The organism is Candidatus Methylomirabilota bacterium (assembly GCA_035315345.1).
Lineage (GTDB): Bacteria > Methylomirabilota > Methylomirabilia > Rokubacteriales > CSP1-6 > CAMLFJ01.
Genome location: DATFYA010000050.1, coordinates 1 through 46508, shown reverse-complemented (window position 1 = coordinate 46508; position 46508 = coordinate 1). Strand labels below are relative to the sequence as shown.

The 46508-nt window shown below is 71.5% G+C and carries 52 protein-coding genes; 32 read left to right on the top strand and 20 right to left on the bottom strand.

Annotated features, from left to right (window positions below; all coding sequences use genetic code 11):
* Positions 1-713, top strand: a 713-nt coding sequence (locus VKN16_06105; protein ID HME93770.1) for a BBE domain-containing protein, incomplete at its 5' end; no start/stop codon positions are given.
* A gap of 9 nt (positions 714-722) precedes the next feature.
* On the opposite strand, the gene ppk2 is transcribed toward VKN16_06105, so the two are convergent.
* Together ppk2 and VKN16_06095 are read right to left on the bottom strand one after the other, a co-directional pair.
* Complete coding sequence (gene ppk2, locus VKN16_06100; protein ID HME93769.1) at positions 723-1508, bottom strand: polyphosphate kinase 2; 786 nt, start codon at positions 1506-1508, stop codon at positions 723-725.
* A gap of 192 nt (positions 1509-1700) precedes the next feature.
* Positions 1701-3590: an alpha/beta hydrolase gene (locus VKN16_06095; GenBank protein ID HME93768.1), complete on the bottom strand. Its 1890-nt coding sequence runs from the start codon at positions 3588-3590 to the stop codon at positions 1701-1703.
* A 58-nt stretch (positions 3591-3648) separates the two neighbouring features.
* On the opposite strand from VKN16_06095, the gene VKN16_06090 reads away from it, so the two are divergent.
* Together VKN16_06090 and VKN16_06085 are read left to right on the top strand one after the other, a co-directional pair.
* Positions 3649-4656: a TAXI family TRAP transporter solute-binding subunit gene (locus VKN16_06090; protein ID HME93767.1), complete on the top strand. Its 1008-nt coding sequence runs from the start codon at positions 3649-3651 to the stop codon at positions 4654-4656.
* A gap of 134 nt (positions 4657-4790) precedes the next feature.
* Positions 4791-5798 (top strand): trypsin-like peptidase domain-containing protein, encoded by a 1008-nt coding sequence (locus VKN16_06085; GenBank protein HME93766.1) that lies wholly within the window; start codon positions 4791-4793, stop codon positions 5796-5798.
* Here VKN16_06085 and VKN16_06080 read toward each other — a convergent pair.
* Positions 5795-6499, bottom strand: a complete 705-nt coding sequence (locus tag VKN16_06080) for a 5-formyltetrahydrofolate cyclo-ligase (protein HME93765.1) — start codon at positions 6497-6499, stop codon at positions 5795-5797. The two genes, VKN16_06085 and VKN16_06080, sit on opposite strands and share 4 nt — an antisense overlap.
* 81 nt (positions 6500-6580) lie before the next feature.
* On the opposite strand from VKN16_06080, the gene VKN16_06075 reads away from it, so the two are divergent.
* The 6 genes from VKN16_06075 to pgm all read left to right on the top strand — a co-directional run bounded on the left by VKN16_06075 (position 6581) and on the right by pgm (position 12728).
* The gene (locus VKN16_06075; protein HME93764.1) at positions 6581-6907 is read left to right on the top strand and encodes a hypothetical protein; all 327 of its coding nucleotides are present in this window, start codon (positions 6581-6583) and stop codon (positions 6905-6907) included.
* 48 nt (positions 6908-6955) lie between these two features.
* Positions 6956-7978, top strand: coding sequence for an LLM class flavin-dependent oxidoreductase (locus tag VKN16_06070; GenBank protein ID HME93763.1), 1023 nt, complete (start codon positions 6956-6958; stop codon positions 7976-7978).
* Between the two features lie 5 nt (positions 7979-7983).
* Positions 7984-8718 (top strand): alpha/beta hydrolase, encoded by a 735-nt coding sequence (locus tag VKN16_06065; GenBank protein ID HME93762.1) that lies wholly within the window; start codon positions 7984-7986, stop codon positions 8716-8718.
* A 763-nt stretch (positions 8719-9481) separates the two neighbouring features.
* Positions 9482-9763, top strand: coding sequence for a helix-turn-helix domain-containing protein (locus VKN16_06060; protein ID HME93761.1), 282 nt, complete (start codon positions 9482-9484; stop codon positions 9761-9763).
* A gap of 63 nt (positions 9764-9826) precedes the next feature.
* A complete protein-coding gene (locus tag VKN16_06055; protein ID HME93760.1) occupies positions 9827-11047 on the top strand; it encodes an adenylate/guanylate cyclase domain-containing protein in 1221 nt (406 codons plus the stop codon).
* A 10-nt stretch (positions 11048-11057) separates the two neighbouring features.
* Entirely contained in the window at positions 11058-12728 is a 1671-nt protein-coding gene (pgm, locus tag VKN16_06050) for a phosphoglucomutase (alpha-D-glucose-1,6-bisphosphate-dependent) (GenBank protein HME93759.1), read from the top strand.
* 82 nt (positions 12729-12810) lie between these two features.
* Here pgm and VKN16_06045 read toward each other — a convergent pair whose 3' ends face one another.
* From VKN16_06045 to VKN16_06030, 4 genes are all read right to left on the bottom strand, one after another.
* Positions 12811-13641: a family 1 encapsulin nanocompartment shell protein gene (locus VKN16_06045; protein HME93758.1), complete on the bottom strand. Its 831-nt coding sequence runs from the start codon at positions 13639-13641 to the stop codon at positions 12811-12813.
* On the bottom strand, positions 13638-14027 hold the full coding sequence (locus VKN16_06040; protein HME93757.1) for an encapsulin-associated ferritin-like protein: 390 nt from the start codon (positions 14025-14027) through the stop codon (positions 13638-13640). The genes VKN16_06045 and VKN16_06040 overlap by 4 nt, the downstream gene beginning before the upstream one ends.
* 173 nt (positions 14028-14200) lie before the next feature.
* Positions 14201-14569 carry an AAA family ATPase gene (locus VKN16_06035; GenBank protein ID HME93756.1) on the bottom strand — a complete coding sequence of 123 codons (369 nt, stop codon included), beginning with the start codon at positions 14567-14569 and terminating at the stop codon, positions 14201-14203.
* 18 nt (positions 14570-14587) lie between these two features.
* Positions 14588-14944, bottom strand: a complete 357-nt coding sequence (locus VKN16_06030; protein HME93755.1) for a cupin domain-containing protein — start codon at positions 14942-14944, stop codon at positions 14588-14590.
* An 87-nt stretch (positions 14945-15031) separates the two neighbouring features.
* Between VKN16_06030 and VKN16_06025 the strand changes: the two genes are divergently transcribed.
* The gene (locus tag VKN16_06025; GenBank protein ID HME93754.1) at positions 15032-15172 is read left to right on the top strand and encodes a hypothetical protein; all 141 of its coding nucleotides are present in this window, start codon (positions 15032-15034) and stop codon (positions 15170-15172) included.
* Between the two features lie 18 nt (positions 15173-15190).
* A complete protein-coding gene (locus VKN16_06020) occupies positions 15191-15511 on the top strand; it encodes a DUF411 domain-containing protein (protein ID HME93753.1) in 321 nt (106 codons plus the stop codon).
* Positions 15512-15527: 16 nt separating this feature from the next.
* On the opposite strand, the gene VKN16_06015 is transcribed toward VKN16_06020, so the two are convergent.
* The gene (locus VKN16_06015) at positions 15528-15749 is read right to left on the bottom strand and encodes a hypothetical protein (GenBank protein ID HME93752.1); all 222 of its coding nucleotides are present in this window, start codon (positions 15747-15749) and stop codon (positions 15528-15530) included.
* 133 nt (positions 15750-15882) lie between these two features.
* Here VKN16_06015 and VKN16_06010 point away from each other — a divergent pair, with 133 nt between their 5' ends.
* The 4 genes from VKN16_06010 (at position 15883) to VKN16_05995 (ending at position 22014) form a co-directional block, all read left to right on the top strand.
* Positions 15883-17112, top strand: coding sequence for a CoA transferase (locus VKN16_06010; protein ID HME93751.1), 1230 nt, complete (start codon positions 15883-15885; stop codon positions 17110-17112).
* Between the two features lie 17 nt (positions 17113-17129).
* Entirely contained in the window at positions 17130-18011 is an 882-nt protein-coding gene (locus VKN16_06005; GenBank protein ID HME93750.1) for a CoA ester lyase, read from the top strand.
* 147 nt (positions 18012-18158) lie between these two features.
* Positions 18159-19703 (top strand): AMP-binding protein, encoded by a 1545-nt coding sequence (locus VKN16_06000; protein ID HME93749.1) that lies wholly within the window; start codon positions 18159-18161, stop codon positions 19701-19703.
* Positions 19704-19728: 25 nt separating this feature from the next.
* On the top strand, positions 19729-22014 hold the full coding sequence (locus VKN16_05995; GenBank protein HME93748.1) for a heavy metal translocating P-type ATPase: 2286 nt from the start codon (positions 19729-19731) through the stop codon (positions 22012-22014).
* 16 nt (positions 22015-22030) lie between these two features.
* Here VKN16_05995 and VKN16_05990 read toward each other — a convergent pair whose 3' ends face one another.
* Positions 22031-22513: a tetratricopeptide repeat protein gene (locus VKN16_05990; GenBank protein HME93747.1), complete on the bottom strand. Its 483-nt coding sequence runs from the start codon at positions 22511-22513 to the stop codon at positions 22031-22033.
* Positions 22514-22705: 192 nt separating this feature from the next.
* Between VKN16_05990 and VKN16_05985 the strand changes: the two genes are divergently transcribed.
* The 4 genes from VKN16_05985 (at position 22706) to VKN16_05970 (ending at position 25642) form a co-directional block, all read left to right on the top strand.
* Positions 22706-23413 carry a PilZ domain-containing protein gene (locus tag VKN16_05985; protein ID HME93746.1) on the top strand — a complete coding sequence of 236 codons (708 nt, stop codon included), beginning with the start codon at positions 22706-22708 and terminating at the stop codon, positions 23411-23413.
* Between the two features lie 103 nt (positions 23414-23516).
* A complete protein-coding gene (locus tag VKN16_05980) occupies positions 23517-23981 on the top strand; it encodes an ABC transporter substrate-binding protein (protein HME93745.1) in 465 nt (154 codons plus the stop codon).
* Between the two features lie 7 nt (positions 23982-23988).
* Entirely contained in the window at positions 23989-24771 is a 783-nt protein-coding gene (locus VKN16_05975; protein HME93744.1) for a glucose 1-dehydrogenase, read from the top strand.
* Between the two features lie 22 nt (positions 24772-24793).
* Positions 24794-25642 (top strand): LLM class F420-dependent oxidoreductase, encoded by an 849-nt coding sequence (locus VKN16_05970; GenBank protein ID HME93743.1) that lies wholly within the window; start codon positions 24794-24796, stop codon positions 25640-25642.
* Positions 25643-25682: 40 nt separating this feature from the next.
* On the opposite strand, the gene VKN16_05965 is transcribed toward VKN16_05970, so the two are convergent.
* From VKN16_05965 to VKN16_05945, 5 genes are all read right to left on the bottom strand, one after another.
* Positions 25683-26486 (bottom strand): SDR family oxidoreductase, encoded by an 804-nt coding sequence (locus VKN16_05965; protein HME93742.1) that lies wholly within the window; start codon positions 26484-26486, stop codon positions 25683-25685.
* 56 nt (positions 26487-26542) lie between these two features.
* Positions 26543-27130, bottom strand: a complete 588-nt coding sequence (locus tag VKN16_05960; GenBank protein HME93741.1) for a PEP-CTERM sorting domain-containing protein — start codon at positions 27128-27130, stop codon at positions 26543-26545.
* A gap of 190 nt (positions 27131-27320) precedes the next feature.
* Positions 27321-28610 (bottom strand): Rieske 2Fe-2S domain-containing protein, encoded by a 1290-nt coding sequence (locus VKN16_05955; GenBank protein ID HME93740.1) that lies wholly within the window; start codon positions 28608-28610, stop codon positions 27321-27323.
* A gap of 19 nt (positions 28611-28629) precedes the next feature.
* On the bottom strand, positions 28630-29685 hold the full coding sequence (locus VKN16_05950; protein ID HME93739.1) for an extradiol ring-cleavage dioxygenase: 1056 nt from the start codon (positions 29683-29685) through the stop codon (positions 28630-28632).
* Positions 29686-29777: 92 nt separating this feature from the next.
* Positions 29778-30542 carry an SDR family NAD(P)-dependent oxidoreductase gene (locus tag VKN16_05945; GenBank protein HME93738.1) on the bottom strand — a complete coding sequence of 255 codons (765 nt, stop codon included), beginning with the start codon at positions 30540-30542 and terminating at the stop codon, positions 29778-29780.
* A 61-nt stretch (positions 30543-30603) separates the two neighbouring features.
* Here VKN16_05945 and VKN16_05940 point away from each other — a divergent pair, with 61 nt between their 5' ends.
* Entirely contained in the window at positions 30604-30783 is a 180-nt protein-coding gene (locus VKN16_05940) for a CPXCG motif-containing cysteine-rich protein (protein HME93737.1), read from the top strand.
* On the opposite strand, the gene VKN16_05935 is transcribed toward VKN16_05940, so the two are convergent.
* A complete protein-coding gene (locus VKN16_05935) occupies positions 30780-31751 on the bottom strand; it encodes a hypothetical protein (GenBank protein ID HME93736.1) in 972 nt (323 codons plus the stop codon). The genes VKN16_05940 and VKN16_05935 overlap by 4 nt on opposite strands.
* 126 nt (positions 31752-31877) lie before the next feature.
* Between VKN16_05935 and VKN16_05930 the strand changes: the two genes are divergently transcribed.
* The 3 genes from VKN16_05930 (at position 31878) to VKN16_05920 (ending at position 34701) form a co-directional block, all read left to right on the top strand.
* Positions 31878-32498 (top strand): cation transporter, encoded by a 621-nt coding sequence (locus tag VKN16_05930; GenBank protein HME93735.1) that lies wholly within the window; start codon positions 31878-31880, stop codon positions 32496-32498.
* Between the two features lie 115 nt (positions 32499-32613).
* Positions 32614-33630, top strand: coding sequence for a cyclase family protein (locus VKN16_05925; GenBank protein ID HME93734.1), 1017 nt, complete (start codon positions 32614-32616; stop codon positions 33628-33630).
* A gap of 24 nt (positions 33631-33654) precedes the next feature.
* Positions 33655-34701 carry a sugar ABC transporter substrate-binding protein gene (locus VKN16_05920; protein ID HME93733.1) on the top strand — a complete coding sequence of 349 codons (1047 nt, stop codon included), beginning with the start codon at positions 33655-33657 and terminating at the stop codon, positions 34699-34701.
* A 3-nt stretch (positions 34702-34704) separates the two neighbouring features.
* On the opposite strand, the gene VKN16_05915 is transcribed toward VKN16_05920, so the two are convergent.
* The gene (locus tag VKN16_05915; GenBank protein ID HME93732.1) at positions 34705-35937 is read right to left on the bottom strand and encodes a choice-of-anchor tandem repeat NxxGxxAF-containing protein; all 1233 of its coding nucleotides are present in this window, start codon (positions 35935-35937) and stop codon (positions 34705-34707) included.
* A 75-nt stretch (positions 35938-36012) separates the two neighbouring features.
* Between VKN16_05915 and VKN16_05910 the strand changes: the two genes are divergently transcribed.
* A complete protein-coding gene (locus VKN16_05910; protein HME93731.1) occupies positions 36013-36270 on the top strand; it encodes a hypothetical protein in 258 nt (85 codons plus the stop codon).
* A gap of 18 nt (positions 36271-36288) precedes the next feature.
* On the opposite strand, the gene VKN16_05905 is transcribed toward VKN16_05910, so the two are convergent.
* A complete protein-coding gene (locus VKN16_05905) occupies positions 36289-37092 on the bottom strand; it encodes an SDR family NAD(P)-dependent oxidoreductase (GenBank protein ID HME93730.1) in 804 nt (267 codons plus the stop codon).
* 12 nt (positions 37093-37104) lie between these two features.
* Positions 37105-38340, bottom strand: a complete 1236-nt coding sequence (locus VKN16_05900) for an acyl-CoA dehydrogenase (GenBank protein HME93729.1) — start codon at positions 38338-38340, stop codon at positions 37105-37107.
* Positions 38341-38466: 126 nt separating this feature from the next.
* Here VKN16_05900 and VKN16_05895 point away from each other — a divergent pair, with 126 nt between their 5' ends.
* Genes VKN16_05895 through VKN16_05885 form a run of 3 tightly spaced genes read left to right on the top strand, consistent with a single transcriptional unit; the run spans position 38467 to position 41017 of the window.
* Positions 38467-39231, top strand: a complete 765-nt coding sequence (locus VKN16_05895) for a PRC-barrel domain-containing protein (GenBank protein HME93728.1) — start codon at positions 38467-38469, stop codon at positions 39229-39231.
* A gap of 8 nt (positions 39232-39239) precedes the next feature.
* Positions 39240-40199, top strand: coding sequence for a sugar phosphate nucleotidyltransferase (locus VKN16_05890; GenBank protein ID HME93727.1), 960 nt, complete (start codon positions 39240-39242; stop codon positions 40197-40199).
* A complete protein-coding gene (locus VKN16_05885) occupies positions 40187-41017 on the top strand; it encodes a cytidylate kinase-like family protein (GenBank protein HME93726.1) in 831 nt (276 codons plus the stop codon). The genes VKN16_05890 and VKN16_05885 overlap by 13 nt, the downstream gene beginning before the upstream one ends.
* A 34-nt stretch (positions 41018-41051) precedes the next feature.
* Here the strand turns inward: VKN16_05885 and VKN16_05880 are convergent, their stop codons facing one another.
* Positions 41052-41549, bottom strand: a complete 498-nt coding sequence (locus VKN16_05880; GenBank protein HME93725.1) for a C40 family peptidase — start codon at positions 41547-41549, stop codon at positions 41052-41054.
* A gap of 97 nt (positions 41550-41646) precedes the next feature.
* Here VKN16_05880 and ggt point away from each other — a divergent pair, with 97 nt between their 5' ends.
* Complete coding sequence (gene ggt, locus VKN16_05875) at positions 41647-43260, top strand: gamma-glutamyltransferase (GenBank protein ID HME93724.1); 1614 nt, start codon at positions 41647-41649, stop codon at positions 43258-43260.
* A gap of 59 nt (positions 43261-43319) precedes the next feature.
* Here ggt and VKN16_05870 read toward each other — a convergent pair whose 3' ends face one another.
* Positions 43320-43784, bottom strand: coding sequence for a hypothetical protein (locus VKN16_05870; GenBank protein ID HME93723.1), 465 nt, complete (start codon positions 43782-43784; stop codon positions 43320-43322).
* Between the two features lie 266 nt (positions 43785-44050).
* On the opposite strand from VKN16_05870, the gene VKN16_05865 reads away from it, so the two are divergent.
* From VKN16_05865 to VKN16_05850, 4 genes are all read left to right on the top strand, one after another.
* Positions 44051-44476 carry a DUF5602 domain-containing protein gene (locus tag VKN16_05865; GenBank protein HME93722.1) on the top strand — a complete coding sequence of 142 codons (426 nt, stop codon included), beginning with the start codon at positions 44051-44053 and terminating at the stop codon, positions 44474-44476.
* 10 nt (positions 44477-44486) lie between these two features.
* Complete coding sequence (locus tag VKN16_05860; protein ID HME93721.1) at positions 44487-45026, top strand: plastocyanin/azurin family copper-binding protein; 540 nt, start codon at positions 44487-44489, stop codon at positions 45024-45026.
* 79 nt (positions 45027-45105) lie between these two features.
* On the top strand, positions 45106-46056 hold the full coding sequence (locus tag VKN16_05855) for a heterodisulfide reductase-related iron-sulfur binding cluster (GenBank protein HME93720.1): 951 nt from the start codon (positions 45106-45108) through the stop codon (positions 46054-46056).
* On the top strand, positions 46053-46508 hold a 456-nt coding region (locus VKN16_05850; GenBank protein HME93719.1), incomplete at its 3' end, for a glycine reductase. The genes VKN16_05855 and VKN16_05850, both read left to right, overlap by 4 nt.

Below are 46508 nucleotides of genomic sequence, written 5' to 3'. Positions count from 1 at the left end.
ATCCGTTCTCGGCGGCGCGCGACGTGCTGCGCTTCTATCGCGACTTCACCGCGTCGCTGCCCGACGAGCTGACCGCGTTCGCGGGCCTCCTGCACGCCCCCGACGGCTCGGGCGTGAAGCTGGCCGGGATCATCGTGTGCTACGCGGGCAGCCTGGAAGCCGGCGCGGCGGCGGTGGGCCCGGTGAAGCGCTTCGGCTCGCCGGTGATGGACGTGATCGGCCCGATGCCGTACTCCGCGGTGAACACGCTGTTCGATGCGGGCTTCCCCCGGGGCGCGCACAACTACTGGAAGTCCAACTTCCTCACCGCGCTGTCCGACGGGGCCATCGACACGATGATCGATCGCTTCGCGGCGGCCCCGTCGCCGATGAGCGGCCTCCTGCTCGAGCACTTCCACGGCGCGGCCACGCGGGTCGGTCCGACCGAGACCGCGTTCCCGCACCGCACGGTGGGCTACAACTTCCTGACCGTGAGCGAGTGGCTCGATGCCTCGGCCACCCCGGCCAACGTCGCGTGGGCGCGCGACGCCTACGGGGCGATGGCCCCGCACTTCACGGCGGGCCGGTACGTGAACTACCTGAACGCCGACGAGGTGGGCGAGGACACCGCGATCGCGGCCGCCTTCGGCCCCAACGGCAAGCGTCTGCGGGAGGTCAAGCGCAAGTACGACCCCGACAACGCGTTCCACCTGAACCAGAACATCAAGCCGTAGCGCGGGCGGTCAGTATTTCTGGGGGATGACCTTGTAGGGGTAGTCGGGCTCGCGGTAGCTGCCGGGCTTCTGCCGCTTGGGGAGCGTGATCTTCTCGCGGGGCGGCCGCTTGTACTCGATGCTGTCCAGCAGGTGGCGGATGATGTTGAGGCGCGCCCGACGCTTGTCGTCCGAGTTGGTGACGTGCCAGGGCGCCCACACGGTGTCGGTGGCCGCGAACATGTCGTCCCGCGCCCGGGAATAGTCGTACCAGCGGCTGTAGGACTTGAGATCCATCGGGGACAGCTTCCAGATCTTCCGCCCGTCGTCGATCCGTCCCTCGAGCCGTCGCGTCTGCTCCTCCTCGCTGACCTCGAGCCAGTACTTGAGGAGATGGATGCCGGAATCGACCATGAGCTTCTCGAAGCTCGGGACGATCTGCAGGAAGGCCTTCGATTGCTGCTCGGTGCAGAAGCCCATGACCCGCTCGACCCCGGCCCGGTTGTACCAGCTGCGGTCGAAGATGACGATCTCGCCCGCCGCCGGCAGGTGAGGCATGTAGCGCTGGGCGTACATCTGGCTCTTCTCGCGCTCGGTCGGGGCGGGGAGGGCGACCACCCGGAAGACCCGCGGGCTCACGCGCTCGGTGATGGCCTTGATGACCCCGCCCTTGCCCGCGCCGTCGCGTCCCTCGAAGACGATGCAGACCTTGAGGCCCTTGAGCTTGACCCACTCCTGGAGATTCACCAGCTCGACGTGCAGCTTGGCGAGCTCCTTGTCGTACGCCTTGCCCTTCATCTTCTCGTCCTTGCCCATCACGCTGGCTCCTTGCCCAAGCCTATCAGTGGTGACCCGTCATCGGTGGGCCACCAGGATCCCCTGATTCGTCGCACAAGTCCTGACGGAACCCGGAAATTCCTCCGAAGATTCTCCGCAGGCCCGCCGGGCAGGTCGGGCCCAGGCGAGGCCCTCGTTGTGGCTGCAGATCGCGCGGATCGGCCAGTTGCGTCAGGGGGCGGCGCTCGGCGTGTCGTGGAGGAGCAGGACCCGGCGCACCTCCTCGACCGTCTCCGGGTTGTCCTGGAGCGAGTGCGGCGATCGGACCACCGCTTCCGATTCGACGCCGTCGATGTGGGCGCTGCGATAGGCCACCACGCCGTCGCTGCCGTCCTCGACCGGCCCGTCCCCTTGGACCGCGATGATCGAGTTGGCGGCCACGCCGGGGACGAGCGGGATGGACGCGAGCGTCCGCAGGAAGCGGTTGTGCGGATTCATCTGGTCGATGCTGGTCGGGATTCGCGGCTTGGCGTCGGCCCGGTTCAGGATGAGCGCGTCGCGGTTGCGGGCGAGATCGGCCATCACCCCGGCGAGGGCGAGGGGAGACTTGATGAAGCCGATGACCCAGCGGGCGATCCGGCCGGCGCTCAGCTCGCTGCCGTGATGGGGCGTGGCCAGGAACATCACGCGCTTCACGAAGGGCAGGGGCTTCACGAAGAGGGAGCGCTGGAGCAGATCGCGCGTTTCGGGCGACAGGTCGAGTGACTCGAGCGGACGGCTGAAATCCTTGTCCCAGAAGCGGGTCCCGCTGTCGATGACCGTCATCTTCGTGAGCAGCCCGCCCTGGCTGTGCCCGATCACGACCATCTGCTGCATGCCGGGATCGCTGCCGGTGGGATCGAGCGTGCGGACGGCCCGCTGCAACGACTCGCGCAGGAGCATCGCCGACCACGTGACCGGGCTGCCCGAGTCGTACGAGAAGAACCAGAACTCGTAGCGGGCGCGCAGGCGCGGGTCCGAGGCCAGCCGGTTGTACATCTCCGCCCACCGGCCGAACGAGGACGCGGTGCCGTGCACGAAGACCACCGGGATGCGTCCGTGCCGATGGGGCACGGAGGCGTACAGCTGCGACTGGTCGCTGCCGAACGAGATGGCCTGGAAGAACCGGGTGTACTCCTGTCCCCAGACCGGCGAGTCGGCGAGCGAGTAGGCGAACACCGCGGTCGGCTCGGACTCCAGCGGCACCGCCTGGCCGGCGACGTCCACGGTGCCGGTCATCTCGGGGATGTGCACCTCGAGCGTGCCCTCGAGCGGTGGCCAGGCGAGCCCGGTGCGGGATCCGGGCGGGCGGAGGATGGCGGTCACCCCGATCGTCAGCTCCGGGAGGAGCAGGTCGTTCCGAGTCTCGCCGGGAAGCGGGGCGAGCGACGCGGCGAGCGGCGCGCCCAGGCCGGGCTCGCGGTAGTAGGCGTGCAGGCCGACCACCCGGTACTCGGCCACCGGGGTGAATCCGATCATGCCGCGCCCCTGCCACTGCAGCTGCGCCCGATCGAACTTGATCGTCACCTCGCCGAAGGGCAGGGGGAAGATCCCTCCGCGCAGGAGGACCTTCCGCCCCTCGTCGGATTCGAGCGAGGACGTCAGCCCCCGGTTGTACAGGTTGGCCGCGAGCCCGAAGCGAGGATCGAAGGGATTCGGCGTCTCGGACTTGTCCTCCGGGAACAGATAGGTCCAGGCATAGATCGCGGCGGCGAGATAGTACGACCGATCGCCGGTTCGCTCCGCGTGAAGGAAGGACGCCTCGGCCACCGCGAACAGCTGGTTCGGTCCGCCCGAGCCCGAGACCGCGATGTCGTGCAGCTGCTGGAGCGCCTTCTCCGGATCGGCGTCGAAGCGCCGGTCGAGGTCGGTCTCGAGGAGGACGGTATGGCTGAAGGTGCTCAGCTCGTTGTGCGACAGCGCGCTGCGGATCAGGCGCCGATGGGTGTCGGCGGCGTCCTCGTGGATCACGCGGACGGGGCTCGCGGAGCAGGCCGTCGCGAGGAGGGCCATCGTCAGCACGAGCAGCGCCATCGCGCCGCGGCGCGTCCCCTCCGTCGCTCGCCACGCTCGCGTCGTCATCCGTGTCCCCACGCCGGCGGCACATGGTAACGTGAGCGCGGGAGGAATCCCAGGGGATATGGCGCGCACGGTGCTGCTCGGATTGACCGCGCTCCTGCTCGCCCTCTCGGACGCGCCCGCGGCCGGCCAGGAGCAGCTCACGTGGGCGGGCGGCGTGGCCGGCGGGGGCTGGGAGACCATCTCCAACGGCATGGCCGCGCTGATCCGCGAGAAGGCGGGACTCAACATCCGGGTCGTCCCCGGCGGCGGGACGCAGAACCCCGTGCTCCTGTCCCGGGGCGATGCCGGCGTGGGCATGGGCATGCCGCTGCTGCTCGGCGCGGCGCTGGCCGGAGACGACCCGTACGTGGGGCGGAAGATGGACGGCCTGCTGGGGCTGGCCGGCAACATGAGCCCCAACGTCTTTCACTTCTACGTCGCCGCCGAATCGCGGTTCGCCGCGACGACGATCGACGAGATCGTGGGTCGCCGCCGGCCGATCCGTCTCGCCATCTCCCGGCCCGGCACCGCGGACGTGTGGGGCATGGAGAAGATCCTGGCGCACTACGGCCTCTGCACGCCCGGCAAGCCGTCCGATTGCTACCGGGCCTGGGAGTCGGTGGGCGCGAAGTTCCTCCGCGGCTCCTACGCCGAGCAGGCCGCGGCATTCCGGAATCACAAGGTGGACGGCGTGTTCGCGTTCCTCGCCCTGCCGGCCGCGTCGGTGCTGGAGGCCTCGGAGGGACGGCGGCTCCGATTGCTCCCGTTCCCGAAGCCGCTCGTGGAGTCGCTGGCCCGGTTCGGCTTCGCGGATGGGGCGATCCCGCGCGGCACGTATCCGAAGGCGGTGAACGCGGACGAGGCGATCCCGTCGGCCGGCATGGGTTCCACCATCGCGGCCTCGGCCAGCCTGTCCCCCGATCTCGCGTATCTCATCACCAAAGTCATCAACGACAATCCGGATCGCGTGCACCGCATCCACCCGAGCCTCGCCGACTACGATCCGGCCAGTGCCTATCAGCACCTCGGGGTGCCGCTGCATCCCGGCGCCGAGCGCTACTACCGTGAGAAGGGCTGGCTGAAGTAGGCCGTCGCCGAGTGGTACGACTCGGTAATCGCGTTCGAGTCGGTAATCGCGTGTCGCTGGCGCCGGCCAATCGGCCGAACGGGCCGTCGACCGGGCCGCTGTCCTCGGCATCCGGTTTGCTACGAGCACGGTGCATGCGCACGTGGCTCGCGGTCGCTCTGGTCGGCCTCGTCGCCGGCACGACGTCGGCGGTCGCGAGCGCGCAGGGCGTGGCCGACCTGTTCGGGAAAGTCGCCACGACGGTGGTGGTGGTGCAGGCCGAGACCGCGGACGGCACGGTCGGCGAGGTCGGCTCGGGCGTCGTCGTCTCGAGCGACGGGCGCATCATGACCGCGGCGCACGTGATCCAGGGCGCCGCCGCGATCAAGGTGCAGTTCCTCGGAGGCAGGACGGTGGCGGCGCGCGTGCTCGCCTCCGAGCAGGCCGCGGATCTGGGGCTGCTCCAGCTGGAGCAGGTGCCGCCCGGCCTCGAGGCCGCGAAGCTCGCCAACTCCGACACGGTGCGGGTGGGCGAGCAGGTCGTCGTCGTCGGGGCGCCCTATGGCCTGGGGCACGCGCTCAGCGTGGGCTGGATCAGCGCGCGGTGGGCGCCGGGCACGGTGTACCGGGCGATCCCGCTCGCCGAGTTCTTCCAGACCGACGCCAGCATCAATACCGGCAATTCGGGCGGGCCGCTGTTCAACCTGGGCGGCGAGGTCGTCGGCATCGTGAGCCACGTCATCTCCAAGGGCGGCGGGAGCGAGGGCCTCGGGTTCGTGGTGACCATGAACACCGCGAAGCAGCTGCTGCTGGAGAAGCGCTCGCTCTGGTCCGGGGTGGAAGGTCAGCTCCTGTCCGACGAGCTGGCCGACGTGTTCAACCTGCCCCCCAAGACCGGCGGCTTCCTGGTCAAGTCCGTGGCCAAGGGCTCGACCGCCGATCAGATGGGCATCCGGGGCGGGCGCAAGACCGCCACCATCGACGGCCAGCCGCTGGTGGTCGGCGGAGACATCATCCTCAACGTGCAGGGGCTCGCGATCGCGACAGCCGCCGATCTCGCCAAGATCCGCGAGCGCACCAGCCGGCTCGGCGCGGCGGCCCCGGTGAACGTGACGGTGCTGCGGGCCGGCCGTCAGCTGAAGCTCACCGGCACGATGCCCTAGCCGTCGCGATCCGACTCGCCGAAGCGTCCCGGGTCGATCTCGTCTGCGTAGCACACCGGCGAGGCCAGCGTCCCCGGGTCACCCGGCGCCGGATCGCCCAGAAACTCGAGCCCCCCGGGGTCGCGACGATAGACGCCGCGCTCGGTGACGATCCAGTCCATCGGCACGTCCCAGGGCTGGGGCCGGATGGTTTCCATCTTCGCCAGCTCGTAGCCGACGCCGATGGCGACGAGCGGCCTGGGCGCGCTCGCCAGGGTCCGGTCGAAGTAGCCGGCCCCGTAACCGAGGCGATAGCCCGAACCGTCCCAGCCGATCAGGGGGACGAGCACGACGGTGGGGACGACCGGTTCCGATCCGGCGGGATAGGGAATGCCCAGCGGCCCGGGCGTGAGCGCCACGCCGTCGTGCCACTCGCGGAAGATCATCGGCTGCCGGGGCGCGACGACCACCGGGAGCGCGGTCACCGCCCCGCGCGCGCGCAGGGCGGCGGCCAGCGGGCGGGCGTCGTACTCGCCCCGCGTCGGCCAGCCGAATGCGATCGTCGCGGCCGGAAGGCCGGGGAACGAGCGGGTCAGATGTCCGTCGATGCGGCGACGAAAGCGCTCGCGCGTCTCGGCGTCGAGGCGCTCGCGCGCGCCGATGAGGCGCTCGCGTTCGGACCGTCGCCAGGCCGCCAGGTCCACGCTCTCGCGCGATGCCACGTCTCGGATTCTACGTGGCCGGCGGGCGCGGGGAAAGGCGGCCGGTGGCCTACCCGGTTGACCGGTGCTAGGGTGGCGCCGATGGCGACGCCTCTCGCCGGTCCGAAGGGCGGCTATCTGAGCGGCAGCGCGGCGGCGATCCGGCGCGACCAGCTCGGCTTCTACGAGTCGTGCGCGCGACACTACGGGTCGTCGAGACGCGGCTCGGGCCCTATCGCGTCCTGCCAATCTACCCGGACGCGCTCGAGGAGCTGGTCGTGGCCCGGAGCCGCGAAAGCCGTCCTGATCCTCGCCGCCATCGCGTCGCGCTTCCGACTCGACCTCATCCCGGGCCAGCGCATCGTCCCCACGCCCTACATCACGCTGCGGCCGACGCCGGGCGTCCGCATGCGCGTGGCACGGCGGTGACGCTCCGCCTTGACTCCACCCATCGCAGTTGATACACAGGGCAGCGGGATGAACTTCGGCCTGATCGTCTCCAAGCAGCATCCGCCCGGCGTGTCCATGGTCGATCGCTTCCGCGAGCACATCGACCAGGTCCGGGCGGCGCGCGACGCCGGCTTCGGTCTCATCGTGATGGGCCAGCACTTCCTGTCCACGCCGTTCCAGGAGGTGCAGAGCCTGCCCGCGCTGGCGCGGCTCGCCGCGGAGGCGGGCACGATGCGGGTCGGCGCCACCGTGATCCTGCTGCCGCTGCTCAATCCGGTGGACGTGGCCGAGCAGGTCGCCACGCTCGACGTCATCACCGAGGGGCGCTTCGTCTTCGGGGTGGGCCTCGGCTATCGCGAGGAGGAGAACGAGGCCTTCGGCATCGCGCCCAAGGAGCGGGTGGGGCGCTTCGTGGAGGGCCTCGAGGTCATCAAGCGCCTCTGGGCGGACGACGAGGTGACCCACCACGGCCGCTTCTTCCATCTCACGCGCGCGCGCATGATGCTGCGCCCGGTGCAGCAGCCGCACCCGCCGATCTGGTTCGCGGCCAACAACGACGCGGCGGTGGCCCGCGCGGCGCGGATGGCCGACGCGTGGGTGATCAACCCCCACGCCAAGCTCGCGGTGCTCGAGCGCCAGATGGGCGTGTACCGCGACGCGCTGCGCGAGGCCGGCCGCCCGTTCCCGACCGAGCTGCCGATCATCAAGGAGCTGTATCTGGCGGGAGACCGCCGCACCGCGCTCACGGAGTGCCGTCCGTTCCTCGAGGCCAAGTACAAGGCCTACGCCTCCTGGGGCCAGGACAAGGCGCTCCCCGAGGGCGACAGCTTCGCGCACGAGTTCGAGGACCTCGTGGCCGATCGCTTCATCGTGGGCGATCCCGACGACGCGGTCCGCGAGATCACGCGCTACGCCGAGCGGCTCGGGGTCAACTCGTTCATCTTCCGCGTGCAGTGGCCGGGCATGGAGCAGGCGCGCGTCCTGCGCACCATCGCCCTGCTCGCGGAGCGCGTGCTCCCCGCCCTGCGGACGTCGCGGGTCGGGGCCTGACGCGGATGCCCAGCTTCCGTCACCGCGACGCCACCCTCTACTACGAGGAGACCGGGCGGGGATTCCCCATCCTCACGTTCGCGCCGGCGGGACTGCAATCGACCATCGAGGTCTGGGGCCGTCCCGCCGCGCCGATCAATCCGATCATCGAGCTGGGCGGGAGCTTCCGGGTGATCGCGATGGACCAGCGCAACGCGGGCGGCCAGTCGCGGGCCCCGATCACCGCGCAGGACGGCTGGCCCACCTACACCGGCGACCACCTCGCGGTGCTCGATCACCTCGGAATCGATCGCTGTCACCTCTACGGCCAGTGCATCGGCGGGTCCTTCATCATGAGCATGCTGAAGGCCCGGCCGGACCGGGTCGCCTCCGCGGTGCTGGCCCAGCCGATCGGGCGGGTCGGGCCGATGCCGGCGACGCGCTCGGCGCGATTCGAGGCCTGGGTCGAGTCGGTGAAGGACCACCCGGAGGCCACGCCGGCGGTCCTCGACGCCTTCTACCGGAACATGTACGGGCCGGACTTCGTCTACTGCGCGGACCGGGCCTTCGCCGCCACCTGCCGGACGCCGTGCCTGGTGCTGGCCGGCAACGACGAGGCGCATCCCTTCCCGATCTCCGAGGAGCTGGCGAAGCTGTTGCCTCGCTGCGAGTTGATCCCGGAGTGGAAGACCGGCCCGGCGCTCACGTCGGCGCGCGCCCGCGTCCGGGCGTTCTTCCTCGAGCACACGCCGGCAGGGTAGCGTGCCGCGGCCCAGGAGGGCCGCGGATGGAGCAGCTACCGATACCGGGCACGTCATCGTCGGAGAGCCGCAGTCCGCCCGCAGCAGCGCCAGGACGTCGGCCGATGGACCGCTCGCGGTGGGGGAGCGCCGAGTCCACCGCGGGGCGAGTCGCCCGGGCCAGCGGCTCGCGCAGGTCGTCGGAGCAGCGCCGCTGCGCCCGCGACCAGCTCGCGGGCCCGCCGGGCCACCTGGCTGCGTCGCGAGCCAGGCGCTTGAGCGACGGGATCCGACCCGTGAAGAACTCGTCCAGGTTCGCGCTGATGGCGGCCAGCGCGCGCAGCCGCGCGAGGGGCGGCGCGGCCGGATCCCGGGCGTCGTCCAGGAGCGAGCCGCTCTCCTCGAGCCACCACAGCTCACGGATCGGTCATCGTCGCGTCGGGGGAGGGGCTGTCGCCGAACCGAGACGGGCGGGGATGCTAGCACGAGCCGCGCGAAATAATGGGCGTGTAGTTATCCACTTATCCCCAGCCATCCACCGGATGGAAATACGACGCGCTGATGCGGCGTCGCGGACGGCGTCGGTTCCAGGTGACGTGCTGATCGGGCCTGGCGTGCGGAGGCCGCTTTGCAGCCAGCATTGATCGGCGACCACGCGTCGTCCGTCGCGAATCGCCGCATGCCTGGCGAGCAGACGAGCGCTTGACAGGCACGGACGGCTCTCCTACGGTGACCGGAGCACACGCCATACGATCTTCAGGCATACGATCTTCAGGAGGGAACGATGGTCGATTTCGCGAGCAAGACCGGTGACATCGAGGCCGCGCCGGAGACCGGGATCGCGCCCGTATCGTTGAAGCACATCGCCAGGGAAGCGGCGCACGCGGCGGAGCGCGAGGTCATCCTGCAGGTGCTCGAGAGAACCGAGTGGAATCGGGTGCGGGCGGCCAGGCTCCTGGAGATCAGCTATCGCGCCCTGCTCTACAAGATCAAGAATTTCGGCCTTCGACCGACGCGACGGCCGGTGCCCAGACACGACCGGTTCGGCCCGCTGGACTGGGCCTGACGTCGCCGGCTCCGCCGTCTCCGCCGCCTCCCGCCCGGCAACGAAGCGGAGTATGGTGGACGCATGTCTCGGCTCGCGGCCAGTAAGCGGGCGCGTCTGCCCGCCAGCGCCTTCGCCTACATCGATTCGCGCGGCCGCCGGCGGCTGCCCATCCACGACGAGGCGCACGTGCGCAACGCGCTGGCCCGATTCAGCCAGGTCGGCTTCGAGGACGAGGCGGCCCGGGAGCGTACGCGCACCCGGCTCCTGAACGCGGCGAAGAAGTACCGCATCGTCCCGGTCGGCTTCATCACCGGGCAGCTGCAGACCGAGCGGAGCAACGCCACCGCCGGCCGGCTCGTGATCGAGCTGGGGCGGCACGGCGCGCCGGGCGAGCTGGAGCAGCGGCTGCGGAGCGTCCTGCGCGATCCGAGCCTCGCCGTCCTGCACTGGTCCGAGGCCGCGGGCGCTTATCTCGACGGCGGAGGCCGCCCCACTCCGCTGCCGACCGAGGGAGACCGGCGCGGCGTCACGTTCCTCGAGCGCCAGGGGCGTCCGATGACCGCGCTGGTCCACGACCCGACGATCCTGGACGATCCCGCGCTGGCCGAGACGGTGCGGGCCGCGGTGCGCTTCGTGGTCGAGAAGGAGCTGCTGCACGGGCAGATCCAGGCCACCTCCACCGATGCGGCCGCGCTGCCGACCGGCTTCGTCACTCTCCTGATGACCGACATGGAGGGCTCCACCGCGCTGCTACGCCGCCTGGGCGACCGCTACGGCGATCTGCTGAACGACGTGCGGAGCATCCTGCGCGCCGCGGTGCTCCGCGCGAGCGGACGCGAGATCGACGCGCGGGCCGACGAGTACTTCGCGGTGTTCGAGCGCGCGCCCGCCGCGGTGGCCGCGGCGGTGGCCCTCCAGCGCGCGATCGGCGCGCGCGCGTGGCCCGACGACCTCGACGTCCGTGTCCGCGTGGGCATCCACAGCGGGCGCCCCACCCTCACCGACGTCGGCTACATCGGGCTGGCCGTCCATACCACGGCCCGGGTGTGCTCGGCGGCCCACGGGGGGCAGATCCTCCTCTCCGGCCGGGCGCGTAACGCGGTCGGCCCGTCGGCGGGCGGCGGCGTCCGGTTCCGGAGCCTCGGCCGCCATCGGCTGGCCGGCCTCCCGGAGGTCGAGACGCTGTTCCAGGCTCAGGCCAAGGGCCTGCGGGCGAGCTTCCCGAAGGCGCGAACCGGACGCCGCGGGTCGGCGAGGCCGGACGCGGCGACGCGGCGGGGCAGACCGCGCGTCCGAGGCTGAGGCGATCGCCATGCCAGTGGATCCGTGCGCCGGAAAGCCGCCCGAGCCCTCGAGCCTCGCCAACATCCCGCGCCTGATGACCGCGTACTACACGCGGCGCCCGGATCCCACGCTCCGCGAGCAGCGCGTGGCCTTCGGCACCTCGGGGCACCGCGGATCCGCCCTGGACGGCGCCTTCAACGAGGCCCACATCCTGGCCATCACCGAGGCGATCTGTCAGTACCGCCGCGAGCGGCACATCGACGGGCCGCTCTTCCTCGGCATCGACACCCACGCGCTGTCGGAATCGGCCTTCGCCAGCGCGCTCGAGGTGCTGGCCGCCAACCGGGTCGACGTGATGATCGACGAGCGGGACGGGTACACGCCGACGCCGGTCATCTCCCACGCGATCCTCGGCCACAATCGCGGGCGCGCCGACGGGTTGGCCGACGGCATCGTGATCACGCCCTCGCACAATCCGCCCGAGGACGGCGGCTTCAAGTACAACCCGCCGAGCGGCGGCCCCGCCGACACCCACGTCACCGGCTGGATCGAGGATCGCGCCAACGCGCTGCTCGCCGACGGGCTCGCCGGGGTCGCGCGCATGCCGTTCGAGCGGGCGCGCGGCGCCGCCACCACGCACCGTCACGACTACATGCGCGCGTACGTCGAGGATCTGGGTCACGTGGTGAACCTCGACGTGCTGCGCGACGCGCGCATCCGCCTCGGGGTCGATCCCCTCGGCGGCGCCGGCGTGCGCTATTGGGGGATGATCGCCGAGCGATACCGGCTGCCGTTGACGGTGGTGAGCGACGCGGTCGATCCGACGTTCCGGTTCATGACCGTGGATTGGGACGGCAAGATCCGGATGGACTGCTCGTCGGTCTACGCGATGCAGCGCCTGATCGGCCTCCGCGACCGGTTCGACGTGGCCTGGGCCTGCGACACCGATCACGATCGTCACGGCATCGTGGCCGGCAGCGGCGGCCTGCTGAACCCGAATCACTACCTCGCGGTGGCCGTCGCCTACCTGTTCGCCCACCGGCCGGGCTGGCCGAAGCACGCCGGCGTCGGCAAGACGCTCGTGAGCAGCAGCATGATCGACCGGGTGGCCGCGCGGCTCGATCGTCGGCTCGTCGAGGTGCCGGTCGGCTTCAAGTGGTTCGTCGAAGGGCTCCTCGACGGTAGCCTCGGCTTCGGAGGCGAGGAGAGCGCCGGCGCGTCGTTCCTGCGGCGCGACGGTACCGTGTGGACCACCGACAAGGACGGGATCATCCTCGGGCTGCTCGCCGCCGAGATGACCGCGGTCACCGGCCGGGATCCCGCCGATCTCTACCGCGAGCTGACCCGGCAGTTCGGCGACTTCGCGTACGAGCGGATCGATGCGGCCGCCACCGTCCAGCAGAAGACGCTGCTGGCCCGGCTCTCGCCCGCCCAGGTCGGCGCCGCCGAGCTGGCCGGCGATCCGATCACCGCGCGGCTGACGACCGCGCCGGCCAACGACGCGCCCATCGGCGGGCTGAAGGTCGCCACCGCGAGCGGCTGGTTTGCGGCGCGGCCGTCCGGAACCGAGGAGGTCTACAAGCTCTACGCGGAGAGCTTCAAGGGCCCCGACCACCTGCGGCGGATCCAGGCCGAGGCCCAGGCCCTCATCCGGCAGGTCTTCGAGGCGGCGGGCGCGGCGGCCGGGCCGGGGGGCTGACTCAGAACCGCCGGGCCAGTCCGCCGAGCACCGTGCGCGGATTGCCCGGCGTGAACACGATGCCCTGCACGCTCGTGGTCGCTCAGCCCTTCTTGCCGCCCTTGGCGTCCCGGTGCGCGAGCGCCACCGCGGCCTCGGGGGTCAGCACGCGGAACGCCATCGTCTCGATCAGGTAGAGCCGCACCGTCGTGTCGGTGTGGCTCTGGTAGCCGATCGACAGGTCGGTGCCGATGGTCAGCTCGAAGTCGCCGCCGCGGAGGCTCACCACCACCGCGCCGTTGACCGCGGGCGCCCACACCAGCGGGCCGTCCACCAGCTTGCGCACCACGTTCAGCACCGGATAGCCGCCGTCGCCGACCGCCTGGGTGAGGCCGGTGTAGTAGCGCGGCCCCATCGCGATGGCGTAGGGCCCGTCGACGCCGGCCAGCCGCAGGAGCCGCGTGGCCTCGGCGATGCAACGCGGGTACTCCTGGTAGTCGTCGGGGATCGGGAGGATGGGATGCACGGACGCCTCGTCGATGCCCTTGATGCCGCCGGTCGCGTAGCCGTGGAAGATCGCGGTGTCCTCGGCGAAGGCGATGCGGGTGGCCGCATCGATGAGGGGCTGCAGCTCGGGATCCTCGGCCCCGCGCTCGACCGCGTCCATCTCCTCGCGCGACAGCTCGAAATACGAGCGCAGCTCGATCAGCGGCAGCGCCTGCCGCCGGGAGGCCTCGATGTCGGCGATGGGCGCGCGGCCGAGAGACTCGCGGCGCCCGGTGTTGACCGCCGCCGCGGTGGGGCCGAGCGGGCCGTCGAAGTCCACCAGCTTGCGGCCGGCGAGCTTGAGCTTGAGGACTCGCGAGGCCTCGGCATCGATCTCTCTCCACGCTTCGCTCGAGATGGGGGCCAGCTCGCGCCTGAGGTTGTTCATAGCCCCTGGCCCCCCTTCAGGCTGCCGATGCCGAGCGATCCGGCGCTACCGTCCGCCGCGTGCGCGCCGTCGCCGTTGCCGCCGGCGCTGGCCTGCTCGAGCGCGACGAGCGAGCCGGTCGTGAACAGATATTCCTTGAGGTGGGCGTCCATGGTCGCGTCACGCCGCCGGTACCACTCGAGCAGCATGGCGAAGTGCTCCTTCTCCTCGTCGCGGTTGTGGGCCAGGATCTCCTTGAGGTCTCCGTCGGTCGCCGCGTCGACCCGCTGATCGTACCAGTCGGCCGCCTCCAGCTCCTCCTGCATGGAGGTGATCGCCCGATGGTTGTCCATCGTCTCCGGCCGGAGCCGGTCTTCCGATTCGTGGTAACCCGCCGAGTTCGCCATCACCGCTCCTTTGAGAGAGTGCCCGGCCGAGAAGGTGTCGGCTCGTCCCGCGCCGCCGGGCGAGCAACGTCACGATACCGCAGCTGGCAGGAGGCTTCAACGTGTCGCGTCAGATCAGCGCGGTTCCAGTCGCGCGAGCAGGTCGCTCATCGGATGGTCGGCCTCGAGCCGCATCACCGGCGCGGAGATGGACGCGAGCCCACGCCTCGTGCATGGCCCGGCTCCGCGCCGTAGCGCTGCTGCTCTCGGGCGCGCAGGCGGGCCAGGCGCACCGGCGTCGGCACGAGCAGGAAGACGACCAGGTCGCCCCAGCCGCACCGCGATCCGGAAAGCACCCAGGTCGGGGACTGCTCGAGTGCCGACTCGAGCCGGGCCAGTCGCTCGTCGCGCGGGCGCACCTGCCGGAACGGCGGGTCGGTCGGCATCCAGTAGAAGTCGTCGGTATCGAGATGGCGGTGACCATGGCGTCGCGCGATCGCGGCGGCCAGCGACGAGGTGCCGCTGCCCGCGGCGCCGAAGATGTGGATGCGGCGGGATCTCACGCGGCGGTTGGCCGAGAATCAGTCGCAGCGCTTGAGGAGCAGCGACCAGAACTTCACGGGCCGGCTGCCCTCGTTGCGGCCGAGGTGAGCGGTCCCGTCCGGGAGCCAGTGCGCGGCGCCGGTCTTGAGCAGCTCGCGCCGCCCCTGGGCGTAGAGGACCAGCTCTCCGTCCTGGACGATGGTGATCTCGGGGCCGGTGTTCATGTGGAGATCGGAGTCGGCGCCGGGCTGGTAGGTCACGAGGACGAGCCGGACCGTGTCGTTGTCGAGCAGCACGCGCTCGGCGATCTTGCCGCTCGCCGGCTGCGCGCGGCTCAGCGCGGCCGTGAGCGCGACGAGGGCGATGAGAACGCCGAGGGTGGTCGCTCTCCGCATGGATCCCTCCTGTTCATCGTGATGTCCACCGCCTTACAGCCGATTATCCGGCTTGACGGACCGGACGTTCGGGCCGATCCTGACCGCATGAGCGAGATCACGAACGAGCCCATCGCGCGGCGCGGGCTGCTGGCCGGAAGCCTGGCGCTCGTGGCCGTCACGCTGAGCGGGCGCCCGGTCCGGGGAGCATCGAAGCCCATCGTCTCGGTGCACAAGTCGCCCACCTGAGGATGCTGTGCGGCGTGGGTGGGTCACCTGCGCGCCGGCGGCTATGCGGTTCGGACCGAGGATCTCGACGACCTGGCGCCCGTCAAGCGGAAGCTGGGGGTGCCGTCGTCGCTTCAGAGCTGCCACACCGCGGTGGTCGAGGGCTACGTCATCGAGGGCCACGTGCCCGCCGACGTCATCGATCGGCTGCTCCGCGAGCGGCCCGCGGTGGCCGGCCTCGCGGTACCGGGCATGCCCGTCGGCTCTCCGGGGATGGAATCGCCGGGGCAGCGAGCCGAGCGCTACGACGTGATGGCGTTCGACCGGCAGGGGCGCGCGACGGTCTACGCGAGCCGCTGACCCGGCCGGCGCCGGCCTAGGAGGCCGGCTTCGGCTGACCGTACTGCAGGCCCGGCGAGCCGCACGCGCATCGTCCCGCGGAGAAGATCGGTCGCGGGGCGAGCGTGTCCATCACGTCCTGCACCACTTCCGGATCAGGCTCACCGAGGTCCTTGGCGATGCATCGCGCGCAGTACGCCTGGCCCTGGTGATCACGCAGCCACTGGCGCACGGTGCTCTCGAGGACGTCGTCGGCCATCAGGGGTGCCCTCGCATCGGAGTGTCGTGACTCATGACGCCGAAAATAGCACGGACGCCGGGTCTCCGCTCGGGATCGGCGGACCGCGCCGGCGGCAGGGGCGCGAGCCCCGCGGCACGCCGGGGTGTGCGCCATGGTAGACTCCGGCCCTGTGCGGGGCTCCCGTCCGGGCCATGGGCCGCTGAGCGGCGTCACGGTGCTCGACCTGAGCGGCTACGTGGCCGCTCCCTACGGCTGCACGCTGCTGGGTGACCTCGGCGCGCGCGTCATCAAGATCGAGCCGCCCGAAGGGGACAACCTCCGCAACTATCCCTCGACCCTGGCGGGCGAGAGCCGCGCCTTCCTCGGGGTCAACCGCAACAAGCAGGGCATCGGCCTCGACCTGAAGCGGCCGGGCGGGCTCGGCGTGCTTCGCCGCCTCGTCGAGGGCGCCGACGTGATGGTGCACAACTTCCGGCCGTCCGTGCCGGAGCGGCTCGGCATCGACTACGAGCGCATGCGGGCGGTCAACCCGCGCCTCATCTATTGCGCGCTCACCGGCTACGGCGACTCCGGTCCGTTGAAGGATCGGGCCGGCTACGATCAGGTTTTGCAGACCATGACCGGCATCTGCGTCGAGCAGGGCAAGCCCGGAGATCCCGAGATCGTCTACGGCTCCGCGGTCGACTTCTACTCGTCCTCCATGCTCGCCTTCGCGGTCTCGTCGGCCCTGTTCGAGCGCAGCCGCACCGGCGTGGGCCAGTACGTGAGCGTCTCGCTGCTCCGCAGCGCGCTCACCATGCAGGCCGGCCGGCTCGTGTGGGTGGACGGCGAGGGGCGCGACGTCGCGCGCGACATGCGGTCGGGCGGGATCACCGGCTTGCATCCCACGAAGCGGGGCACCCTGTACATCTCGGCCAACACGCCCCACTTCTGGAAGGCCCTGTGCGAGCTGACCGGGCTATCCGAGCTGGCGGGCGATCCGCGCTTCGATACCATGAAGAAGCGAGCCCGGCACGCCGACGTGCTCGTCCCGCGCCTTCGCGAGGCGCTGCTCGCGCGCACCGCCGTCGAGTGGGAGGCCGTGTTCGGCGACCAGGTGCCCTGCGCCGCCGCGCGCCCGGTCGAGGACATGTTCGAGCACCCCCAGGTCGCCGCCGAGGGCATCCTGGCCGAGTTCGAGCATCCCACCGTCGGCCGCTACCGCGGCATGGCGCACCCGGTCCGGTTCGGGGACGGACCGCCGCCCGCGCCGCTCCCCGCGCCGACCCTGGGGCAGCACGCGCGGGAGATCCTGGCGAGCCTCGGCTACACGGACGCGGAGATCGAGCGCCTGGGCCGGGAGGGCGCGGTGATCGGCGTGGACACACGCGCGACGGCCTGAGCGTGCGCGACCTCCTGATGCGCAGCAAGCTGTTCGTGCCCGCCTCGCGGCCCGAGCTGTTCGAGAAGGCGCTGGCCGGGGACGCGGACGCGCTGTCGTTCGACCTGGAGGACTCCGTGCAGGAGAGCCGCAAGACCGAGGCGCGCCGAACGCTGCGGGCCTTCCTGCGGGATCTCGCCGCGCGCCCGCACGACAAGGTCGTGATCGTGCGGGTCAACGGCCTCGGCACCCCGCACTTCGAGGCCGACGTGGCCGCGGTGGCCGGCCCGGGGGTGGACCTGATCAACCTGCCCAAGCCCGAGTCCGCCGCGGACGTCCGCGCCGCGGCCGCGGTCCTCGCGCGTCACGAGGCCGAGCGGGGGCTCGCCGGGCCGATCGGGATCCTCGCGAACATCGAATCGCCCCGCGGACTCCGTCTCGCCGTCGAGATCGCCGCCGCCGATCCTCGCGTGGCGGGGCTGCAGCTGGGACTGGGCGATCTGTTCGAGCCCTACGGCCTCGACCGGTCCGACGCGCGCGCGGTGCACGCGATGCAGCTGGCGGTGCGCCTCGCCGCGGCGGAGGCCGGCATCTGGGCCTGCGACACCGTCTACGGCACCGTGAAGGATCCCGAGGGGTTCACCCGCGAGGCGGAGACGGCGCGGCGGCTCGGCTTCGTCGGCAAGTCGTGCATCCATCCCACGCAGGTCCCCCTGGCCAACGCGGTGTTCCGGCCGAGCGACGCCGAGATCGCGGCGGCCGGCCGCGTGGTCGGCGCGGCGCGGGAGGCCGAGGCGCGCGGCGTCGGCGCCTACCTGGTGGACGGCCGCATGATCGACATCCCGTTCGTCAGGCGCGCCGAGGCGATCCTGGCCGCGGCCCGCCGGCTCGGCCTCGGCACGGCCGCCCGCGACCGGTAGCTCCACGGTCCAGCGCGCCGGGGGCGGGCGGTGCCCCCGGCGGCTCGCGGGAGTGCTATCCTGCCCCCGACGGCCGAGGCGGTCACGGTGCGGCTGCTGCACCGGCTCCCGGCCGACTGATCGGAGCGCGCGAGGAGGCGCAGAGCGATGATCGTCCCGCTGACCCTGGGTGATTTTCTCGATCGAGCCGAGCTGGTCTACGGTGAACGCGAGGCGGTGGTGGACGAGCCCAATCCGCCGGGCGGCGGGCTCGGGCGCTTCAGCTACGCCCGCTTCGCCGAGATGTCGCGCAGCCTCGCGGCCGCGCTCGACGACCTGGGCGCCGCCCCCAACGAGCGGGTGGCCATCGTCTCGCCGAACGCGGCGCGCTTCCTGATCAGCCTGTTCGGGGTCAGCGTGTACGGGCGCGTGCTGGTGCCGGTGAACTTCCGGCTCAACACCGAGGAGATCCGCTACATCGTCGACCACTCCGGCTCCACCGTCCTGCTCGTCGATCCCGAGCTGGACGAGCCGCTGCGCGACATCCGGGTCAAGCACCGCTTCGTGCTGGGCAGCGGCACGGACCCGCAGCTCTTCTCGAGAAAGGACGCGACGCCGCGGCTGCGCGTGACCGACGAGAACGCCACCGTCTCCATCAACTACACCTCGGGCACCACCGCGCGTCCGAAGGGCGTCCAGCTCACGCACCGCAACTTCTGGCTCAACGCGGTCACGTTCGGCTGGCACCTGGGCCTGAGCGACCGCGACGTCTACCTCCACACCCTGCCCACCTTCCACTGCAACGGCTGGGGCATGCCCTACGCGGTCACCGCCATGGGGGCGCGGCACGTCGTCATCCGCAAGATCGACGGCGAGGAGATCCTGCGCCGGGTCGAGGCCGAGGGCGTCACCCTGTTCAACTGCGCGCCCGCGGTCATCGCCGCGGTGCTGGACGCCGCGGCGGCGCGGCGGCAGCAGGGGACCGCGGTGCCGGGACGGGGCCGCGTGCGGGTGGTCATCGCCGGCGCGCCCCCGCCGTCCAAGACGATCGAGCGGATCGAGACCGAGCTGGGCTGGGAGTTCATCCAGATCTACGGGCTCACCGAGACCGCGCCGCTCCTGACCATCAACCGGGCGCCCGCCGAGTGGGACGGCCTCGAACCGGGCGAGCGGGCCCGTCGGCTGTCCCGTGCGGGCGTGCCCGCGGTGGGCGTCCGCATGGCGGTGGACGGGGAGGGCGAGGTGCTCGCGCGCGCCAACCACGTCTTCGAGGGGTACTGGAACCAGCCCGAGGAGACCGCCAAGGCCATCGTCGACGGGTGGTTCCACACCGGCGACGGCGGGTACCAGGAGGGCCCGTTCATCGCCATCTCCGACCGCAAGAAGGATGTGATCATCACCGGGGGTGAGAACGTCTCCTCGATCGAGGTCGAGGACTGCCTGTTCCAGCACCCGGCGGTCGCCGAGGCGGCGGTCATCGGCGTGCCCGACGAGAAGTGGGGAGAGACGATCAAGGCCCTGGTCGTCGTGCGGCCCGGCATGACGTGCACCGAGCGGGATCTCATCGAGCACTGTCGCGGCCGCATGGCCCACTACAAGTGCCCGACCTCGATCGAGATCCGCGAGGCGCTCGTCCGCACCGCCACCGGCAAGCTGCAGAAGTTCAAGCTCCGCGAGCCCTACTGGGCGGGGCGCGCGCGCAAGGTGAACTGAGCCGGCCGTCCCGGACCTCGGCCCCGTGAAGGATCCGGTGTGCGGGATGGACGTGGAGCCGGCCGAGGCCGCGGGCGGCCACGCCGAATATCGGGGCACCACGTACTGGTTCTGCAATCCCGTCTGCCGGGAGAAGTTCGTCGCCGATCCCGCGCGCTATCTCGAGCCGCGGCCCGCCGAGGACAGCGCCGCGGACTCGCGCCCCTACACGTGCCCGATGCATCCGGAGGTGCGCCGGGTCGGCCCGGGCAGCTGCCCGAAGTGCGGCATGGCCCTGGAGCCCGTCGAGGTGGCCGCGGCCGACGAGGCGCCGAGCGCCGAGCTGACCGACATGAGCCGGCGCTTCTGGGTCAGCCTGGTCCTCACCGTTCCCGTGTTCGCGCTGGCGATGGCCGACGTGGTGGCGCCCCGGGCCGCGGCGTGGCTCGGCCCCGGCGCGCGCCTCTGGGTCCAGCTGATCCTGACCGCGCCGGTGGTGCTGTGGGGCGGCTGGCCCTTCTTGGCTCGCGGCGTGCAGTCCATCGTGACGCGCCATCTCAACATGTTCACCCTGATCGCGATCGGCACCGGCGCCGCGTTCGGCTACAGCGTCTTCGCCGTGCTCTGGCCCGACGCGCTGCCGCGCGAGATGCGGCACGGCGGCGCGCCCCCGGTGTACTTCGAGGCCGCGGCGGTGATCACGACCCTGGTCCTGCTCGGGCAGGTCCTCGAGCTGCGCGCCCGGCACGCGACGTCGGGGGCGATCCGCGCGCTGCTGGGCCTGGCCCCGAAGACGGCGCGGCGGATCCGCGGCGACGGTGGCGACGAGGACGTCCCGCTCGGCCACGTGCAGGTCGGCGATCGGCTGCGCGTGCGCCCGGGCGAGCGCGTCCCGGTGGACGGCACCGTGCTCGAGGGCGCGAGCGCGGTGGACGAGTCGATGGTCAGCGGCGAGCCCATCCCGGTCGAGAAGACGCGCGATGCCCGGGTCACCGGGGGCACCGTGAACGGCTCCGGCAGCTTCGTGATGCGCGCCGAGCGCGTCGGCGCCGACACGCTGCTGGCCCAGATCGTGCGCATGGTCTCGGAAGCGCAGCGCAGCCGCCCCCCCATCCAGCGGCTGGCCGACGTGGTGTCGGCCTGGTTCGTGCCCGCGGTGGTCGTCGTCGCGGTCGGGACCGCGATCGTGTGGGGTCTCGTGGGCCCCGAGCCGCGCCTGGCCTACGCGCTGGTCAACGCGGTCTCCGTGCTGATCATCGCCTGCCCGTGCGCCCTCGGGCTGGCCACGCCGATGTCGATCATGGTGGCGACGGGCCGGGGCGCGCAGGCGGGCGTGCTGATCCGGAGCGCGGAGGCGCTCGAGATGATGGAGAAGGTCGACACGCTGGTCGTCGACAAGACCGGCACCCTCACCGAGGGCAAGCCCCGTCTCGTCTCGGTGGTGGCGGTGGAGGGCACGCCGGAAAGTCAGGTCCTGGCGCTGGCCGCGGGGCTCGAGCGAGGCAGCGAGCATCCGCTCGCGGCCGCCATCCTGGCCGCCGCCGCCGAGCGCGGGGTGCCCGCCGCCGAGGTCGGGGACTTCCGCGCCCTGACCGGCCGCGGGGTGGCCGGCGCGATCGCGGGCAAGCCGGTGGCGCTCGGCAACCAGCGCCTGCTGCAGGACCTGGGTGTCGACGCCGGGCCGCTGGCCGCGCGGGCCGAGGTGCTGCGGCGCGAGGGGCAGACCGTGATGTTCCAGGTGGCGGGGGACCGGGCCATCGGTCTGCTCGGCGTCGCGGATCCGGTCAAGCCGAGCGCGTTCGAGGCCATTCGCCTGCTGCACGCCCAGGGCCTTCGCGTGATCGTGCTCACCGGCGACAACCTCGTCACCGCGCAGGCGGTGGGCCGCGCCCTGGGCCTCGACGAGATCGTCGCCGAGGTGCTGCCCGAGCAGAAGGTCGAGACGGTGCGGCGCCTGCAGGCCGCCGGCCGCGTGGTCGCGATGGCCGGCGACGGCATCAACGACGCGCCGGCGCTGGCCGCCGCCGACGTGGGCATCGCGATGGGCACCGGGACCGACGTGGCGATGGAGAGCGCGGGCGTGACCCTCGTCAAGGGCGACCTGCGCGGGATCGTGCGGGCGCGCCGGCTCTCCGCCGCGGCGATGCGCAACATCCGCCAGAACCTGGCGTGGGCCTTCGTCTACAACGTGCTGGGCGTGCCGGTGGCCGCGGGCGCGCTGTATCCCGTCGCGCGGCTGCTGCTGAGCCCGATGATCGCGAGCGCGGCCATGAGCGGGAGCTCGGTCTCGGTGATCGCCAACGCGCTGCGCCTGCGCCGAGTCCCGCTGTGATCTCGCCGGGCCCGATCTAGGGGCCGTGCCCGTTGCCCCGGACCGCCTCCTGCAGCGCCGTCGCCAGGTTGTGGTTCGCGGCGGTGAGGTGCGGGTGGACCTCGAGGGCGCGGCGGAAGAGCGCGGCCGCCTGCCGGTACTGGCCCAGGGCCATGTGGCAGAGGCCCTGTCCGGACAGCGCCCCGAAGTGGTTCGGGTTGCGGGCGAGCGTCTCCGTGCAGTCCTCCACCGCGCCGGCGAAGTCGTGGGCGACGTAGCGGGCGGTCGCCCGCTTGTTCCAGCCCTCGGCGAAGGCGGGCGCGCGCTCGGTGATCCGCGTGAAGAGGGCGATGGCCCGGTCCAGGTCCCGCCGCTCCATGGCCTCGACGCCCTCGCGCAGGAGCCGATCCAGCTCGGGGTCGCCGGACTCGCACCAGATACGCCAGAGGATGGCCTCCGCGCGGGCCGCGAGAGCCGGGTCGTCGCTCCGGAGGGCCGCGAGGGCTTCGGCCTCGGTCATCGCCCGGATACTGCGCTGCCGAGCGCGCGGCGTCAAGAACGGCGCCCCGCCGACGGCGGAGTGTCAGCTGATACGGCGGCGACGACAACGCGGTGACGGACACCGTGCCGACCGGCGTGGAATCGCCGCTTCGAGACGCGTTCTGCCGTGGCCCGCTTCTTGCGATTTCCGTCGCCGGAATTTGTCACCGTGATGCGACACGCCAAGACGATCGAGCCCGAGCAGGACCAGCGGCGGTGCCCGCGTCAGCGCGTCTCCTGGCTCGTGACGGTGGCCGCGGGAGCGCGCCAGTACCAGGGTCGCACCAAGGACGTCAGCGCCTCCGGCGCGAAAATCTTGCTCAAGGAGCGGCCCCCCCTCGGCACGGAAGTCGGCCTCTGCTTCCGTCCGCCCGGTCGACGGCCGGTCGAGACCCGCGCGCTGGTCTGGCGGCTCGACGGCGAAGGCCTCGCGTGCATGTTCGTCGGGACCCAGGGCGCCGACTTCCTCGCCGCGGTCACGCCGCGCAGCATCGCCGCGCCGGGGCGGCCGGAGCCGATTCCCGCGGGCGGCACCGTGCTGCTGGCCAGCGCCGAGGCGGGGCTGCGCACGCTCGCGCAGAACGCTCTCACGCGCGCCGGCTACACGGTGCTCGACGCCGGCCCGCAGCCGCTCCTCGCGCTGCGGATGGCCGAGGAGCACCGGAGCGCGATCACCCTGGCGCTGGTCGCCGCCGAGCTGCGGCTGATGAACGGTGATCTCCTGGCCCGGCGACTGGCCCCCATGCTGCCCTCGGCCAAGCTGCTCCTCATGGCCAGCCGCTCGGCTCCCAGCCCCGCCACCGACGGCGGGTTGTGGCTGCCCACACCCTGCACGGACAGCGAGCTGCTCGCGCGCGTCCGGCAGGCCCTCGCCGCCTAGCCTCACTCCCGGCGACTCCCGATCGTCGATTGCCCTTGACGGGCCAGTCCGCCCCGTGGAGCATCGGGGCGCGCGCACGCTGGGCGCCCGGAGGCCGTCACTGGTGACACGTCGAAAGCTCCTCGCCACCCCGGCCGGCGCGGCGGCGCTCGCCGCGGTCGGTGCGCCCCGCGGGGCCGTGGCCCAGACGTCGAAGCGCGGCGGCACCCTCACCATCCGCGCGTGGGATCCGCCGCACTTCGATCACAGCCTCGTGCACGCCTACCGCACCCACGTGGCGATCTCGTTCACCCACAGCCGTCTCCTGCGCCACCGGGCCGGCCCGGCGGTGAAGCCGGGCTCGCTCACGCTCGAGGGCGATCTGGCGGAGTCGTGGACGCAGCCGAGCGACACGACCTACGTGTTCCGGCTTCGCCGAGGCGTGCCCTTCCACCCGAAGCCCCCGGTCAACGGACGCGAGCTCACCGCGGACGACGTCAAGTTCACCTTCGAGCGCATGCTCACCGAGACGGGCAGCCACGCCTCGATGTACCGGTCGATCGCGAAGATCGAGGCGCTCGATCGGTGAGCACGCCGTGACCGCTCTCGCGGATCGCGTGGCCATCGTCACCGGCGCCGGCCACGGCATCGGCCGCGCCATCGCGCTGGCCCTCGCGGCAGCGGGCGCGCAGGTGGCGGCCGCCGACGTGGACGCGGGCGCGGCCAAGGCGACCGCGGACGCCGTCGCGGCCCTCGGGGCCCGCAGCCTCGCCCTCGACATCGACGTGGGCGACCTGGCCGCGATCGACCGGATGGTCGGGCAGGTGCTGGCCGCCTTCGGCCAGATCGACGTCCTGGTGAACAACGCCGGGGTCACGCGGCGCGCCGACATCATGGATCTGACCGAGCAGGACTGGGACCGCATCATGCGGGTCAACGCCAAGGGCGTCTTCTTCTGCCTGCAGCGGGTGGCCCGCGAGATGATCCCCCGGCGGCGGGGCTCGATCGTCAACGTGGCCTCGATCGCGGGCAAGGGTTACGCGGGCACCTCGAATGCGATCTACGCGGCGAGCAAGGGCAGCGTCATCTCGCTCACCCGCACCGCCGCGCAGCAGCTGGCCCGCCACGACATCAACGTCAACGCGATCTGCCCCGGGGTCACCGTCACCGCGCTCTCCGAGGCCAACGTGGCGGTGCGGGCGCGCGACGAGGGCGTCTCGGTGGAGGAGATGAAGCGGCGACGCAACGCGGTCATCCCGCTCGGTCGCGCCAACGAGCCCGAGGACGTGGCCGCCCTGGCCGTCTTCCTGGCCTCCCCGGCCGCGCGGAACATCACCGGCCAGTCGCTCAACGTCGACGGCGGCCTCGTCTTCGACTGACCGCACGGAAGGAGATCTCCGAATGAACATCGGCATCTCGGTGCCCCTGCCGGCCTATCTGGTCGACGTGGGGGTCATGGCCCGCACCGCCGAAGAGCTCGGCTTCGAGTCGTTCTGGTGCGCCGAGCATCCCTTCATCCCGGTCCACACCACCAGTCGCTTCCCCGGCTCCGAGGACGGGGTGATTCCGGAGGCGTACTCGCACTTCATCGATCCCTTCGTGGCCCTGGCGCGCGCTTCCGGGACCACTCGCCGCATCGCGCTCGGCACCGGCATCGTGCTGGTGCCCGAGCGTCATCCGCTGCTGCTCGCGAAAGAGGTCTCAACTCTCGACCTGTTCAGCGGCGGCCGCTTTCTCTTCGGCATCGGGGCGGGATGGCTCCGCGAGGAGACACAGCTGATGGGCGGCGACTTCGACCACCGCTGGACGCAGACCCGCGAGTCGATCCTGGCCATGAAGGAGCTGTGGACGAAGCCCGAGGCGGAATTCCACGGCAAGTACTACGATTTCCCGCCGGTGCGCTCCAATCCCAAGCCGCGGCAGAAACCCCATCCGCCGGTGCTGCTGGGAGGCGATGCCCGCAACGTGCTCGAGCGCATCGTGGACTGGGGCGACGGATGGCTGCCGAACCGGGTGACGCCCGATCAGCTCCGCGAAAAGCGCGCCACGCTCGATCGGCTAGCCCGGGAGGCCGGCCGCGATCCCGCGACCATCACGATCTCGGTGCACGGGCAGCCCGCCGACCGCGACCTGATCGAGCGACTTCACGAGGCCGGCGCCACCCGCGTCATCGTTCGGCCCGCCACCACGAGATCGGAGCCGGATATGGTGCGCGAGCTGACCCGGATCGCCGACACCGTCCTCCGCTAGCGTTCCCTCACCCCGGAGGAGATTAGGGCAGGGTCCACGCTCACGCGTTCGGGATCCACGGCCAGTACTTCGCGATCGCGCCGGCGTCCACCCGCAGGTCGGTGCCCGTGATCATCTCGGCGTCGTCGCCGGCCAGGAACACCACCGCGCGGGCGTAGTGGCGCGGGCTCGGCAGCCGGCCCATCGGCACCATCTTCGGGAAATCCAGGCCGCGAGCGTGCGCCTCGGGCCGCGGCCGTCCCCACGTCACCGCGCGCTCGGCCGCCTCGTCGGTGTCGGTGGCGGTCGGCGTGAGGCTGTTGACCCGGATGCCGTGCCGGGCCAGGTCCATGGCGGCGGCGCGCGTGAAGTTGAGCAGGCCGCCCTTGCTGGTCGAGTAGGCGATGTTGCCGGCCTGGCCCTGATGGCCCGCGGTGGAGACGACCACCACGATGCTGCCGCGGCGCCGCTGCTCGACCATGAGGCGGGCCACGTGCTTCGTGCAGAGGAACGTGCCGGTCAGGTTGACCGCGAACTGGCGGTTCCAGCGCTCCACCGGCATCTCGAGCACGCCGAGCCCGCCGAGGATGCCCGCGTTGTTGACCAGGATGTCCACGCCGCCGTGGGCGTCGCGCACGCGCGCCACCATCGCCTGGACCTGTCCCTCGTCGGTGATGTCGCACGCGATGCCGAGGGCCTGGCCGCCGCGCCGCCGGATGGCCTCCGCGCACTGCAGGGCGTTCTCCGACGCCAGGTCCACGCAGGCGACGACGGCGCCCTCGTCGGCGAGCCCCTCCGCGATGCCCCCGCCGATGTTGGGGCTGGTGCCGGTGACGACGGCGACCTTGCCGGCGAGCGAGGTCATGGCGCGCGATCGACCGACCGGGGCCTCGGGCGGGGGCGTGGTCGGAATGGAGCCGGTCAGCGGCCCATCCGGTCGAGCGCGCGCCCCCGTCTCCGCTGATGCCAGCTCGCCAAACCGGCGCCGGCGAGCGCGGCGCCGAAGAGGAGGAACGTGCCCGGCTCCGGCGCGGCATAGCGGACGTAGTACGGCTGGACGCCGCCGAAGTCGTCCCAGCCGCCGGGGCCGCGGAGGAGGAAGTTCTGGACGCCGCCGTTGTCCGGCTGCGCGAGGCCCCAGTTCGTGTAGACACCGCCGGGAGCCGAGCCGCCCGGCCCGCCGATCCAGAAAACCTGATTCGCCTGGGGCCCGTCGCTCCAGGTCCACGTGCCCTCGGAGGCCTGGTCGGAGCCGCCGAGCCATCCGATCGGCGCCAGCCCGGCGAGGAAGGAATCCACCGCCGCCGACGTGACGATCGCCAGATGGCCGGGCACGCCCTGATGCGACGACGCCCGCGCGGCCGCCCGCGCGGTGGGCCAGGTCACCGGTGTCGGCACGACCTCGTAGAAGTAGCCGTCGGGACCTTGAACCGGCACGGCCTCGGCCGGGGTGATCGCGAGTGCGATGAGGAGCGTCTCGAGGAGAAAGAAGATCCGGATGCGCCGCATAGAGCCCTCCCACCCAGTGCCGCAACGATTTCTCACTGGGAACTACTGGCGAGCCTATCAACGCCCCTCACGGATGACCAAGAAACTAGATCGCGCGGGCCTCGAGCCGCCTCGGCGCGGGCCGGTCGGCCGGGCTAGCCGAGGCCGACGCCGCGCAGCCCGAGCAGTCGGGCCAGCACGGTGCCGATCGTTACCCCGCTCTGCGCCGCTGCTCCTGCAGGTAGCGCACCGACACCCGCTCGATCGGGACCGCCTCAGGCGACAGGCCGTCGGGGTTCTTGTACTCGAACGGCGCGTCGCGGCCGCCGAAGTGCTTGGTCACCACCAGGCGGCGCCACTGGATGACCTCGGCGTCGGTCGAGGAGAGCTTCTCCGGCGTGTCGTAGCGCTGGTTGATCATCACGCGCTCGTCCTGGCGCGAGAAGTTGTACTCGATGATCCACCGGTGCAGCGTCGCGTAGGCCAGGCGCTCCACCATCCGGCCGATCGCGGTCTTCGGCCGCAGGCAGTGGTAGTACCAGACGCGCGTGAGGTTCTCCTCGACCGGCACGCACATGCGCGTGTAGAGATCCCACCCGAACTCGGCCCGGAACATGCCGGGCAGGTGATGGCCGCCGCACCACTTCGCGGAGCGGGGCGGTGGAATGTGGCGGCGCGCGCGGTCGGCGAGGGGACGGGTCAGCCACGTCCAGAGCCGGCGATAGGTCGTCCGGGGCCACTTGCGTCCGTCGGGATAGACGTCCTGCCGCGGGTTCTGGCGCAGGTAGTTGCTCTCGGCCACGTCGCCGCCGAAGCCGTTGCCCACGAAGATGGGATGCTCGCCCTGCGCGCCGCGGGCGATGAACCCGCTCCGGGCCACCACGATCGCGTTGCGGTGGACGTAGTTGACGTGCGAGTCCATCGAGTTCTCGAGGGCGACTTCCCAGTTGCACCGCCAGTCGACCTGCCCGAGGAGGATCAGCGTCTCCTCGTCGAAGAACTCCTCGGGCACGTCCTCCTCGATCGGCGCGGGCGATCCCTCGCCGATCCACACGAACACCAGCCCCTTGAGCGTCCGCGTCGGGTACGCCCGGGCCTCCGTGCCGGCCTTGCCGCACACGCTCGAATCGGGCCCCTCGGAGAGCACCATCATGTTCTTGCCGGACTCGTCGTAGACCCAGCCGTGGTAGGGGCAGGCCACCGTGCCGCGGTAGTGGCAGTCGCCCTCGCTGAGGCGCGCGCCGCGATGGGGGCAGACGTCCTGGATGGCCACCACGTCGCCCCCCGCGCCGCGGAAGAGGCACAGCTCCTCCCCGAGGAGCGAGACCTTGAGCGGCTTGCGCCGGCCGACCGCGCGATCCTCGATCGCCGGATACCAGTAGTTCCGCAGCCCGAGCTTCGGAATCAGCGGCCGGATGTCGCCGGTGAGCCTCGGGATGCCGCTGGTCGGACGCGCGTCGGTGCGGTCGAGCGGGGAGGTGGACCGGGGAGGTGTCGGCACGCCGAGCTCCTTGACCGTCTCAGGGCATGAACGTGGCGAAGCACTTGTTCGAGTTGAACGACCAGGTCTCGATGAAGTCGCACTCGTCCGGCTTGCGGCCGAGCGCTTCCATGGCCCCGGCCAGCATGTACCAGTTCAGCATCTCCTGCTGGCCCGAGGCCTCGATGGCCGCGAGCGGCGTCTTGCGCCAGGTGTCGTAGTCACCCACCCGGAGCGCGTCGTAGAGCCGGCGATCCGACTCGATGTCCGGATAGAGCTGATGGTTCTTGTCGGTCAGGAAGGCGTGCGACCAGCTCGACGAGGCGATGAGCGCGGTGCGCCAGGGGCTGTCACGCATCACCCGCGCGGTGGCCGCGCCGACTTCCATGCACCGCCGCGGGGAGGGCGAGGGCGGGTCCAGATCGGCCTCGAACACCGGGTTGGCGAGGCTCGCGCGCCCGCCGCGCTGGGCGATCACGCGGCGCCCGTAGCAGTTCACCTGGAAGGCGATCACCGGGTAGGGGAAGCCGACCCGGTCGTAGTCGAGGAACATGATCGTGTTCAGGAACGCGTGGGCCAGCCCCGGGTAGTGGAGCGGCTTGTAGGCGTAGGCCATGTCCACGCCTTGCTCGAGCAGGCCGGTCGCCAGGTGCTTGCCGGCGGCGCGATGGCCGGTGATGCGGAACGTCGTGTCGGCCGGCTCGTTCCAGACGTTGGGCGGCAGGCCGGGCCGATGCCAGGGCCGGGCCTCGACCTCGTCGTAGGCCAGCACGCAGAACGGCGGGATGACGTCGGCGGTGAAGTTCTCGTGCTGGTCGTCGCCCCAGATGATCACCACGTCGGGCCGGAACTCGTCGAGGAGGCGCCGGGCCTTGCGGAAGTGCTTGAGCAGGGCGTCCCGGTGGCCAGCCGCGCTGGCGGTGCCGCCATCGTGGCCGTACTCGGCGCGCATCGGAGCCGGCCAGCCGGCGGGCTCGCGGAGATGCGGGGGCAGCCCGGGATCCTGCTGGACTCGACGCAAAATGGCCGCCATGTTGGCGTCGGTGCCGGTCAGCGGAGGGTAGTGCGTCATGCCCAGCCCGAGGATCGCGCCCATGCGAGGCCCCTCTCGTCTGCGTGCGAATGCTGGGGCCACCCTAGTCCGCCGGCCCGGGCCTTGTCAACGTCGGGCCCGCGAGGGCAGAGCGGCTATTGCCCGCCGGTCACGTCGATGGTGACGCCGCTCACGAAGTCGGCATCGGACGAGGCCAGGAAGCAGATGACGCGAGCCTGGTCCTCGGGAGTGGCGACCCGGCCGAGCGGCGTGCGCTTGATCTCGGCGGCCTGGCCCTCCGCGGAGCGCCGCTCCCAGTGCGGCCGGATGCGCTCGGACAGGGTGAGGCTGGGCGCGATCGCGTTGACGTTGATGCCGTGCGGCCCCAGCTCGAAGGCGAGCTTGCGGGTCAGCGCGATGATGCCGCCCTTGGCGGTGGCGTAGGCGCTCGAGCTCTCCCGGCTGAGCCCGCGCCCGGCGATGGAGGAGAGGTTGACGATCTTGCCGCTCCGCTGCCGCTTCATCACCGGGATCACCGCGTGGGTGAGGAGGAACGTGCCGGTGAGGTTGAAGTGGAGCAGCCGCTCCCATTCCGGAAGCGTCAGCTCGTCGAGCGGCGCGGCGGGGCGGCTCACGATGGTGCTGCCGCCCACCGCGTTGACCAGGATGTCGATGCGCCCGTAGGCGTCGACCGCCCGGCCGACCACGCCCTCCACCGACGCGGCGTCGAGCGCGTCGGCGCGCAGCGCCAGCGCGCGGCCGCCGGCCGCGCCCACGTCCGCGGTGAGCCGATCGAGCGCGCCCTGCTCCACGTCCACCCCGACCACCGTGCCGCCCTCGCGGCCGATGATCATCGCGGTCGCGCGGCCGATCCCGGCGCCCGCGGCCGAGATCAGCGCCACCTTGCCCTGGAATCGCATGAGGTCGCCCTCCCGGCCGGGATGATACTCGACGCGCGCAGCCGACGCGTAGAATGAGCGCGTGTCCTACGATTGCGCGTTCTGCGGCGAGGAGAACGAGGTCTTCGTGGACCCGAGCGGCGGCGACCGCCAGACGTTCACCGAGGACTGCGCGGTGTGCTGTCGCCCCAATCTCATCACCCTCGCGGTCGACGCCGAGGGCGAGGTGACGATCGAGGCCGTGCAGGAGTACGAGGCCTAGCGGGTGGCCACCCGCGTGATGTAGTCCACGAACCGGGCGGTCGGATCGAAGCCCAGCACCTCGGGCGCGTTGGCCACGAAGTTGGACGTGGCGTTGACGTCGTAGTAGTAGATCAGCCCTTCGCGCTTCGCCACCAGGTACTCCACGCCGCCGATGTCGATCGATGCGGCCCGGGTGAGCCTCAGCACGGTGTCGATGGCCTCGGGCGGGGCGTCGAAGCGGGTGACGGTGAGCCCGGGGATGGCCGACACCGGGCAGGCCTCGAGCGGCGTGGCCGCCGGCGCCGACGCGCCCTCCGGTACGTGGCAGATGTCGGCCGGACAGAGGTTGAAGCCGGCGCGCGCGTCGCGCACGATGCGGATGGCGTAGAGGTACTGGTCGTCCATCACCTCGACCCGCACGATCGCGCCCTCGTCGGACTCGAGATACTCCTGCACGAGCACCGTCCCGTCCGGGCCGAAGTGCAGGGTGTCCAGGCCGGCCTCCAGATCGTCACGCGAGTCGAAGCGGACGATGCCCGCTCCGGACCCGCCGATGTTCGGCTTGATGACCAGCGGGAAGGCGATCTGGTCGAGGGCCTTCAGGATCGTGTCGCGATGGTTGACCACCACCGCCCGCGGATAGCGGGCACCGACGCGCTCGAAGAGGTCCAGCTGGAGCGCCTTCGACTTCTCGCTCCGGTAGGCGGCCACCGGGTTGATGACCGGCACGCCGAGCGAGGCGTAGTGATGGAGCAGGGCCTCGGCGTAGAAGAGCACGCCCCCATGGCCGCGGGTGGCCGACGACGGGCTCGTGCGATTCACGACCACGGAGTAGCGCGGCTGGCGGTCGCGCGGGTCGTAGGAGTGGTTGGAGTGGTCGATCTTCTCGTAGGGCAGCCGCCGCGCCTGCAGCTCCGCGATCAGTCGACTGGACCACTCCGGATGCTCATCCAGGATCGCAATGGGTGCCCGCAACTGCCCGTTCATGTTGGTTCCTCTTACATTTCAGTATCAATTTTCACATTTCCGACTGGCAATAGGATAATGCCCGGGACCCGGCGGCCCTGTCAAGCCATCGTTGACGGGCCGGCGGCCCGACCCCATGCTGCCCGCGTGAGCGACTGCTGCGCCGTTCCCGCCGAGGTACCGGAGGATCAGCGACGGCTCCTCCTGCTGGTCCTGGGGATCAACGCAGCGGTGTTCCTGATCGAGTGTGGCGTCGGCCTGGCCGTGCGCTCCACCGCGCTGCTCGCCGACTCGATGGACATGCTGGGCGATGCGCTGGTCTACGGCGTGAGCCTCTACGTCGTTCGCCGCGGCCCGGCCTGGCAGGCGCGCGCGGCCCTGCTCAAGGGCTCGGTGATGGCGGCCTTCGGCGTCGGGGTGCTCGCGGAGGTGGTGGGCAAGCTCGTGCGCCCCGTCGTGCCCCCGGCGACGGTGATGGCCGTGCTTGGCGTGCTGGCCCTCGGGGCCAATCTCGTCTGCCTGGCGCTCCTGTGGCGGCGGAAGGCCGACGACATCAACATGCGCTCGGCGTGGCTCTGCTCGCGCAACGACGTCCTCGCCAACGCCGGCGTGCTGCTGGCCGCCGCGGGAGTCGCGATCACCCACGCCGGGTGGCCGGATGTCGCCATCGGGCTGCTGATCGCCGCGCTGTTCGTCTTCTCCGCGGTCGGGGTCGTTCGCGAGGCGTGGAATGGCCGACGCGCCTTCGTGACTGGTCCGACCAGGTGACGCCGCGCGCTACTGCACAGGGCTTGACCCCGCGAACCGGCCTGCTCTAGGATGCCGGCGGCGTCGGCTCCGCGACGCGCGACGTGCCCTCTCACAGATGAGAAGGAGTGCGGCCATGATCCGACGAGCGATCCTACCGGTGGCAGCGGCCCTGCTGGTGCTCGCATTCAGCACGTCGTCGTTCGCGCAGACCGACTGCAAGAAGCTGGTTCCGGCCTCGCCGTGGGGCCCGAACGATCAGACCGGCGCCACCAATCGCGTCACTCCCGCCGTGACCAAGGCCGCCGCGGCCGAGATCAAGGAGGGCAAGGTCATCCCGATGTCGTATCCGCTGGTGGACGGGGTCCCCCTCTTCGGGAGCCGCTTCACCAAGACCATCCTCACCGCGGTGTCGCTCGCGCCGGGCGCCTCCTTCGGCGAGAACGAGCTGACCTACATGGAAGACACCTGGCTCAGCCAGAGCCACGTCGGCACCCACCTGGACGGCATGGGGCACATCGGGCGGAAGGACTGCTACTACAATCAGACCCCGATCGGGAAGTTCATCACCCAGAACAACATCACCAAGCTGGGCCTCGAGAACCTCAAGTCCTTCGCGACCCGCGGCGTGGTGGTGGACATGGTGAAGGTCTTCCAGCAGGCCAACAAGTTCAAGGGCAATGCGGCCTGCAAGAAGCCCTGCCTGGAGAAGGGTACCGTCATCACCGCGGCCGACATCCAGGCCGGGCTCAAGATGTACAACACCACGCTGCGCGAGGGCGACATCGTGGTCGTCCACACCGGCTGGGGCGATCTCTTCGAGCAGTACCCGGCTCAGAACGCGCTGTTCAACTCGGGCGAGCCCGGCATCGGCAAGGACGCCGCCACCTGGCTCATCTCGCAGAAGGTCGTCGCGGTCGGCTCCGATCAGTGGGCGGTCGAGGTGATCCCGGGGGAGAACCCGAAGGAAGCCTTCATCGTGCACAACATGCTGCTGACCGATAACGGCATCCACATCATCGAGAACGTGCGCACCGATCTCATCGCCGCCGAGGCCGCGGCCACCGGGCGCGCCACCTTCTTCTTCAACATGACCGTCCCGCGAGCGGTCGGCATGACCGGCAACTTCGTCGCCATCGACGGCATCCGCTAGATCGCCACGATCGGAGGACCGGTCGTGAGGCACCGTGCGCCGGCGGTCCCCGCGAGGGGCTGCCGGCGTTCGCACGTCCGGCCGCTCGCTCTGGGCGTGCTGGCCGCGCTGGTGCTCGGAGCCGGGCTGGGTCCCGCCGTCGCTCAGCGCCCGTACGTGGTCGCCTTCGCCAACCTCACCGAGGAGCCCGGGGTCACCGTCGAGGGGACCGGCTTCACCGGACGCGAGATCCGCGAGAGCTTCGTGCTGGCCGCCCGGGCCCACCCGATCGAGATGGTCTTCTACGACAACCAGCGCGACGACGCCCGCGCGATGCAGAACGCGGAGGCGGCCATCGCGCGCAGGGTCGACCTCTACATCCAGTACCACCGGGGCGCGGCCAACGCGGCGATCGGCGAGAAGCTCAAGGCCGCGGGGATCCGCGTGCTCGCGGTGAACGATCCGGTGCCGGGCGCGCCGCTCTACACCGTGGACAACCTGGCCGCCGGCCGCGTGGCCGGCGAGGCGCTGGCCCGGTTCGCGCTGCGCTCGTGGCGTGGCCAGCCCACCGCCGCGGCGGTGGTGGGCAATCTCTCCGCCACCGCGGATCACGTCCCGGAGCGCGGTCAGGGCGTCACCGCGGCGCTCCGGCAGCGGCTGCCCGCGGTGCGGGTGACCGACGTGGACACGAAAGGCAATCCCGCCCAGGTCGGTCCGCAGGTCGGCAAGTTCCTGGCCGCGCATCCCGGCGGCAAGCTGCTCTTCGCGGCCACCGACGACGCGACCGCGCTGGCGGTGAAATCGGCGGTGGAGAGCGCGGGGCGCGTGCAGGATACCGCGATCGTGAGCCACGGGATGGACCGGACGATCCACGGCGGCATGAACGATCGCAAGGAGATCGATCCGGCGAACCGCGGGAGCATCGTGATCGGCTCCGTCGCGTTCTACCTGGACCGCCTGGGTTACGAGGTGCTGCCGCTCGCGATGCGTATGCTGCGGGGGGAGACGCTGCCCGCGCGGACCACGACTCGCCACGTCCTGGTCACCGCCGCGAACGTCTTCGTCGAGTATCCGCCGTCCGACATGAACTGACGGTCAGCGGCGACCGGCGGGCTCCGCGGCGAACAACCCCTCGGGGCCGTCTCCGGTGGACGTGGGCGCCACCGCGAACGTCACGTGGCCCCGCGGGCCGACGCTGACCACCGGGTACAGCGACAGGGTGGTGATGCGATCGCCGCCGGGCAGCGTCTCGCCCACCGCCACCACCTGGGTGACCTGGGTCCCGTCGGCCAGCAGGATCGCGACCGGGGTGGCGCCGCCCTCGATGGACGCGGCGAAGGCAACCTCCCGGCCGGATCCCACCGCGGGCCAGAGGCCGAAGTGGACGATGGTGCCGCCGCCGGGCGCGGCGTCGCCCAGGCGCGAAACCGCGCGCACCTTGCCGTCCTCGGCCGCGAAGATGGCGGCCTCGACCGGCGCGAACTTCAGCATGCTGTGGAACGCGATGAGCCCGCGATCGTTCAGGCCGATCCGCTCGGAGAACTTCGCGAAGATCCCGCCGATGGGCGTCTCCTCGCCGGCGCCCACTACCATCTCGACGCGGTCGCCGGTGACGACGAAGATACCGCCGGGCACGCCCTTGCCCTCGACCACCGCCGCGAAGGCGACGCTTCCGCGGTTGTTGAGCGCGGGGGGGCCGAAGGCCGCGAACGTCCCGCCGCCCGGCGCGGGATCGCCCTGCGCCACGATCTTGCGCAGCCCGCCGCCCCGGCTCGCGAGGATCGCCTCGATCGACTCGCGTCCCCGACGGATCGTGGCCATGAACACCACGTCGCCCCGCGCGCTCACCACCGGCGCGTCGAGGCCGGCCATCACGCCCGGCATGCCGGGCGCCGCGCCGCCGGTGGTGGCGACCGCGCGCAGACGGCCGGCCGACCACGCGAAGATGCCTTCGACCGCGCGGCCCTCCGCGACCGCTGCGGCGAACACCACGGTGCCGCCGTCGTTGAGCGCCGGGGTGGGATGCTTGCCGAAGCCGGCGAGTCGACCGACGCCGGGCACCCGATCGCCCTCGCGCGCGACCGTCACGACGCGTCCGCCGCGCTGGAGGAAGATGCCTTCGTCGGCGCCCCCGCGAATGAGCCGGGCGAAGAACGCGACGTCGCCTCGGCCGTTGACCGGGGCCACGATCGGCAAGGTCTCCTGGCCGAAGCGATCGAAGGTGCCGCCCCCCGGCGCCGCGTCGCCGGTGCGGGCGACGGTCCGCAGCGTCGGGCCGTCCGCGGCGCGCCCGGATGTGGACGGAGCCGCCGCCAGCGTTGCGAGCACGAGCGCGCCGACCACTGACCAGCGCTGGCGGGATGGCATACGTCGGGAGTATAGGGAGATCATGAGCACGTCGCAATGAGCGTGCGGCTCCGGATCCTGGTGTTGGGCCTGGCCGCCGTCGCGATGGCGGCGGCCGGCAGCGCCGCGCAGCATCCCGCGGCCGGCCGGGAGGCCGCGTTCCTCGGCGCCTGCTACTGCAAGGCGGGGGCGACTCTACAGTGCACCGCCAACCTCACCGAGCCGGAGTGCCGCCGTCGCTGCGACGAGGCCCTCTGTGACGACTGGTTCTGGAAGGAACGCCTGCCGTGCTGGAACTGGGGGTACGGCGGCTGAGCGCGGTCGCGCGGCCGCTCACGGCAGTGGGAGGCGGCTCGGCAGGCCGGTCTGCGCGGTGAGCCCACCGTCGGCGACCAGAGCGGCCCCGGTGACGTAGGACGCCTGATCGGAGGCGAGGAACAGCACGCAGGCGGCGATCTCCTCGGGCCGTCCGAGCCGCCGCATCGGGATCATCGCGGTGGTGGTGTCGGCGAAGCCGGGGATGGACAGCGACGGTTGGAGCAGCGGCGTGTCGATGGCGCCGGGGCACACGCAGTTGACCCGGATGCCGCGCGACGCGTACTCGATCGCGGTGACCCGGGTGAGGTTGATCACGCCGGCCTTGGCCGCGTTGTAGGCGCCGATGGCGAAGTCGGCGAAGAGGCCGGAGATGGACGCGGTGTTGACGATGGCCCCGCCCCCGCGCGTCAGCATCTCGGGGATGGCCCGCTTCATGGCGCGGAACACGCCGGTGAGGCCCAGCTCGATGGTGTGAGCCCATACCGCCTCGTCGACATCGGCGGTGAAGGCGAGGCGGCTGCGCCCCGCCGGCAGCGCGGGCTGGCCGAACGCGTTGTTGTGGAGGATGTCGAGTCCGCCGAAGGCGCGGGCCACGCCGCCGATCATCGCCTCGACGCCGTCGGCGGTCGCGGCGTCGGCGGCGATCGCGACCGCACCGCCTCCGGCCGCCGCGATCTCGGCGACGACCGCCTCGGCCTTCGCGCGATCGAGGTCCGCCACCGCCACCCGGGCGCCGTGCGCGGCCAAGCCCAGGGCGGTGGCCCGCCCGATGCCGGAGCCGGCGCCCGATACCAGTGCCACCTTGTCGTCGAATCTCACGTGGCCCTCCGATCAGAGATCGAGATCGCCCCGGGAGAGCTGCTGGAAGATGGTCCGGCGCAGGATCTCGTTGGTGCCGTCGGCGATGTTGATGATGCGCAGCGTGTTGTAGGCGTGCACCAGCCCCACCTCGTTGGTGAGCCCCATGCCCCCGTGGGTCTGGATCGCGCGATCGACCGCGCGCAGGCAGACCTCCACCGCGAAGGCCTTCGCCATCGACAGCTCCTTGATCGCGCGCTCGCCGCGGTCGAGCAGCAGCGCGGCGTTGAGCCCGGCCAGGTGCGCGGCGTGCACCTCCATCGCGGATTCGGCGAGCGGGAAGGCGACGCCCTGGTGCTCGGCGATCGGCGCCCCGAAGGCCACGCGCTGTGAGGCGTAGGCCACCGCCTTCTCGAGCGCCCACCGGGCCAGGCCCACCGCGCGCGCCGAGTTGTAGACCCGGCCGAGCGAGACGCCGAGCAGGGCGATCCGGAAGCCCTCGTGGAGTGCCCCGACGAGCTGCCACGGCTCCACCCGGACCGCGTCGAACGTCGACTCGCCCTCGACGCCCCCGATGTCGCCCTGCAGCAGCGTGACCCGCTGGAGCGTGAAGCCGGGCGCGGTGGTGGGCACGAGGAAGGCGCTGATCCCGCCGCGCTTGGCCGCGGCGCGCGCCGGATCGGTCACCGCGAAGACGACGATCCAGTCCGCGAACGTGACGTTGGTCGTCCACATCTTGCGGCCGGTGATGCGCCAGCCGTCCCCGTCGGCGGTCGCGCGCGTCTCGATCATGGTCGCGTCGGAGCCGGCGCCGGGCTCGGAGAGCCCGAAGCACATGGACCGCCGGCCCGAGACGAGGCCGGCGAGCGCGCGCTCGCCCGCCTCGGGGGTGAGCTGCTCGAGCACCACGCTGGGACCGAAGGCCCAGTGGCTCAGCGCGAAGGTGCCGAGCCAGTGATGCGCCCCGCACAGCCGGTTGATGGCCTCCCACGCCACGTAGTACGCCAGGTAGCCCTGGCCGAGCCCGCCCATCGCGGTGGGCACGCACAGGTTGAAGTAGCCCGCGTCGGCCGAGGCGGCGCGGACTTCCTGGATGAGATCCACGACGGCGGGCACGTAGCGGCCATCCGGCCCGTAGCGTCGACGCGGGTCCTCGAGCAGCGCCGCGTGCTTCTCGTGGCGGGTGACGACCTCGCTCCGGACGAAGCGCGTGAGCCCCGCGACGATGCGCGTGATGTCCTCCGGGATGGGGAAGCCGATCGCGGTCACGGCGGCAGCCTACCACGGGAGCGGGAGCGGAAGGCGCGACGGCGCGCTGCGGCGCGGCGACGGCTTCTCACCTCACCCTCATCTGTCTCTCATCGGCGGTTGCTAGGCTGGTCGAGGAGAGAGGTGATGCCGATGCTTCGCGTGACCGGCTGGCCGAGCAGCGTCAGAGAGATTCTCGGCTGGGCCGTCCGGGCCTCGGACGGCCGGATCGGGTGGGTGCGGGACCTCTACCTCGAGGACCGCAACTGGACGGTTCGCCACGTGGTAGTCGACACGCTTCACCGGTTGGGCGGCCGCCGGGTGCTGCTTCCGCCCGAGGCGATCGAGCACGTCGATCGCGCCGCCCGGACGCTCCAGACCGGCCTCACCGGCCGCCAGGTCAGCCGGGGCCCGAGCAGCGACCTCGCGCGTCCGGTGTCCGGCCAGCACGGGCTCGATCTGGGCCGGTACTACCGGTTCCCGTCCTACGTGGTCTCGGTCGGTGCCGCGGTCGTGCTGGCTCCGGCCATCCTCGATCGCACGCTCGACGTCCACTACGACCGCCACCTCCGCAGCGTCCGCGCCATCCGTGGCTATCACGTGCATGCCCTCGACGGCGACGTGGGCCGCGCCGCGGACTTCCTGATCGTGAACGGCTCGTGGGAGATCGGCCACATGGTGGCGTCGATCGGGCTGTGGTGGCCGGCTCGCATCGTGCTCGTGCCGGTGGGCTGGATCGCGGAGGTCAGCTGGGGCGCGGGCACGGTGGAGGTGAGCCTGCCCGCCGAGGCGATCCGCCTCGCTCCGGGATACGATCCGGCGATCGGCCTCGGTCCCGCGCACGAGGAGCGCCTCGAGGGCTACTACGGCCGCGCCCCGTTCGGCGCGCCGCGCGCGATGGCGAAGCTGTGAGCGACTCGATGGCGCACGCGATCGAGCCGCGACGCCGTATCGACGACCCCGGCGCGGCGGTGAAATCGCCGTGGGCGGTCGTGCTGGCCGGGGGTGAGGGCGTACGGCTGCGCCCGCTCACCCGGCGCCTCTTCGGCGAGCCCCGGCCCAAGCAGTTCTGCCCGCTGCTGGGCCCTCGCACGCTCCTGCGGCAGACGCTCGATCGGATCGGGCCCACGATCCCCGTCGAGCGGACAGTGGTGATCGGGATGGAGAGCCACGCCGAGTTCCTGGTCCGCGACCTCGGGGAGCGGCCGCGGGCCACGGTCCTGAAGCAGCCGATCGGCCGCGGCACCGCCGCCGCGGTGCTCCTGGCCGCGCAGTGGATCGAGGCCCACGACCCGGGCGCGACCGCCGTGTTCTTCCCCTGCGACCATTGCATCGCGCGCGAGGGCGAGTTCATGGCCCAGGTCGCCGAGGTGGCCGGCTTCGTCCAGCGCCGGCGGCCATGGGTCGTGCTGCTCGGAGCCCAGCCGGACGAGCCGGAGGTCGAGTATGGCTGGATCCGACCGGGCCCCGCGGTGGAGTGTGGGCTTCATTGGCCCCTCCATCGCGTGGCCCGGTTCCAGGAGAAGCCGTCGCGGGAGGCCGCGCAGGCCATGTGGCGTGACGGCTGCCTCTGGAACACGTTCGTCTTCGCCGCGAGCGCCGCCGCCGTGCTGGACGCCGGCCGCGAGTGCGTGCCGTCGCTGACCGGCCGGCTCGCCCGCCTGCCCGCCTTCTGGGGCAGTGAGCACGAGTCGTGGGCGATGCATCACGCCTACGCGCTCGCGCCGACCGCGAGCTTTTCCCGCGGGGTGCTGGAGATCTGCACCGGGCCGGTCGCGGTCTCGACGCTGCCTGCCGGCGTCTGGCGCGACATCGGCAGCCCCGAGCGGGCGATCCGGACGATGGCCCGCGTCGCCGAAGGACGCGCATGGCCATCGTGACCATCTCGCAGCAGGTCGGCAGTGGCGGCGCCGAGATCGGTCTGGCCGTCGCCGAGCGCCTCGGCTACTGCTTCGTGGATCACGAGCGCTTCCTGGATCGGACGCAGCCCTACGGTCTCGACGCCCATCGGCTCTGGCACCTGGAGGAGGAGCCGCCGTCGCTGTTCGAGCGGTTCGATCACGAGACCCGCCGTTACATCGCGGTGATCCAGACCGTGCTGCTCGAGATCGCCGCCGAGGACCGCGCGGTGGTGGTCGGCCGCGGCGGCCAGTGGCTGCTACGCGACGTGCCGCACGCGGTGCGGCTGCGGGTCATGGCGCCGACCGCGTTCCGCGTGGACGAGCTGACCAGCGCCCTGTCCAGTCACGGGGGCGAGCGGATCAGCGCGCAGATCGCCGGACAGCTGGTCCACCGCGACGACACCCAGAAGCTCAAGCGCATGCGCTACCTGTTCAACGTCGACCTCAACGATCCCGCGCTCTATCACCTGGTCGTCAATACGGCGGGCCTGCCCCGGCCGGCCGTGGTAGACCTGATTCTTGCCCTGGCCGGTCAGCCGGCCTTTGCCACGACGGACCACGGCGGGCGGATGGTGGCCGATCGGCTGCTCGCCTCGCGAGTCGAGGTCGCGCTCGCCAGCCACCCGGCGACGCGGCGCTATCCGATGGAGGTGCGGGCCGCCGACGGCCTCGTCACGCTGGTGGGCTGCGCCGCTGCGCTCGAGGGCGCCGAGGAGGCGACCCGCGCCGTGCCCGGGTTGCTCGAGATCACGCCGGTCGTCGTGGAGACACCGCCGGTACCGCCCTTCGTGGGATGACCGCGGCGAGGGGACCGTGCCTCACGCGCGCCGGTCAGAGCCGGCGGGCGCCGACCCACCGAGTCCGAAACCAGTTGTCCTCCAGCCGCGCGATCTTCACGCCGCCCGGGTGGGTGGCGTGGATGAATCGGCCATCGCCCAGGTAGATGCCGTTGTGGCGCAGCCGGTCGAAGAACACCACGTCACCGGGCTGCAGGCTCTCGCGGGGGACGGGCGTGCCGTGGCGGTACTGCTGGGCCGCGTTGTGGGGAATCGAGACGCCGACGCGCGCGTACACGTAGCTCACCAGCCCGGAGCAGTCGAAGCCGGCGGGACTGTCGCCGGCCCAGACGTAGGGGGCGCCGAGATATTGCGTGGCCAGCCGCGCGGCGGCTGCATTGCGGGACGAGGCCGGCTGGCTCTCGGCGATCGGCGGCCGGATGAGCGCGCCGCCGCCGTAGTCCTCGGGCGCGAGCACCGCCTTCGAGCACCCCGCGCCGGCGATGAATGCGAGACACGCGCTCGCGACGGCCCGCCGGATGGCGCCGGTCATGACGGGTTCACGGTAGCACGGCCCGCGCCGCGGCCGGCCAGGTCTGCTACCCTTGGGCCACCATCTCCGCCGAGCCGTTCATCTCCGAGGAGGCCGTATGCGATACGCGAAGCGCTCGATGATCGTGGCCGCGCAGCCGGAAGCGACCGAGGCCGGCGCCGAAATCTTGAGATCGGGCGGCAACGCGGTGGATGCCGCGATGGCCTGCGCGCTGGTGCAGGGCGTGGTGGACCCGTTGATGTGCGGCATCGCCGGCTTCGGCAGCTGCGGCCTCGCGATGCGCGACGGCTTCCACGGCTACATCGATTTCCACGCGCCCGCCCCCCGGGCGGTGCGCCCCGACATGTGGGCCGACCGGATCGAGTCCGAAGCGCGGGACGGCTACGGCTTCATCCTGCGCGGCCGCGTCAACGACATCGGCTACCAGGCGATCTGCGCGCCCGCGAGCCTGCGGGCCTATCGCGACGCGCACCGGGAGCACGGGCGGCTGCCGTGGGAGCAGATCGTGGAGCCGGCCATCGCGTGGGCGGAGGGCGGCTGGACGGTGCGGCCCCACGTGGGCTCGTGGTGGGCGGAGGACGGACAGATGGGCCGGGCCGCGAACCACGAGCGCCTCGCCTTCACGCCTGCCTCGCGCGCGCTCTACTGCCGCCCCGACGGCACCCCGAAGCGGGTGGGGGACCGGGTGGTGAACCGCGATCTGGGCCAGACCCTGCGCCTCGTCGCCAAGCACGGCGACGCGGTGTTCTACGAGGGGGAGATCGCCGAGGCGATCGTGGAGGACATGCGCCGGCACGACGGCCTGATCGCGGCCGCCGACCTGCGCGACTGGCGGACGACCCGGAACCGGCCGCTCTGGGGCACGTACCGTGGCTATCGCGTGTCGAGCAATCAGCCGCCCGGCGGCGGCATCCTCCTGATCGAGATGCTGAACATCCTCGAGCATTTCGACCTGGGCAAGCTCGAGCACAACGGGGCCGAGTACGTCCGCATCGTGGCCGAGGCCATGAAGCGCGCCACCATCGACAAGGACCGCCACGTGGGCGATCCGAGGTTCGTCGAGGTGCCGGTGGAGCGGCTGACCGGCCGCGAGTACGCGACCCCGCTCGCCGAGGAGATCCGCGCGCGGCGCAAGGCCGACGTGCCCCGCTTCAACGCGGGCGCGCCGAGCCGCGACACCACCCACGTCTCGGTGATCGACGCGGAGGGCAGCTGCGTGACCATGACCCATTCCCTCGGCATGCCGTCGGGGGTGATCACGAGCGGGCTCGGCTTCATGTACAACGGCTGCATGGGCGTCTTCGATCCGCGACCCGGCCGCGCCGGTAGCCTGGCGCCGGGCAAGGCGCGCTTCAGCTCGGTGGTGCCGTCGATCGTGTTCGAGGGCGATCGTCCGCACATCATCATCGGCGCGCCCGGCGCGACCCAGATCGCCATGGGCGTGCTGCAGGTGCTGCTGAACGCGATCGACTTCGACATGACCATGGTGGAGGCGGTGAGCGCGCCTCGGTTCTCGGCGACCAGCAACGCCATCGACGTATCCAACCGCATCCCGCGCGGTGTGCAGCGCGAGCTGGAAGCGGAGGGCTACGAGGTCGTGCGCAGCCCCAACACCTACGGCTTCGCGGCGGTGCACGCCATCCGCGTGCATCCCGACGGTCTCGACGGCGGCGCCGATCCGGGCCACGACGGCATCGTGATGGCGGTGTAGCCGGCGTCGATCCCGCGCGGCTGGTCGACGACCGGGGTGCCGAGCGCGCGCCCGGGACCTCAGGCCTCGCTCACCAGGAACGCGCAGCAGGCGGGCATCGCCGGGGCATCGGCGTGGTCCACCACCGCGCCGGGGCAGAGCGTCCGGATCAGCGAGCCGAAGAACACCCCGCAGACGTCCGGCTGGATCTTCGAGAGGTCCTGGAACGGGCACTGGTGGATGGTCAGCCGTCGGGGCCCGCTCGCCGTCTCGGCGACGTCGGCCTGCCAGGCGAACTCGGTCTCGAGCCACTCCAGCAGGCGGCGCCACCGCTCGGGACTAGGGCCGCCCGACACGCGGCTCGGCACATGCTCGGCCACCCGCCGGGCCGCGGCCGCGATCGTCTGCTCCACGGCTTCCGGGCCCTGCCGCTCGGCGAGCACGTCGATCATCTGGGCCAGCAGCAGGTCGTAGCGCTTCGGAAAGATCCGCATGCCCTGCGGAGAGACCCGGTAGAGGTAGGTCGGGCGGCTCGGCTGGGTCACCAGCTTGCGCCTGACGACCAGCCCCAATGCCTCCAGGGTCGTCAGATGCTGCCGTACCGCTGCCGAGCTGACCCCAAGCCGCTCACTGAGCTGCTGTGAGCTAAGCTCCTCCCGAAGCAGTAGTTCGAGGATGTCAAGCCTGGTGCCTGTCGGCGTTTCCATGTTCTTTAGATAGTAAAAAAACTTTTTACTTGCTTAAATATCTTACCGCGCCTACGATACGCCCGGTACCTCGAATCCCCAAGCTCTGGTTCAAGGAGGCGGACATGAAGCGACTCGGTATGACCCTGGCGGTCCTGGCGTTCGGTGCTGGCGTCCTCACGGTCCAGGCGGCTCCCGCCCACGCGCAGGCGACGGCGCCCCCCGGCGGCGACTACAAGAAGGTCAGCAGCCTGGTGGCGCTGCCCGATTTCGTCCCCGGCCTCGGCACGCTGTACGTGAAGCCGTCGACGCTGCCCGCCGGCCCGTTCCTGGCCTACGACCACGACGGCAAGCTGGTCAGCAGCGTGTACATGATCCCGCTCAAGGACATCAGCGCGCACAAGGCCTTCAACAACCTGGCGGTGGCGCAGGAGAAGGTCGATCACGTGGACATGTACTTCAACGCCGGGCACCCGGGCGTGGCCGAGCCGCACTACCACATCGTGATCTGGTACGTGTCGGCCGACAAGGCGATGGCGCTCCAGAAGTAGACGGTCCATCGTGGCAACGCGGCGAGAGGTCCTGAAGGCCGGCGGGCTCGCGCTCGCCGGCCTCGTCGTGGGGTGGCCGGCGCGCGCCGCCGCTCCGGTGGAGATCCACATGATGAGCGACCCGCTCGGCACCACGGTGTGGTTCGATCCGATCGGGATCCACGTGGCGCCGGGTCAGGTGATCCGCTGGACCGTGCACTCCAACGTGCACACCACGACCGCCTACCATCCGCGCAACGATCACCACTCGCTGCGCATCCCCGAGCGGGCCGCGCCCTGGGATTCACGCTTCCTCGTGAATCCGGGCAATCACTTCGAGGTCACGCTGACCGTGCCCGGCGTCTACGACTACTTCTGCGCGCCGCACGAGGCGGCCGGCATGGTCGGGCGCATCGTGGTCGGCAAGCCGGACGGGCCCGGCACGCTGGGCTTCGACTACTTCAAGGGCCGGCCCGGGACCGAGCAGTGGCAGCCGGTGCCCGAGGCCGCGCGGAAGGCATTCCCTTCCGTGAGCGCCATCATGAGCCGGCGCGTGGTGCGTCGGGCCTGACCGCGCGCCCGGTGGCCCCGGCCGGCGTGGTAGACTCGGCCTTGCTCCCATGGTGGGAGCGGGGGAGAGGATCCGGCCGATGAGCTTCGACTACGGCAAGTATTTCGGGGAGATCAACCTCACTCACGACCTGCTCTCGAAGAAGGACGAGCGCACCTGGCTGCTCAAGCCACCGCGCGACGGCGAGCGCCACGACGTCGTCCTGTACCTCGGCTGCAACGTGCTGCGCACCTCCCACCTGGTCGAGACGGTGGCGGCGGTGTTCGACCGGCTCGATCTCGATTACGTGGCCGCGGGCGGTCCCACCTACTGCTGCGGCATCCAGCACCACCGGCGCGGGCAGGAGGCCTCGGGCCAGCGCTACGCCAACCACACCGTCGAGCTGCTGCAGAGCATGGCTCCGCGCGAGGTCGTCATGTGGTGCCCGTCGTGCATCCAGTTCTACGACGAGGTCCTGCAGGCCGACCTGCCCTTCCCGAAGCGCCACACCGCGGAGTTTCTCGCCGACTGCCTCGACCGCGGACGGTTCACGTTCACGCACCGGGTCGAGGCCACGGTGGCGCTGCACTACCACCATGCGACCGAGGCCCGGGCGCGCGAGGGACGGGCCGCGCGCCGGCTGCTGGAGGCGGTGCCCGGCATCACCGTGATCGATTTCGAGCCCGATGCCCGGTGGGGCCGCACGTGCACGCCGGCCCTGCAGGAGCAGCTCGGGCCCGCGGTCTGGCGGCAGATGGCGCTCGACGACATCGATCGCGCGCGGGCCGCCGGGGCCACGCACCTCGCCGGCATCTACCACGGCTGCCATCGCGACCAGTGCCGCTTCGAGCGGGAGCGGCCGATCGTGATCGAGCACTACCTCACGCTGTTCGCGCGCGCGCTCGGGATCGAGTTCGAGGACACCTACAAGAAGTACATGCACCTGGGCGATCCCGACCGGATCCTCGAGGACGCCAGCCCGTGCATGGCGGCCAACGGTGTCGATCTCGAGAAGGCGCGCGGCCTGGTCATCAAGACCTTCGCCTCATGAGCGGCGAGCCGACCGCGGTCGAGCCGCGCCCGGCGATCGTCTTCGCCCCGGAGCACGACGTGCCGGTCCGCTACATGGAGCGGACCCGGGAGTACTACCAGGCGCTGGGCTTCAGCCCGTATCGCTGGGCCCACTTCACCGACGCGCCGTTCACGCCGCTCGCGCGGCCGCTGTCCCGCGCCCGGGTCGCCCTCATCACGACCGCTGCGCCGTTCCAGCCCGAGGCGGGCGACCAGGGGCCGAACGCGGCCTACAACGCGGGCGCGAAGTTCTACACGGTGTATTCCGCGCCGGTGGATCGCGTGCCCGACCTGCGCATCTCGCACGTGGGCTACGACCGCGCCAACACGGTCCCCGAGGATCCCAACACCTACTTTCCGCTGACCCGGTTGCAGGACGCGGTCGGGGCGGGACGGATCGGCGGGCTGACCCTGCACGTGCACGGGGCGCCG

Bases quoted from the DNA above. Each gene is read 5' to 3' on its own strand.
- ppk2 (HME93769.1), bottom strand. From the start codon at position 1,508: ATGGGCAAGGACGAGAAGATGAAGGGCAAGGCGTACGACAAGGAGCTC.
- VKN16_06095 (HME93768.1), bottom strand. From the start codon at position 3,590: ATGACGACGCGAGCGTGGCGAGCGACGGAGGGGACGCGCCGCGGCGCG.
- VKN16_06090 (HME93767.1), top strand. From the start codon at position 3,649: ATGGCGCGCACGGTGCTGCTCGGATTGACCGCGCTCCTGCTCGCCCTC.
- VKN16_06085 (HME93766.1), top strand. From the start codon at position 4,791: ATGCGCACGTGGCTCGCGGTCGCTCTGGTCGGCCTCGTCGCCGGCACG.
- VKN16_06075 (HME93764.1), top strand. From the start codon at position 6,581: ATGGCGACGCCTCTCGCCGGTCCGAAGGGCGGCTATCTGAGCGGCAGC.
- VKN16_06070 (HME93763.1), top strand. From the start codon at position 6,956: ATGAACTTCGGCCTGATCGTCTCCAAGCAGCATCCGCCCGGCGTGTCC.
- VKN16_06065 (HME93762.1), top strand. From the start codon at position 7,984: ATGCCCAGCTTCCGTCACCGCGACGCCACCCTCTACTACGAGGAGACC.
- VKN16_06060 (HME93761.1), top strand. From the start codon at position 9,482: ATGGTCGATTTCGCGAGCAAGACCGGTGACATCGAGGCCGCGCCGGAG.
- VKN16_06055 (HME93760.1), top strand. From the start codon at position 9,827: ATGTCTCGGCTCGCGGCCAGTAAGCGGGCGCGTCTGCCCGCCAGCGCC.
- pgm (HME93759.1), top strand. From the start codon at position 11,058: ATGCCAGTGGATCCGTGCGCCGGAAAGCCGCCCGAGCCCTCGAGCCTC.
- VKN16_06045 (HME93758.1), bottom strand. From the start codon at position 13,641: ATGAACAACCTCAGGCGCGAGCTGGCCCCCATCTCGAGCGAAGCGTGG.
- VKN16_06040 (HME93757.1), bottom strand. From the start codon at position 14,027: ATGGCGAACTCGGCGGGTTACCACGAATCGGAAGACCGGCTCCGGCCG.
- VKN16_06030 (HME93755.1), bottom strand. From the start codon at position 14,944: ATGCGGAGAGCGACCACCCTCGGCGTTCTCATCGCCCTCGTCGCGCTC.
- VKN16_06025 (HME93754.1), top strand. From the start codon at position 15,032: ATGAGCGAGATCACGAACGAGCCCATCGCGCGGCGCGGGCTGCTGGCC.
- VKN16_06015 (HME93752.1), bottom strand. From the start codon at position 15,749: ATGGCCGACGACGTCCTCGAGAGCACCGTGCGCCAGTGGCTGCGTGAT.
- VKN16_06010 (HME93751.1), top strand. From the start codon at position 15,883: ATGGTAGACTCCGGCCCTGTGCGGGGCTCCCGTCCGGGCCATGGGCCG.
- VKN16_06005 (HME93750.1), top strand. From the start codon at position 17,130: ATGCGCAGCAAGCTGTTCGTGCCCGCCTCGCGGCCCGAGCTGTTCGAG.
- VKN16_06000 (HME93749.1), top strand. From the start codon at position 18,159: ATGATCGTCCCGCTGACCCTGGGTGATTTTCTCGATCGAGCCGAGCTG.
- VKN16_05990 (HME93747.1), bottom strand. From the start codon at position 22,513: ATGACCGAGGCCGAAGCCCTCGCGGCCCTCCGGAGCGACGACCCGGCT.
- VKN16_05985 (HME93746.1), top strand. From the start codon at position 22,706: ATGCGACACGCCAAGACGATCGAGCCCGAGCAGGACCAGCGGCGGTGC.
- VKN16_05970 (HME93743.1), top strand. From the start codon at position 24,794: ATGAACATCGGCATCTCGGTGCCCCTGCCGGCCTATCTGGTCGACGTG.
- VKN16_05965 (HME93742.1), bottom strand. From the start codon at position 26,486: ATGACCTCGCTCGCCGGCAAGGTCGCCGTCGTCACCGGCACCAGCCCC.
- VKN16_05960 (HME93741.1), bottom strand. From the start codon at position 27,130: ATGCGGCGCATCCGGATCTTCTTTCTCCTCGAGACGCTCCTCATCGCA.
- VKN16_05950 (HME93739.1), bottom strand. From the start codon at position 29,685: ATGGGCGCGATCCTCGGGCTGGGCATGACGCACTACCCTCCGCTGACC.
- VKN16_05945 (HME93738.1), bottom strand. From the start codon at position 30,542: ATGCGATTCCAGGGCAAGGTGGCGCTGATCTCGGCCGCGGGCGCCGGG.
- VKN16_05935 (HME93736.1), bottom strand. From the start codon at position 31,751: ATGAACGGGCAGTTGCGGGCACCCATTGCGATCCTGGATGAGCATCCG.
- VKN16_05925 (HME93734.1), top strand. From the start codon at position 32,614: ATGATCCGACGAGCGATCCTACCGGTGGCAGCGGCCCTGCTGGTGCTC.
- VKN16_05910 (HME93731.1), top strand. From the start codon at position 36,013: ATGAGCGTGCGGCTCCGGATCCTGGTGTTGGGCCTGGCCGCCGTCGCG.
- VKN16_05895 (HME93728.1), top strand. From the start codon at position 38,467: ATGCCGATGCTTCGCGTGACCGGCTGGCCGAGCAGCGTCAGAGAGATT.
- VKN16_05890 (HME93727.1), top strand. From the start codon at position 39,240: ATGGCGCACGCGATCGAGCCGCGACGCCGTATCGACGACCCCGGCGCG.
- VKN16_05885 (HME93726.1), top strand. From the start codon at position 40,187: ATGGCCATCGTGACCATCTCGCAGCAGGTCGGCAGTGGCGGCGCCGAG.
- VKN16_05880 (HME93725.1), bottom strand. From the start codon at position 41,549: ATGACCGGCGCCATCCGGCGGGCCGTCGCGAGCGCGTGTCTCGCATTC.
- ggt (HME93724.1), top strand. From the start codon at position 41,647: ATGCGATACGCGAAGCGCTCGATGATCGTGGCCGCGCAGCCGGAAGCG.
- VKN16_05865 (HME93722.1), top strand. From the start codon at position 44,051: ATGAAGCGACTCGGTATGACCCTGGCGGTCCTGGCGTTCGGTGCTGGC.
- VKN16_05855 (HME93720.1), top strand. From the start codon at position 45,106: ATGAGCTTCGACTACGGCAAGTATTTCGGGGAGATCAACCTCACTCAC.